The following is a 57,671-nucleotide window of genomic DNA, read 5'->3' as shown; positions in this document are numbered from 1 at the left end:
ATGTGCGAGAGAGGGTGATTACTTGGATTATTTGATTTCCTTGTGAACCGTCATGCGCTTGAGGATGGGGTTGTACTTCTTCAACTCCAAACGCTCGGGGGTATTCTTACGATTCTTAGTAGTGATATAGCGGCTTGTTCCGGGCAGACCGCTTTCCTTATGTTCGGTGCATTCGAGGATTACCTGAACGCGATTACCTTTAGCTTTCTTTGCCATGATGTGATATGGATTAGCCGATTACTTTAATATCTTTCCAGTTGAGGTAGCCCTTTTGAGCTGCACTCTCGAGTGCTTGGTCGAGACCAACCTTATTGATGAAGCGGAGACCAGCTGCGGAAATCTTGAGCTGAATCCAGCAATCTTGCTCTACATAGTAGAACTTCTTGGTGAACAAGTTTGCGTCGAATGTACGCTTGGTGCGACGCTTCGAGTGCGAAACGTTGTTGCCCACCATGGCTTTCTTACCGGTAATTTGACAAATCTTAGACATTGCTATCTGTAATTTTCTGTTGCTGTTGTAGTAGTTATTCCCAATCGAGTTGCAAATTTACGACTTTCTTCTAAGACTTCCAAACGTTTAAGTCATATTTTTCGTTCATTGCGGTGATTTTCTGCTATCTGAGGTGCCTAATAATGTATTTTCTTATGTCTTAGATTGCAGTTCTGTGTGTTTTTGCTGGCTTTCGATTCAGTTCTTGATTCCTGGGCTAACAAGAATATATATATTGTTGATAGATGAGCATAGGTCATAGATATGGCTAGACAAGGAAAGAGTTGATCTTACTATGCTCGCATGCAAAAGATTCTTTTGCACCTTTGATTGTTGTTCCTTATTGATGTTCTGTGCATTATCTTTTGGATAATAATGTTTTTCGTTTGTTAGTCACTAGCGAAGTTTCGTGACAAGCAATGTTTTGATGATGATTATGACTCAGATAGGAAAAGGATATATTCGAGTATCATCGGGTTAGAGATAAAAAACAACTCAAATATTTGTTTGTTTCTCTTGGAGTTGTTAAATTTGTGCTGCTTAGTATGAACGCTTTTCTGCATCTTTGTTTCAAGTACTTGGATGAGTCGCTTCATGGGTAGGCTTACATTTAGTGCATAATACTCTGTTAGTCTAAATCCTCTCTTCTTATATCATGAATCTCCGTCGTTTATTTTTCGGATTATTTCTATTTTCCTTGTTATCTGTTCATGCTCAATCGCAGCGCGATAGTATTGAAGTCTATGGCAAAGTCATGGACAGTTTCACGCACGAAATGCTTAAAGGCGTAAAAGTCGAAGTGCTACGTCCCGATAGTTCCCTTGTTTCGCAACACAACACTGATAAGAACTATTCATACGGTCGTTACTCCTACAATTTCGGGGACGAGTTTCGAGGACTATTTCTGTTGCGTGCCGATTATATCTTTCGTTTCTCGAAGGAAGGCTACGTCACACAGTATGCCAATCTCTACAAACGCGACTTGGGACGCAGAGAACGGCGCAGATCAGTGGGAGAAATCCTACTGAAGAAGATTGGTAAGCGTCGCGATGTCGAACTGGGTGCAGCAGAAGTGCGTGCTTCCAAAATTCGCATGGTTGTGAAAGGAGATACCCTCATTTACAATGCCGACGCCTTTCAGTTGGCAGAGGGCTCGATGCTCGATGGACTCATCAAGTTGCTCCCTGGCTTTCAACTGCGCGATGGACAAATCACCGTTAATGGTCAATACGTGAGCAGTCTTTTGGTCAATGGCGAAGATTTCTTTCGCGGAGACCCTCGCGTGGCATTGGAGAATTTGCCCGCCTACATGGTGAACAAGGTGAAGGTTTATCGCAAGAAACACGCTTGGAGCTTTATCACCAAAGGCAAAGACGAGCGCAAAGAAGACCTGCCCCTTGTGGTGGACGTCAATCTGAAACGCGAGTATTCCATCGGATGGGTGGGCAATGTTGGAGCCGGATATGGCACAGCCAACCGATATCTTGGACGCGCCTTTGGACTTCGTTTCACCGACCACTCGCGCCTAGCCCTATATGGCAATGCCAACAACACCAACGACACGCGCGAACCGGGCACTTCCGGCAACTGGAACGCCAACGGTTCGGCTTCCGGACGCACCGAGATGCAAACTGCCGGCTTTGAATTCCTCGTCAAAGGCGATAAGGACCAATGGAAATACGTGGGCCACGCCAAAATCTACCATCAAAACACTTTCAACCAAAGCATCACAGCCACTGAAACCTTTCAACCCACATTGCCCAATAGTACATTCCATCGTACACGTCGCGAAGCAGAGGGTAGTCACTTCAAGGTGCAGACAGAGCAAGCCTATGAAAGAAAGAGAGATGAAGGATTCTTCAATGTCTTTGGAGCATTGTATTATCAACATCACCGCAGTGACGTCTTGCACCAAGGAGCGGAATTTTCAGCCGATCCGAAAGATACCTATCGCGCTGCGTCACTAGACAGTTTGTTTCAGACATCTAGTGAACGATTGGCGAAATTATTGGTGAACCGCCAGCAGAATCAAGAGAGGAGTCGCGAGCATGCGTGGTCGGGGAAGGTGAATGCAAACTATTTTTCAAAAGTAGCCCACACTCCCGATTACTTTCAAATCGAAGTCAATGCCGATTTCGAGCACAAAACCGGCACCACCTTCTCCGACTACCGCTTGCGCTACGGCCAATCGGCGCAAAGCCTTCGGCCGAACGAGCATCAGTTGCGTTATGTCGATGTGCCGACAACGAAAATTCACGCCAAATTCCGAACGGAATACGTTTATCGCCCCGAATGGGGAAGCATCACCCCCTTTCTGGAGGTCAGCGCAGCGCATCTCAAAGACAACCGCAATTTCTATCGCCTCGACCGATTAGGCGCAAGCACGCCGGAGTTCGGCGCACTGCCTTCCACCACAGCAGCCTTATTGCAAACATTGGATACCCCGAACTCCTACGACAGCCGTCACAACTCCCTGAACGGCACACTCGGTGCGCGCTGCACAATTTGGTTGGGTGGGAAGTTGCCCAACCAGCATATAACTTTTACCCCCACAGTCAACGGAAGCATCGAGCGCCTGACCTACCGCCGAGACGCCTTGCACGCTTATCCTCGACGCAACCAATTGTTCTTCCTCCCCACCCTCTCTTGGGGATTCGACAATTGCCATATCACCTACCGCATGCATGCTGCCTATCCCGAGCTGTTCAATCTGCTTGACTATACCGACAACGCCGATCCGCTGAATCACTATTGCGGCAACCCTCATCTTCAGCGCAGCACCTCGCACAAGGTGACTTTCTCGAGAAGCTGGTGGAAATGGAAAGAGGGCAAGAAGTTTTTCATCGACGCCGCTTGGGACGTCACACGCAATGCCATTGCGCACGGACAAACTTACGATGCTGCCACTGGTGTGCGCACTTTTTCTCCGAGAAATGTAGACGGAAACTGGCATGCTGCGGCTAGAATGTTTTGGGAACGGCCTTTTGACAAGGACAGACAGACGCTCTTTACCAGCGAGACGAAGGCAGACTTCCGCAACAGTGTGGACTTTGTGACGGAACGAAGCACGGTACAAAACTTTGCGGTGCAGCAAAACCTCCGTTTTAATGCCAAAATTAAACGCGTGATTCTAGACGGAAGCATCGGAGCACGCTATTGGCATGCTACATCGGAGCGCAAGAACTTCCAAACTATTAATAGTTTTGATGTAACCTACGGACTAAATGCTCAGATTTCTCTTCCTGCAGGCTTCGCGTTTAATACAGACTGCAAGCTCTATCAACGTGAGGGGTATAGCGATGCAAGTATGAACGACCTGCGCTTTGTGGCGAATGCTCGTTTAGAAAAGACCTTCCTTCGCGGTCGTTTAGGCGTTGCTTTGGATGGTTACGACATCTTCGGTGGGCTCAGCAACGTGACGAAGGTGATTAACGCGCAAGGCATCGTAGAAACCTGGTACAACTCGCTGCCATCTTATGCTATGCTCCAAATTTCTTACAAACTTAGCAAGCCACCCAAGAAGAAAAATCAATAATTGCACGATAATGGTCTAAAGATTGAGTTGAGCTCATCATGATAGTCCGCATCCTCATCCTCTTGTTGGTGGGTCTCTCTTTAGCACGAGGAGTATTTTAGCAAAGTATTTCTAGAAAAACAGCGTTTTAATTGCGTTAGTCTGAGATAACTTTCCCTCTTTGTTGATTTGTTTCAGGTATGGTGTCTGAAGATGGACTGGGGTTTAGCGGTAAATTGCAGGTAAGTCCATGATTATTTGGGTTTTCTCCTAAGTTCGTGAGAAAATGTCCGAGAAAAATCCAAAAAACTCCCACGTTTTTGGGAGAATCTCCGATGTTTTTGAATTCTTCTTTGACGTTTCTGAAGAAAAAGTCCTACGTTTCTGACTTTGACTCCTAGTTTTGAGTATAAAAGGTTGCGGATGATGTAAAAATAGCTCGAACTTTCTGCTGCTGATAGTGGAAAGTTCGAGCTAAATAATTCTAGAACGCTTTGGGGAGTTGTCTTAGTTTTTCGCGTTTGAATAAGTCGTGCAGTGGCAAAATAGTCCTAAGATTCTCTAGGATTATCCGAGGGGGGAGCACCCCTCTAGGAATGGTTTGCTTTGAAAACAATTGTTTTCCCCTCGTGAAGCCTTTTCGCTTTGGTCAGACCGAGAAAAAAGTGTACCTTTGCAGCTAAATCAAAAATCATTTATGGCTCGTAAAAAGAAACCGCTCCCACTCCTCGAAAAAGTTCTCATCACAGATGTTGCAGCAGAAGGCAAAGCCCTCGTGAAAGTCGATGGTCTTGCTATCTTCGTTCCCTATGTCGTACCCGGTGATGTGGTAGATCTTCAGCTTCGTCGCAAGAAACACAGCTACGCGGAGGCTGAGGCGGTGAAAATCCACGAATATAGTCAGCAACGCACGGCAGCTTTTTGTCCTCACTATGGAGTTTGCGGCGGTTGTAAATGGCAAATCTTGCCCTATGAAGAGCAACTGCGTTACAAGCAAAAGCAAGTGATGGATAACCTCACGCGTATTGGCAAGGTGGAACTCCCAGAGTGCATGCCTATCTTAGGTTCAAAGCGTACGAAAGAGTATAGAAACAAACTTGAGTTTGGCTTTTCCAACAAGAAGTGGCTCACACTTGAGCAGGTGAAAAGCGGAGAAAAGTTTGATCAGATGAATGCAGTGGGTTTCCATATCCCAGGTGCATTCGATAAAATCCTAGATATTGATGAATGTCACTTGATGACCGATATCAATAATCAGATTCGCAACCAGCTCCGTACTTTTGCCATTGAGCAAAACTTAGAGTTTTACGATCTTCGCAACAATCGCGGTTTGCTTCGCAATATTATGTTGCGCACTGCCTCCACAGGAGAAATCATGCTTCTCGTTCAGTTCTGCATTACCACCGATAAAGAGCGCGAGGATGCGCTGAAGGTGATGGGCTTCTTGCACGAGACTTTCCCACAAATCTCTTCGTTGCTCTATGTAAACAACACCAAATGCAACGATACGATTGGAGATTTGGACGTTATCACCTATAGCGGCACAGATTTTATCTATGAAGAGATGGAAGGTCTCCGTTTCAAGGTCGGTCCAAAGAGCTTTTATCAAACCAATTCTGAGCAAGCCTACGAACTTTATAAGGTGACGCGTGAATTTGCTGGGCTCACAGGCAATGAATTAGTGTATGACCTTTATACAGGTACTGGCACAATCGCCAACTTCGTAGCCAAGCAAGCGCGCTTTGTCGTGGGCATCGAATATGTGCCTGAGGCTATTGAAGATGCAAAAGTCAATGCTGAGCTCAATGGACTTGCAGACAAAACGCTGTTTTATGCTGGAGACATGAAGGATATTCTCACTGATGATTTCATTGCACAGCATGGTCGTCCTGAAGTTATCATCACAGACCCTCCACGCGCTGGTATGCACGCTGATGTGGTCAACGTGATATTGAACGCATCTCCCCAACGCATTGTTTATGTGTCTTGCAATCCTGCCACACAAGCCCGCGATCTCCAATTGCTTGATGAGAAGTATCGTGTGGTAAAAGTGCAGCCTGTGGACATGTTCCCACAAACGCACCACGTAGAGAATGTGGTGCAGCTCGAACTTCGCTAGCCATCATGCTCTTCACTAGGGTGGTTGGGTGGCGCACTTCCTTGTAAAGAAATTAGAACCAATGGATGGTGTCCTCAAAAGACGATTTTCCCCCAGTTCTTTTCATCATTCTGAAGGAAATCCTCGTTATTATGCCCGCCCTCTCTCATACTGTTCAGTTGCGACAACGCATTTCTGCATTCATCGAACAGCGGAATGCAGAAGGACTTTGTGCGACGTTGTCAGCACTGCGCAACGCTGATTTTCGCACAGCAAGCCAGTATCTTGGACAGATGGAGGTGTGGCGCGTACTTTCAGAAGAAGAATTTTGGGGGTTCTTCCGTGTTTTGGCGGTGGATAATGCCAAAGCTTATGTGGGTACGCTGATAAAGGTGGTGGTCGCTTTGAATAAACGTCAGAAACTAGCTTTTGATAGTTCCGATTTTCGTAGTTTTGCACAAGAAGAAGCCACAGCAATTGACAGGCGTAAGATGTTAGAGGCCTTTCTTCCCTTGATGGAGGATCCTGTTGGGGTAGAAAGGCTGATGGCTACGTTGTTTCGAGAAGAGGACACCGAGCATGTTCGTGTGATGTCCTTTTTTCGAGTAGGAACACCAGCTTGTTATTTTCTTCTATTTAGAGCACTTAAACAGATGGATGCTGATTTATCTTATCTACGTCGCATCGCTGTGGAGTTAATTCGCAAAGGAGACAAGACTTCCTTCAATTTAGCTGCAATACTTCAGCGATATTTTGACTTAGGAACGCTGCCTGGTACGTTTTCTCTGCAGATGCCTCCTTACGAATTGTCGCGTTTAGATCAAAGTTACGATAACTTTCTCAAGATTCTTTTGCGATAATCCTTTTCTTATCGTCCATTGTATGAACTTTACTACGTCTTATCAAGAAGAATTTGTGCAAGCACTACTCGATTATGTCGGTGCTGCACTGCGCAATTCGGCAGTTGATCCTGATTATTGTCAAGAGGCGGTACAAATTTTAGATGCGCGCAACCATCTCTTTAGGAGTGTGGGCAGTCATCGCACGGACGAAGAGCAAGGCATTTATGCTTTGCGCGATTTGTGCGTGCTCGATGATGAACGCATGTGTCTAGTGCCCGATGCCGGACGTTGCCGTTCTGTAGCACGAGATTTCGGGATGAATCGCTAAACATTATCTCAATTCCGACCAATTGTCACAGAGAGCCTATGGCTCCTGCTATACTTCTCTTCAAATTTATGTCTGAAACTTTCCATCATCGCACACCGATTCAGATCCGCTTCAACGATCTAGATGCGTATCAGCACGTCAACAACAACGTGTACTTCTCGTTTTACGACCTCGGTAAGGAGAATTATTTTTCGGAAGTGCTATGTCCTGACTTTCGCACCCAACCAGTGGTGCCGCTTATCGCTAGTATTCATGCCGATTTCATAGAGCCCATCTTTTATGAGGATGAAATTGTGATGGAAACTCGCATCAGTCATCTTGGCAACAAGAGTTTTACGCTACGCCAACGCGCCATCAACCAAAAAACTGGTAGAGTGGTGTGTCAAGCTGAGACGGTGATGGTATGTTATAGCTTAGCTGAGCAACACTCTACTGAGATTCCTGCTCATTATCGTGCAGCTATTGAAGCCTACGAAGCCAAGGGAAGCCTTGAATAGATAGAGTTAAAGCTTACGGTCAAAGATTTTATTGCTGGTTTATAATACATCTATCCATGCAGACTATTGTATATGCACAATCTATGCTTGAAGATTTGCGCCATGCGCTCGCGCAAATTCCGAAGCCTGATGCTGTTGTTTGGCTTTTTGATGTCAACACTCATCGTCTCTGTGCACCACTTTTAGAAGAATTATCACCTAATTCTTCTAGAATCATAATCACTGCAGGGGATGTTCACAAAGATTTGGCTACACTTTCTGACGTTTGGAGAGGGTTACAGAGAGCTTCTGCTACTCGTCACAGCCTAATGATAAACGTCGGTGGGGGAATGCTCACTGACCTAGGTGGTTTTGCTGCTGCTACTTATAAAAGAGGTATTCGTTTTATCAATGTTCCTACAACGCTTTTGGCGATGGTGGATGCTGCAGTAGGTGGAAAAACAGGAGTAAACTTTGGAGGGCTGAAGAATGAAATCGGAGCTTTTAAAGAGGCAGAGATAGTTTTTGTATGCACAGAACTTCTGCGCACACTTGATATGCCGAACCTCTTATCTGGTTATGCTGAGATGTTGAAACATAGTCTGCTCTGCAATCGTGAAATGTGGTCTCGCCATTTGCAATTTTCCCTTGACAATCCTGATTTTGTGGCTCTGCAAGACATGGTGCGTGAGAACATAGCGTTCAAGCAGTCTGTGGTGGCGCAAGATCCGCAAGAGAAAGGACTGAGAAAGTCTCTCAATCTAGGCCATACTATTGGTCATGCCTTAGAGAGTGTGTTACTTCACAAAGAAACCCCAGTACTTCACGGCTATGCAGTGGCATGGGGGGTAGTTGGGGAGCTCTATTTAAGTGTACTGCTCAAAGATTTTCCTTTAGATATACTAAGGATGACTACTCAATTTGTGGTAGAACACTATGGTCGCCCTAATATTTCTTGCAAAGATTACAATGCTTTGCTCGACCACATGCGACATGACAAAAAAAATATCGGTAAACAGATAAACTTTACATTACTTTCTGATATAGGGCAGCTTAATTTAGATGAAACTGCTACAGATGATTTTATTAAAGAATCCCTAGATTTTATTCGAGAAGGGTAGGATAAGTCTCTTTTCTTAGATAATATAGTGCATAGTATTTATAGTTTCTTCCATTATTCATGAGCACATCTACTAAGAAGTTGTCGAGTCAAGGTTTGATTCTTGGTTTAGCTGCAGCTGTTTGTTACGGATTTATACCTCTCTTTACAAAGGAATTACAGCATCCTTCAGAAGGTCTAGCACTTTCGTCTGCGACTATACTCTTCTATCGCTTTGGCATTGCTTCTATTGTCATAGCTGGCATTATGCTTTTCCAACGGATTTCCTTTCGTATCACGTTTCCAGAGTTCTTACGATTGACGTTGCTAGCCTTTCTTAGTGATGGTGCTGCGCTCTTTTTAATTGCTGGCTATAGTTACATGCCGAGTGGAGTGGCAACAACCCTACATTTCATGTATCCAGTGTTTACCGCACTTACAATGATGCTGTTTTTTCATGAGCCACGTCGCATGTCCACTGTGTTAGCTATCACGATGGCTGTCGCTGGTCTTTTTGTGTTGTCTTGGACTGGACAAGGAGAGGTTGCACTATTAGGAGTGGTGTTGGAAATAATATCAGCACTTTGTTTTGCTCTCTATCTTATTCGAGTAAATCGTTCGAAAATCTCTAATATGCCGCCAACTAAACTCACGTTCTATGTGATGATGTTGGGTGCTCTTATCTTTGCGGCGACAATAATTTATGAACGTAGTGAGATCGAAATGGCTACGCACTTCGCAGTGCTCCCATCGACTCGTGGATGGCTCAATCTTATTGCGTTGTCTTTAGTTTGTACCGTCATTACCAACTTGGCTTTGGTGCATGCTATTAAGATGATTGGCCCCACGATCACTGCAGTTCTAGGAGTTTTGGAGCCAGTCACTGCCATTCTACTCGGTATTGTCTTTATGGGCGAATCTCTGACTTCACCCATTGTGTTAGGCATTATGCTCATCATTTCTGCAGTGCTCATCATTGTATTGCGAAAACACAAGTAGTTTCTTCGAGGCATCGTAGCCTCTTCTTTGTAGAGAAAGCAGAAGTGTCAGATAATCTCTAGCGCAACTCATTATATCTAGTGATATTCTCAACTCTTTTCTGCTAAATCTCCCCCTGTTTATCGTAAAATCTCCTATGTTTTCGGCAGAAATGGCTAGTTTTAGCCGTTTCTGCCCTTTCTTTTTTAACGATTTCTCTTACAAATTAGGTGCAGAATCGCTAGATATAGTGATTTTCAGAGTAATGAGAAGTCCGTATCTTTGCACCATCTAAAACCATGTCCCTTGTGATTGCTCATCATTTTCACGAGGGACTGTGTTTTACTCCCATTTCACTGAAATACTTCTTTATGCGTCATCTCGCTATTCCCTGTTTCTTTTGCATAATCCTGCCCCTTCATGCACAAACTTCGGAGCCTTCCGAACGAAAGCTCAATGAAGCGGTGGTTACTGCACGACCAAACATCAATGCGCTTGACATTCGTGCTAAATCTGGTGTCGTTCAAACTGTCAATATGAAGCTGTTGTTGAATAAGCCTATGATAGATATGTCCATGGCACTTCAGGGAAGCGTGCCCGGTTTGGTCGTTATCAATCGGGGAGAGTTGGGCGAAAAACCACAAATTCGTATTCGTGGTAATTCTTCACTCCGACGAGGTGATGCCGCTAATGAACCTTTGTATGTGTTAGATGGTAAAGTGATTTCTTCTGATGCCTTTCTGACACTCAATCCCAATGACATAAGCGAAATAAAGGTGTTGAAAGACGCTGTGGGAACAGCACTTTACGGCATCAAAGCAGCCAATGGGGTAGTGGAAATTACGTCAAAGCGCGGCAATGCCATAGGACGATTGACAGCGTCCTACAGTATGAATCTGGGAGTAACTTTGCAAGGTCGTCGTGGAGTAGAGATGATGCACACCAAAGAGAAGCTAGAGTTTGAGCGTAGATTGCAAAATCCTCTTGCACCAGGCTATCTTTATAGCGCAGACTATATAAGAAGAGCATATCCCACTGCACAAGATTTAGAGCAGCGCATTGCAGCAGGCCAACGAGTATTGGACAGTTTGTCAAATATCGACACAGATTGGTTTGAAGAACTTGTTCGTCCAAATCTCTATCAATCGCACAACCTCAGTTTACGTGGAGGAAATGAAGTCACGTCTTACTACATTTCTACCAATTTCAGTAGTCAAGGAGGGCGTCTTCCTGGGAATAGCACGAATCGTATCACGGCAAGGATGTCGATTGACCAGCAAATAGGACGCATCGGATACGCATCCGTTGGAGCCGACATGGGATATAGTCAAATAGAAACTCCCAACGGCACAGACGTATCTCCTTCTGATCTTGTCTATCTGCTCAACCCCTACGAGAGCAGAAGTGGCAAATTGTGGTCGTATGGTAACAAAGGCAGCTACTATACTCTAGATGATCTTTTGCACCAATATAGCAAAACAGGAGGAGATAAGCGTGGAGGCGTCAATGCTTCTATCAATTTGAAGCCTTGGGAATACCTAAGTCTTGATGCAGTGGCAGGTTTGGACTTCGTGCTTAATGAAGAAACAAACTTCACCCCTTCGACTGCGTGGAGCGAACGTGAGAGTGGTGCGCGCCCCAATGAACGTGGGCGCATCAGCCGATCCAAAGATACGCAGCAAAATCTCAGCGCTAATGTTCGCCTGACCTACAACCGAAACTGGAACAATGTGCATGATCTTACGCTTGGTGCGAATGTCGATGCCTATCAGTCCGATTTAGACAATACGAGTTTAACCGGATATGGAGTAGGAACCAAGATGTCGGCAGCACTCATCAATCAGTCTTTAACGGGCAATCGTAAACCTTCTGTGAGTAGTGGGACAGAGCGGAACAGACAATTCGGTGTAGGCTTCGTGGGTGGCTATTCTTTTCAGAGCACCTACGACTTGTTTGCAAGCTACAAGCGTGATGCATCTTCCCTACTTCCTTCAAACCATCGTTGGAACACCGCATGGGCTGTAGGTTTAGGATGGACACCCACACAATATGATTGGCTAAAGTCGCAAGACATCGTTAGTAATCTCAACCTGCGAGTGTCTTTGGGACAAACAGCAAATTTATCGGGAGTGTCGTCTGCTGCGACTATTGGCACCTTCTCTTACCACAACACGGAGTTCTATTCCGATACACGCCTCTTAAAACTCCAAGCTCTTTATAATTCCCAACTGAAAGCCGAGCATACAGATACTTATGATGCGTCTCTTTCATTTGAATTGTGGCGCAAACTTTCGTTCAATTTCAATCTCTATCGTCGACAAACGAGCAATGCCCTCCTTGATGTGCCCATTCCCCTTAGTAATGGATTTACAACAATGACGCGCAACATTGGGGTATTGCGCAACGAGGGTTATGAAATTTCCGCCAACTATCGCATTCTCTCACATGGAGATGTACGCTTGTCGGCTCGCGCCTCTTTGTCTTACAACAGAAATCGCGTAGTAAGTCTCTATTTCACAGATCGTCTCTACTTAAACGATAGTGATCCTTTGCCTGTTTTTGAAGTTGGAAAGCCTTACGATGTGCTTTATGGACTTTCTTCAACAGGGATTGACCCAGACTCGGGATTGCCTAATTTTATTTCGGCGCAAGGAAATCCAATGAAATTGCACGACAATCCCAAACGCAGCGATTTTGTAGCTTTGGGCTTTACGACACCTCCTTACACCAGCACGTTTGGACTGACATTTGAGTGGAAATCCTTCACGCTCGATGCAGATTTTTATTACGTATCAGGTGGCGTGCGCCGTTATAATTACAAATATGCACGTATGAGCGATGAGGCGTATCGCAATGCCGTGGCAGGAATGACTGACAAAACATGGTGGACCAAAGGAGATGCCAACAAAGTTTATCACACTCGCTTCGTTTCTTCTGCCTCACAGACCTTGCTTCAATACGCAAACTCCACCAATGTTGGCAAAAGCGACTATTTGAGATTGTCGATGCTCTCTTTGCGCTATCGCATTCCGCGCAACTTATTACAGCGAATTGGTTATGTGGTGCAGTATGCTTATTGTGGAGTTCAGGCTTCCAACCTCTTTACCTTGACGAGTTATGCCGAATCCGACCCAGAAAGTGGACGGCTATCGGGAACATTGCAGCCTGTCATTGCGTTCAATCTCAATCTTACGTTCTAACTTATAATACTAGTCTCGATGAAATTCTACTTTGGCTCTCAATCGTTTGGTGTGCGTTGTACAAAGTCCCAACGCCCCTCTCTCATCGTTGGCACAGTATTATTGGGACTGTTTTTGAGTTTTCAAGGCTGTTCTCTCGATGTTCCTTATGAAAATCGATATGCAGACCCCAATGCTGTTGTGAATGCTCAGACTGCGCGTGAGCTTTTGGCAACAGCCTATGCAAATCTGCCTTTGGAGCATTTTACTTGGTCCGTGCTGAGTGATGATTTTCGTCCCACTTATAAACTGCGTAGCAGTCCTTCGCTTCAGAAACTCGCCAGTTTTGATGCTGATGAACTGACAAACCTGGCGAATGATTTGTGGGCACGCTATTATTCTAGCATTGCTGTGGCGAATGCTGTGGCAGAGCGAGTTGACTCTTTACCTAAGTCGACTGAGCTTCAGAGCATAGCTTTAGAAAGTCAACGTATAAAGGCTTATGCTTACTTCCAGTTGCTTCGAGCATTTGCGCCTATTCCATCTGTAGCTTCTGATAGTGCGGGCATCATCTTCAAAGATCATCTTCAAATGTCGGCTTTTCCTCGCTTATCGGTAGGAGAGAGCATCGATAGTATTCGCAATATACTCGAACGCAGTACCCCTTTCGCAAGTTTTAGCGCCCCAAACAAAACAGAAGTTTCTTCGACTAACAACGAACAGCATTGGTTCACGTCGATTGCAGCTGCCTATCTTCGTGCGGAATTAGAGTTATATGCAGGGGATTTTGCCGAAGCTGAGCGATGGGCTCGCTTAGTGATAGAACAAAAAGGTGGTACTCTCTCTCTCAACCCTGAGGTGTATCAACAATTGTGGCAAGGTAATATGTGCAGTGCTCGTATTTTTGCTCCCTACATCAACAGATATTTCTATACGGAAATCGTGTATGACCGACAAACAGGGGATTGTTTCACGGTAAATCCAGCCGTGCTTTCTCGTTTCGGTCAGACTGATTTGCGACGTGATGTCACTGCTTTTGACAAGAAATTGCCAGAGTCTCCCTTAAAGCAAATGAATCATTGCTTGGGTAAGTACAATGCCGTCAATTGGTCTCGCACGAATGGTGGCGCCTCTGGCGAAACGCACTATGTCAGTTTGTACCGCACAGCTGGTGCTTACTTCATACTAGCAGAAGCCTTAGCACATCAAGGCAAAGCTGCCGAAGCGATAGCCGTGATGAATAACTATCTAAGTCAACGTAAAGCCCCTTTATTGGCCACAAACTTGGATGGCGATTCGTTGCTTTCCGCCATTCTACAAGAAAAACAACAAGAGTTTCTTGGCGAAGGGGAGCGTTTTTTCGATATAAAGCGCTATCGCCATACGCTCCTGAGCCATTGGAATGAAGGGCAGTCCAACAAACAACGCATTTCAGCTAACGACTATCGTTGGAATCTCCCAATTCCCAAGGGCGAATATCTCTACAATGACCGTGCTACACAGAATTTTGGTTGGCCGCGTCTGAGATTAGGAGAATAGCGTTTGCCGCTTTCTGATGATTCTCAGAGATATTGATACGAATGTGGGAGAAGTCCGAAAAAAATCTCCGACATTTTTCCAAATTCCTCTGACATTTTTCTGAGAATCTCCGAGTTTTTTTCAAAAAACTCCGATATCGTTAGAGCTAACACCCGTAGCTTCTTAGCATAGCTCTGAAGTTACAGTTCATTTCTTTGCACCAACTTAAACAATCACGATATGAAAAAAGTTTACGCAGCGTTGTTGCTATTGCTTTCTACTGTGCCAGCTTTGGCACAAACGGCAGACAGCAACAAAAACACCAAAGAAGGGGTCATCAAACTTCTTGATGGCACCAAGGAAATTAAATCTTTCTCTGCTAAACACCTGAAGATTACATTTTCAGATGGGAAGGTTCACTTCACGCAAAATGGTCAAACAGAAAGTTTTTCACTCGCCACTTTTGGCGCTCTCCAACTTTCAGTAGTGCCCACTGGAATTAGCCCTATTCAACAACAAGCTTTGTGGCAACTTCAAGGTCAAGAGGTGCTCGTTAATGCTCCTGTTGGCACTGTTTCAGCGCTTTATTCCCTCAATGGGCAGCTGGTTTCTACTCATGTGCAGCGTAGTGCCCAATTTGAGACTGTAGGCACCGTACCAACTAATGGCTTGTATGTGCTCCGCGTAAAAGATAAATCTACTAAAATCTTTGTAAGATGAAGCGTACCTTTATTGCAGCGATGATATTGCTTTGTGGTATTGGGGCATCGTCAGCACAGACGCTTGGTGTGTATCAGCCCAACTCAAGTAAGATGTGGGATTTTTCAACGCTCAAAGACCAAAGTTTACCGCTTAATAATGGTAAATTGATGGTGGGTGATGCTCAATACGCTGTTTCAGATGTGGATAGTGTTGTCGTGCGTGCGCTAGAAGCACCACAACTCACAGTAGCACAACAGCAGCTTGTCAAAGGTTATCATGAGAAACTCGGCATAGATCTCACCAAGGTGCTTGGTGTGAAGAAACTTCATGCTCGTTTATTCTTTCCAGGTTATGAGAGTATGCAAGCTTTCACTCAGCCTTATGAACGTAACCTAGAGGATTTTACCATCATCACCCTCAGTGAACAATCAACTCCTGAGAAACCTGTGCTGAAAATGACATATAATCCACTAGGACTGACTAATTATCAGCGCTATCTGTTGTATCAACTCACCGTTGGAAACGACGAGTTTTGGTACGGCGAAGATGCAGGGGAAGACTACAAGAAGGTGATGGAAATCCTTAATTGGCATAAAAATAGCTTTGGCGACTTCAATGTAGCGCTAGATGGTTTGACTTTTAGTAATGTGAATGCTGGAGTTAATGCTTCTGTGAACTTTATAGCCGATCAGAAAGATGCCTCTGGTGACCCTACACGTCGCATTCCTTTTCAGTATTATTTCTCTACTTGGGATAAAGCTCAGCAAATCGTAAAAGAACAAACGCTTGAGCGTTGGGAGGAATTGGCAGAAATCACAAATGACGGTAAAGATGGAACGCCAGATCCTTTGCATTATCTCAATACTTCCTCGTCTGAAAAAAATGAATATGATGAGGCTGAGAACTTTATTGCTCCAAAGGCTAGTGTAGATTTCAAAACTGGAAAGCTACATTTTGAGTTTTCCTTTGACGCTGGTGGCATGGGCTACACGCGTTGCTACATTGACTACGATTAAAATTCAAGCTATACCTTGGCTAAGGCTGTGTAGCAACTCTTGTTGTGGCACAACCTTAGCACTAAGTTGTTTTTTGGGGAGCTGTCTATTCCCTTTGGTTGAGCCTTTCTATGAAATTTCCTCTGGAATTATCATAGGAGTAAGAGCGTGGCTCATACGTTTGAGTAGATCAGGGCTGAGTTATTCTAAAGTTCTGTGATCTACATTATAATGAATTTCGATGTTTTTATCTCGATACTCTGTGTTTCGACTTCTTCTTTCCTCCCATCTATCTAAGTGCCTACTTTGTTGTTCCTTATGGATGGTAGGAAATCAGATGGGGTGGGCGAGTGTACCTTTCAAATCGCGCACATTGGTGTCTTTGCCAAAGCAACTTGTTACGGGAACTCTTCCCAATGGTTTGCGCTATATGCTGATGCCAAATGCACAACCTTCGGGACGTGCAGAAATACGCCTTGTGCTTAATGTCGGATCAGTTGCAGAGAAGACTCACCAACATGGGCATGCGCATTTCATCGAACATCTTGCTTTTGGAGGAACTCAGTCTTATCCGCAGCGAGAAATGGTGAGTTTTTGGGAGCAACATGGTATGAAGTTTGGTCAAGACATCAATGCTATGACAGGATATGACCGAACCGTCTATCAAACTGCTGTGCCTTCGCTCCCCAATGACATGGAGCTATTGGAGCAATCTTTACCGATGGTGGCAGAATGGCTGGATAAAATTAGCATTTTGCCCCAAAAGGTGGAACAGGAGAAGGGAATCATTCAAGAAGAAATTAGAGCCTACAACACGAATGATGATTTCTTTTCGCTAAAACATGGAAAAGGAGCGTATGCAAGGTTGCCTATTGGGACGCCAAATGAGGTGTCCTTAATCACGTCTGAGGGGTTGCGTCAGTTTTATACACAATGGTATAACCCTAATCGTGCAACACTCATTGTTGTAGGTGCGATAGATGCAGATAAACTTCAGGAGAAGGTGAAGAATGTCTTTGGAAAGATTCCTGCAAAGTCTTCGTCTGATGACATCTCTCCTTTCAAATATGATAAGGGAGTTCAAGTGATGGTGTTGCACGATGAACTCATTTCTAGCACTTCTGCTGAGCTCATTGTGCCTCATCGCGTTAATCCCCAGCGCACTATGGGAGATGCCCTTGAAATACAGCGAGGAAAACTACTAATGCTGCTGGCTGAACGCAGACTCCGTGCTTTGGGTATGCGAAGTTCTTTGAGTGATGCATGGTATCTCGGCAATGTAAATCACTTCACAACGAGTGTGGGAGCTCCAGATGTACAAAGTTTGCGAGATAGTGTTCGACAAGTCGCGATGGCATTCCAACAAATGGTTACTGATGGTTGGTGTGGTCCAGAATTGCGTAGCGCCAAACGACACTTTATCGCATCTATGCAGCAGAAGAATCCCATGCGTGCTCGTAGTTCTGCGGTGTGGTGCGATGATTTCATCGATTATGCTGTTGTAGGTGATCGCTATTTTTCGGATTCTCTCCAGTGGCAACAGTTGATAACTGGTGTCGATGAAACGACAAGTGCTGATTTGCAGCGGATGCTCAAGCGATGGATGCAAGCCGCTGACCAAAGTATGTTGGTTGCCGTTAGGACAAATCGAATTAAACAATCCGAGGAGTCAGAAGCTGAGCGCAGTAAACTTTGGGAATGGTTTTGGAAGAAAGGCACGCGGGGCCGTCGTCCTTACTATGAATATCGAGAAGTGGCGGAGACAGCTTCGCAGGAAGTGAAGATTCCTAAGGAATTCTCTACATTTCCAGCCTACGATGAGCGTATGGTAGTGGAACAAAAGTTCTATTCCAACCTCAAAATAACTGATGCTCGGTTGAAGAATGGACTGCGCATTGTGCTTAAGCCAACGCCTTCTGCCGATAGCTTGATGCACATCAGCGTCATTGCTCCTCAAGGTACTGCCAGTATCCCTATTGAAAAGTATAATCTTTTAGAAGGTACTGCAGGATATATGGATATGGGAGGTACGAGAAGCCTACCAGCTGAAGCCTTGCCAGATTTTCAAATGGCGCACGGCATCACGTTGATTACCTCAATGGAGCACCATTGGCACGGATTTTTGGGACAAACTGCCACAAAGAATAGTCGGTTGTTTTACAATTTCTTGCGCGAAAAGTGGCTTTATCCAGAGTTGCGTTACAATGATTTTGAAGATGTGCGTCAAGAACTTTTAGAGCAGCAAGGCAAAGAAACAACTTTGTCACGTATGCTTCATCGTTCGCCAGAGCATTTAATCAACCAAGAAGTGGATAAATGGGCTGGTCATGTGCTACCTTTTACAGCAAAGGAGCCAGACAGCTTGGATTTGAAGCGAATGAAGTTGGACGATATAGCTGCATTTTATCATCACCTCTATGCACCAACTGAACACACGACCATCATCGTGACGGGAACTTTTGATGCTCAAGAAGAACTCAAGTGCATTGCTGCTGTTTTTAGTCAACTTCCTGCGGCACATCCTCAATATACCACTCAAAGACCTTGGACATCACCTAGCCAAACTGCTGAAACTTGGCTGCAATTTTCAGATAATGCAGGAGATAAAACTGAATTGCTGCGCATCGAACGACTTTGGAGTGGACAATATGAGCCTGGATTGCGCTCTTCCCTCGTACTGAAACTCATGCGTGATGCTCTTAGACAGCGCGTCATTGAGATTGTAAGGGAAAAAGAAGGCTTAGTCTATTCACCTTATGTGTCGCTTTTCTATGATGCTAGCCCATGGGCGCACTTTCTGATGGATGTTAGTTTAACCGCTGCACCCCATCAACGGAAGAAAATTCAGGAGGTGATGACTGAAATAGAGAAGAATCTCAAACAAGTGCCTTTGAGTGAAGCAGAATTGGCGCAATTGAAACGTCCTTTCCTTATTGCCAAGAATGATGAACTGGCACCAGACGATGCTGCAGCCTGGAGAACGGCAATAGAACGCTTGATTAAAAACGAAGAAAGTCTAGAGGATTTCAATCGATATGAGGACGTCTTGGAAAGCATACGGCCAGAAGACGTGCAACGTGGCTTCCAGGTCCTCATCCAACAGGAACATTGGCTTTTCCTTGCTGAATAATCAGTTCAAATTTCAGATTTAATTACCTTTTTATCTCTATAATATATGCGTAAACTGCTTATACTGCTTACCTTTCTCTTTACTTGCGGAGTGTATGCCCAGCAACCTCAGGCCTACACTTTGTTTGATCATAATGGAAAGTCCACTACGTATGATGCGATGATAGATAGTCTGTCGCGCGCTGACGTTGTTTTCTTTGGTGAAATGCACAATTGCCCCATTACACACTGGATGGAGCAAAATGTGCTTCAGACTTTTGTGGATCGTTTTGGGAAAAATGTAATGGTGGGAGCCGAGATGTTTGAGTCGGACAACCAGCTTATTCTTGACGAATACCTGCAGCGTCGTATTTCTGGGGATCGTTTTGAGGCAGAATGTCGTTTGTGGCCTAATCATTCTACCGATTATGCGCCTTTGCTCTCTATTGCCTACGATAATAAACTACCTTTTATTGCAACTAATGTCCCTCGTCGCTATGCGAATGTTGTAAAGGAGCATGGACTTACTTGGTTGGATAGTCTTTCTAGTGCATCGCGAGCTTATCTACCTCCGTTACCTATTTATGTGGAACGCGATTCTAGTGCAGAAAAGGCCTTTGAAGTGATGGGAGCTATGGCGAGGCACTCCAATAGGGGGCATTATGTTGAAGCGCAAGCTTTGAAGGATGCAACAATGGCTTGGAATATAGCCCAAAACTGGCAACATAATATTCACTTTGTTCATTTCAACGGGAGCTATCATTCTGATTTTCGCAAAGGCATCATCGAACAATTATTGCGTTATTGCCCTCAGCTACGCATTGCGCTCGTAACTGCTGTGCGACAGGAGAGTGTGGAGGCTTTAGACGAGGGGCAGTTGGGCCGTTCTGACTTCTATATTTGTGTGCCAGAAACGATGAATACCTCATATTAAAAGCTGAATATAGACTCTGGCTGCCGTTGGTTATTGGTAAAAGTTGATAATCACAAGGAAATATTCTAATTTACATCATTCAAACTATGAAGAAAATATTACTCTCTCTGATTGCTGCTTGTATGGCAATGGCTATGCAAGCGCAAACCTATACCGTGAAAGTGCTGAAAACTGACGGTACGGTGGTTGCATTCCCAATGGAAGACATTAAAGAAATCACAGTGGATGAAAATGAAACACCCACTCCACAGCCCGCTACTCCCAAGTTTGTGGAAGTAGCTGGAGTGAAATGGGCGACGGGTAATCTACAATACGATAAAGGTACTTGGAAAATCGCAGCTCATCAATGGGATTATTTTAATCCTGTGTCTGGAGTTAGCGTAGAAGGCAGTCGCAGTAAAATCCCTCAATCTGCCGATCAAGTGGACCACTTCAACATGGGAGTCGTAGGCGCAAATGCTTTAGCAATTGACGATACTCACGGTGGCACAGCCAATACTTACTTTGAAGGTAAGCTCTATGTGGACGCAAAAATGCAAAATGAGACAACCGACTTTGAGAAAGCTGCTTTTGGCGACCTTGCTTTTTGGGCAACAAAGGGAGAGTATCGCTTGCCTTCTCGCAAAGAGTCGCTTGCCCTCATCAATGATGCATCATGGCAGTACGGATATGTGGAAACTGATGGCTTGAAAATATATGGATTTCTTGCAACCAACCCAACTAATGGTGTGCCTGAAAGAAACATCCGTATAGCGAAGCCTTTGACGTCTGAGGAGATTGCAAAGGGTGTTTTCTTCCCTTGTGCAGGATCGCGCTATGAGCAAGGAGTGCTGAAGAATGTTGGTTATGGTGCCTACTATTGGGTAGGTAAAGTATGGGAAGACAATGACAGTTGGGGAGCATTCATCTCTGCCGACCGTGATGGCCTCTATGGAGACTATCAAGGAGATGATGGTACCAAAGGTAATTGTATTAGACCTGTTTATGTTGGGGCGAAGTAGGGCTTTATAGTTTAAAGCAGAAGACTTGAAACATTCGTTGTTACAACAAATGATAGTCGAGAATTGAATCGGCATCGACTCTACTTGGCTTGCAAATTATTGCTATTCGGTAAACTTCCAAACGGCACTAAAAAGCTTCCCGAAGCCCTATAGAATAGGACTTCGGGCTTTCTTTTTCAAAAAGCAAGCCCCTAATCAAATAATGATGGTTCCGAGGGTGGGGATTTAGCTCTTTCAGCCAAACTGCTCACTCATCCTTTTAGGAATCTTACACACAAATATTGGACACTATCGTTTTGGGGGTAACAAGCAAAGTAACAAAATAGGCTGAAACCCTCTTGCAGATTTCAGCCTAATTTTTATAATCAGAAATTTTTTACCGGATAGCAATATATATTATTATTGCTATGATGGCGGTTGTACTATAAACGTACAAGTTTGTTGCTGTATTTCAACCTCTTAAATAAGACTCTACCGTACAAGCACACGGTCTCCGAGTACTTTAGCAAATTGCTTTTCAATTTCATTGATGTCAATGAGTTTCTTGAGTAGCTCATTCATCTTATCTGGTTGATGTAACAGTACTGGTTGTCTGAGTGCTCTAAGTACTTCTTCTTTTTGGACTCCTATAATTGCATGTTTGTAGTCGTTGATTACTCTTGGAACAATCTCAACTAGACGTTTTTCTTCAGGAACAAATACTTTTTGTTGTTCCATGGAGAGGGGATAGCGATCATCAGCCAGTTCAGCTGCTAGGCGATTAATTTCTGGATCATGATGCGTAATAAAGTATGTGCGAGAATTAAATGACTCAAGATTAGAAAGAGTTTGCTGAGCTGCTTCTTCTAATATCTGCTGGTGTTTTTTGACTTGAAGAAGAATATTGTCAGATGAGAGATCTTCTAATATGTAGGGAGCAACTAAAGGACTGTCGTCAACGATGCTTGATTCTACTTCACGAGATGTACTCCAAGGTGTTTCAACAGCTGTGTGTGGTGCTATGATTGGTAATTGTCCATAGCGGATTACAAGCTGTACAAGTTGACGTTCGCAAGCTATGAGGTGTTTATGAGCTTCACTATCGCCTAAACTCAACTCTGTGCTCTTCGCTGAAACTAGACTATCGGGCGCGGTAGCTGCCAAGGTAGATGGTGAGATTGCCTCGTGAGTGGTCTCACGAATATCCTCGGAGTGAGATTCTATCTCTGAATCAATGGATGGCACTCCAATGGAGGCTGAAGGCTGCTGTCCCTGTTCAGGAGTTTCAACTGTCGCTGATGATTGGGAAGAGAAAGATGTGTTAGGATGTGAACGCGTAAGCGTTCCATTTTTAATCTTGCGGATCTCTTTTGCTACTTCGTTTACGATGGCTGATTCATCAATGCTAAGACGCCCTGCAAGATCGTGAATATATACTTGGCGAACAATATCGCTAGGGATTACTGCTATGCTGTGTGTGATGTCTGTAATCACATTTGCCCGCTTCATAGGATCTCTTCCCGCATCTTTGAGTAGCAGCTTGGTTTTAAACTCTATGAAGTCCTCCTCTCGCTCTTCTAGATCTTTTTTAAACTCCTCTGGTGTGCGGGCTTGAGCGTAGCTGTCGGGGTCTTCCCCTTCTGGTAGCAGTACAATCTTGATATTAAGTCCCTCTGAGAGCAATATATCTATGCCGCGCAGTGAAGCATGGAGGCCAGCAGCATCACCGTCGTAGAGCACAGTTACATTGTCTGTGAATCGGTGGATGAGACGCACCTGTTCCGGGGTGAGAGCAGTTCCGCTGGAGGCTACAACATTTTCCACTCCACTTTGGTGCATGGAGATGACATCAAGATACCCTTCTACAAGATAACAACGATCATGTTTGACGATAGCTTGTTTTGCAAGGTATAGGCCATAGAGTTCACGTTTTTTGGAATAGATCTCCGATTCTGGAGAATTCACGTATTTTCCTACGTTTTTTTGCTCATTATTTAGTATGCGTCCACCAAAGGCCACGATTCGTCCCGATACAGAGTGTACTGGAAATATGACACGTCCGTGGTAGCGATCGAGGAGTCGTCCATCATCAGTGCGATAGCATAGACCTGTTTGTATCACATATCTATCATCAAATCCTTTGGCCTTTGCCTTTTGCACCAGTGCATCACGTTGTTCGAGTGCATATCCCAGTTGAAACTTTCGGATGATGTCGTCACGTAGCCCTCTTCGTCTGAAGTAGCTCATTCCGATGGCCAGACCATCCACATTGTTGTGCAGCGTTTCGACGAAATAGTCGCGTGCCCAGTCATTAACTACAAACATGGCTTCCCGGGCGGTGGCAGCGGCTTTTTGTTCGGCCGTCTGTTCGCGTTCTTTCACCTCGATACCGTAGCGACGTCCCAGCCACTTAAGTGCCTCAGGATAGGTCATCTGCTCATGCTGCATGACAAACTTAACTACATTTCCCCCATTGCCGCAACTGAAGCATTTACACAGTTGTTTAGAAGGCGACACCATGAAGGAGGGCGTCTTCTCGTCGTGGAAGGGGCAAAGACCTTTGTAGTTGGCACCCGAGCGACGCAGAGTTACAAATTCTCCTACAACATCTACGATGTCGGCAGCAGACATGATTCTATCTATGGTACTTCGGTCTATCATTTAGTGGAGTGCTTTGTGCAGAAATTTTGTGCAATCTGAGAAGATTACCTATGACAAAGGTACAACTTTCTCTCGACAATGGCATAAAAATCCCTTCCACATTTAGCGCAGAAGGGATGGCTTTGGTTGAAATATAATAACTTACGAATCTATATTAGATGACCCCAATGATATCATGGATGTCTTTAATACCATGGGTGTCACACCAAGAATTTATGCCATCTATAACTTTAATTGTGACAGCAGGGTCTATAAAATTAGCTGTTCCTATTTGAATGGCCGTAGCACCACACATTATAAACTCAATGGCGTCAGTCGCGTTCATAATACCCCCAAGCCCAATGACTGGAATATTTACTGCTTTTGCTACCTGATATACCATGCGCAGTGCAACTGGCTTTACGCATGGCCCCGATAATCCTCCTGTACCAATACTAAGATTACTGCGACGACGTTCTATGTCTACGCTCATACCCATTAAAGTGTTTATGAGCGAAACAGAGTCAGCACCTTCTGCTTCTACTGCACGCGCGATTTCTGCGATATCCGTTACGTTGGGGGATAGTTTCACTATGAGTGTTTTGGGATAAACAGCTCTCACAGCTTTCACTACTGATGCTGCTCCTGAGCAAGAAACCCCAAAAGCCATGCCGCCATCATGAACATTGGGACAAGAGATATTTAGTTCTATGGCAGGAATATTCTCTAATACTGCCACTCGAGCTGCACATTCTGCATAGTCCTCAGGTGTAGAACCACTAACATTGACTATAGCTGCAGAATCAAAATCTTTAATCTGAGGATAGATATTCTCTGCAAAATAATCAACGCCTTTATTTTGTAACCCTACACAGTTGAGCATACCTTGTGCTGTTTCTGCCATGCGAGGATAATCATTTCCTTGGCGAGGAAGTAGAGTAGTACCTTTCACAACATATCCGCCTAAACGATTTAAATCAATAAAGTCTGCAAATTCTAATCCATAGCCAAATGTACCTGATGCTGTGAGAACTGGATTTTTTAATGATAGATTGCCGATATTTACATTGAGATGAGCCATGAGAATGTTGAAAGATAAGACATTAGAAGAGTAATGCTAAAGCACAAGAATGAAGTGTGTAACCTATGGTTAATGGTACATAATTGGGAGTAAATACTACTATGCAGTATTACATAGCTTGTCATCTTATTCCCAAGTTAGCTGGTTAGTATTGAAAACTGGTCCTTCAGTACAAACACAAACATTTCCTTTAACAGTTTTTTCAATACAACATAAACAAGCTCCAATGCCACAGGCCATTAGATTCTCCAAAGAGACAAAACAAGGAGTGTCATATTCACGAGCTAACTTAGCAACTGCTTGCATCATAGGTTTAGGACCACAAGCAGCAACACTATCAAATTGCTCCTTCTTCCAGATTGAGTGATGGGTTACAAACCCTGTTTCTCCCATAGTAGAATCCTCTGTAGTAGTAAAGACTCGGCCAAAAGCTGAAAAGCGATCAAGTTCTAGTAAATCTCTTTGTGAGCGACCACCTAATAAGAAGACGGGTTCGTGACCAGCTTCAAAAAGTTGACGACCGTAGAGCAACATTGGCGCAGTACCAACTCCGCCACCAATGAGGAGGAGTTTCTTTTTTCCCTCGGATATTGGGGGTACTGTAAATCCATTTCCAAGAGGGTATATGCAGTTTAGCGTCTGTCCTTTACGGAGTTTGCCTAGCGATTTTGTACCATCTCCGACCATATGGATAAGGAGAACTATGCTATGCTTCTCGACATCTACATCGTTGATGGAGATAGGACGACGAAGAAAAGTCGTAGAGGAATCATCTATTGCTATTTGAACAAACTGCCCAGGAAGCATAGGAGGAAGGGCTTGGTCAGGATCAACTAATCGAAGTAAAATGTAGTCTTCTCTTAAGAAGTCAATGCTATCTACATGCAGGTCTTTGACAAATTTCATTATTCGAACAGAGAGAAAATTATATGCTTGGTGACAAAGATACGATTTTTTTGAGTAATAGAGGGTGGGAATGCTGGCTTTTCATTATCTTTGTAGTAGAATATTTTAAGAGCTGCTCTGCTATTTTGTTTTTGACAAGGCTCTGTTTTTAGGTAAAGTTGAATAAGTAGGTATACAATATAAGGTAAATCATGAAGATCATTGTAAAAGACACTGCTCTACGTGCAGCTGCTGAGACTGGAATGGATGAGTTTCTTCAGGTTTTAATTCAGGCATTTCAAAATGAGCTGGGAGAAGAATTGACGGGGGAGGCGATGTCAAAATTGTCAGGAGAACAGACAACATTATGGGCATATCTTTTGCTTCGAGATGAACTGTGTGATGGTGGATTTGTTCAGCTAATCTATAATGGTTATGGTGACTTTTTCTTTCTGAACCCTTTTGCTAAGGCTATGCGTTTGTGGGGTTTGAAGGAGTTATCAAAATTAATATACAAAGCTCGTGAGCTTTATGAATTACATGGTGAGGACATTAAAAAGCCATGTTCTGATGAAGAATTCATGGCCCTTTATGAGCGTTTTCCTGAATTCGATGACCTAGATGATGAGTTTATGGAGCATGAAGAAGAATATACAACGCGCGTAGCGCACTATGTAGATGAGCATCTCCTTGATTTTATTGAGATAGATAAATATGAGTAAACAAAAAGGTGGAAAGATTAAGCCACAACGCATACGCATTAAGAATAAGCGAGCAACTTTTGACTATGAGATCATCGATAAGTACACGGCTGGTATCGTATTAACTGGTACGGAGATTAAGAGTATCCGTGAGGGAAAGGCTTCATTAGTAGATACATTTTGCTTTATCCATAGTGGAGAGTTGTGGGTAAAGAATATGTATGTGGCAGAGTATTCTTATGGAACTTATAATAATCATGCAACACGTAGAGATCGTAAGTTATTACTCAATAAGAAAGAAATTAATAATCTGAGAAATGATACGTTGTCTCCTGGTTACACCATTGTACCATTGGTGCTGTTTGTCAATGATAATGGATTGGCCAAATTAGAAATAGCTCTTTGTAGAGGTAAGAAAGAGTTTGATAAACGTGCATCTATTCGTGAACGTGATGATAAAAGAGAGTTAGATCGTTTTATCAAGCGGTTTTAGTTGTCTTGCTTTATAGGGTATTACTAAAAACGTCTCTAGTCGAAAGACTAGAGACGTTTTGTTTTGTAGAGTGTGGGGGTAATCTCTAAGAGCAGTAATAGTAGCGTTCTATTTTTCATATTGCAGCATTTGCAAACAATTAGAGAACCTACAACTCCTAATACACACTCTCAGCTAATTAATGGCCACAGCTACCTCCAGGAGCTGTGTTTACTGTATATCCGCCATCTACTTCTACAAACTTTCCTTTGGATTTAAGAAAAGCTATCAGCTGTTCTGCAGTCATGTCATTTTGGCTGCAGCTGTAATATTTGGCATCATTGCCAAAGGTATTGTGCATAGCACTGATAAGGGAAGCATCAGTAAATGTTTGTCCCAGCATCATACCAAGAACCTCGTGAGCGTGGTATTCCATTGTTTGAAGTTGTTTAGTAAGTTGTGTTATATAAAGTTGAAAGTGATAAGATAAATTGTATGTAAATCAAATCGATTCGCGAATGTCCGCTTCTTAGTCTTCTAATAGATTAATCGCCAAGGTGTAGCTAGTATACAAAGCGTAATAATAAAGACTAAAGGAATATAGTTGAGGACCTTTCTTGGATACTCATATGTAGTTGCATCATTAAAATAGTGTCTATATACACGAAAAGCAAGAAATGCAATCATACTTCCCCATAACGCACCTACGAGTAAATCTGTCATATAGTGTACTCCTAAGTATATTCTTGTCCAACAATTGAGTAATGCCCAACAAAAAAGCGAAATATAGACATTACGATCGCGAAAGATTAAAGATAGAAAAGTTGCGATGGAAAATGTGTTCGCTGCATGAGAAGAGAAAAAACCAAAGTAACCTCCACGATAACCTGCTACGATATCTGTTAAGTGCATAATCTGAGGATTATGAGTGGGACGCCAACGAGCTATTAAGGGTTTGAATATAGAAGAGGCTACTTGATCGGAGATAACTACACAAAAAATAGCAGCTCCTATAATAAAAAAGAAGTGGGCAAAGTCGTGTTCCTTGAATAAGACATATACTATAACCAATAGAAAAGGTATCCATACCTGGATGTGAGTGGCACTCCAAGCAAAGGCGTCAAGATAGAGTGAATGACTGCCATTGAAAAAAAGAGTGATAGCTTGATCCATGCCGAATGTTTGTTTTTTCCTTATGGTGAGTAAATCGCTTCTTCTATAAATCGGAGTGCTGCGTCGTCTAAAGTCTGAAATGCATAGTCCCTATAATGCAATATGTGTGGCTACAACCTCCTGTACGTAATATGTAGTTCTCAACAATATAGTCCCTTTTCTAAAGCCCAATCAAGCTAATAGTTTCTATGTTGTGCTAAATAGGACACAAATAGCTCGATAGCATTAGCCTAAAAATAGGAGAAGCTATAGCTTTTGTGGTTATAGCTTTCTCCCACTCAATGTTTGTTCTAATTTTTTTGTCGGATTATTGCAAGGAACCACCAACGATGTCTAGTAGTTCTGCAGTAATCGCCTGTTGGCGTGACTTGTTATATTGCAGAGTCAGCTGACGGAGTAATTCATCAGCGTTGTCTGTAGCCACTTGCATTGCTATTACCCGGGCTGCATGTTCTGAAGCAAGGCTATCAAGCATTGCTGAGTAGAGCTTGAGGTGAAGCGATTGTGGGATGAGTTTCTCAAGAAGGTGTTGTGGATGAGGCTCAACTAAGAAGTTGAGATTCTGGTCTTCAGCTTCACCTTTAGGAAATTTAATGGGAAGAAATTGTTCTTCAGTGAGAATTTGGCTACCAGCACTTTTGAAATGATGATAAATCAAAACCACCTTATCTATTTCGCCTTTAGCATACCCTTCCATAATTTCAGTTGAAAGGGCTGCAATAGGGGCGTATTGGGGATGATCTAGACAGGAAGACAAATCGCACGCAGGAGTATAACCTATTTTGCGTAGTCCTTCTGTGATCTTTTTACCAATAGGGTAAACTTTGGTTACTTGAATCCCTTGTTTTCTGAAACTATCAAGGGTTTGCTTGGTCTTTTTAAGTGTGTTACCGTTAAATCCTCCACAAAGACTAGAGTTAGAGGAGAACACAATTACAGCCACTCGTTGTATCTCTCGCTCTTCTGCGAATGGTGAACTGATAGTGCCTTCTAGCGAGGAAACAAAAGTAGACATAATGCCACTGAGCTTTTCCTCGTAAGGGCGCATTTGTTCAATGGCCTGTTGTGCGTGGTGCAACTTGGAACTGGCCACCATCTTCATGGCACTAGTAATCTTTCGTGTGCTATTGACAGAAGATATTCGGGTTTTTACTTCTTTTAGTGAGGCCATAAAAAGAGTAGGGTTGTGACTCAGCTAAGATTTATGGTGAATTTCTCACCATAAATCTATGTGCTGGTCGCGTTGTTTAGGCATATTGTGCTGTAACATCAGCAGCAACCGATTTCAAGGTGGTTTCAATCTCGTCCGTAAGTTGGCCTGCTGCTAAGCCTGCAAGAACGCTATCCTTGTGGGAGGCGCGTAGAACGTTAAGGAACTGCTCTTGGAAATCTCTGACATGCTCAAGAGGTACCTGTGACAGTAGTCCCTTTGTTCCACAATAAAGAATAGCAACTTGCTCCGCAACAGGCATTGGACTGTATTGTGCTTGTATGAGCAGCTGATTATTCTTACGACCACGGTCAATTGTCATAGCAGTAACCGCGTCCATGTCACTAGAGAACTTAGCGAAGGCTTCAAGTTCGCGATATTGCGCTTGGTCAATCTTCAGGGTACCTGCCACCTTCTTCATAGATTTAATCTGGGCAGAACCACCGACACGAGAAACAGAGATACCGACGTCAATTGCAGGACGGAAACCTTGGTTAAACAAGTTTGTATCAAGATAAATCTGTCCATCTGTAATCGAAATTACGTTGGTAGGAATATATGCTGATACGTCACCTGCCTGAGTCTCAATAATGGGAAGTGCAGTTAGTGAGCCTCCGCCTTTCACTAAGCCTTTGAGAGACTCAGGAAGATCGTTCATTTGCTCTGCTACTTCTTGTTGGTTGTTAATCTTTGCTGCACGTTCTAGAAGACGTGAGTGGAGATAAAAGACGTCACCAGGATAAGCCTCACGACCAGAAGGGCGACGAAGAATCAAAGATACTTCACGATAAGCAACGGCTTGTTTAGACAAGTCATCGTACACAACCAAAGCGTGTTTACCACGATCACGGAAGAATTCACCGATAGCAGCACCAGCCATTGGAGCATAGTATTGCAATGCAGCACTTTCTGCAGCTGTAGCAGACACGATTGTTGTATATTCTAGCGCGCCTCTATCTTTGAGGATGTTTACGATATTGGCAACGGTTGAAGCCTTTTGACCTATAGCTACATAGATACAGTAGACAGGATTACCTGCTTCGAAGTTAGCACGTTGATTAATAATCGTGTCAATGGCAATTGCTGTCTTACCCGTCTGGCGGTCACCAATGATTAGCTCACGTTGTCCGCGACCAATGGGAATCATCGAGTCTACACTCTTGAGACCAGTGGCCAAAGACTCTGTAACAGGTTGGCGATAAATCACACCTGGAGCTTTGCGATCGAGTGGCATTAAGTACTTTTCGCCTTCTATGTCGCCACCTCCGTCCAGTGGTTGTCCGAGAGGATTGATGACACGCCCCAGCATGTTTTCGTTAACCATAATGGAAGCTACACGACCTGTACGCTTAACGCTTTGACCTTCCTTAATTCCTTCGGAGGAACCAAGGAGCACAGCACCGACATTGTCTTCTTCCAAGTTCATGGCTACTGCCATTACACCATTCTCAAATTCGAGAAGTTCATTTTCAGTAGCTTTTGTCAAGCCATAGATACGTGCCACACCATCACCAATGGTGAGGACAACGCCCACTTCTTCAAATTTCTGGTCTACGGAAAGGTCTTTGAGCTGCTGCAAAAGCACCTCAGACACTTCACCTGGTTGGATATTGTTGGGCATATTCTTTTAGTTTTTAAGATAGAATGCCTATGTCCTTATTGGGCACGACTTGGCAGACGAAGTTGATGTCGCAGGCGTTCTATTTTTCCACGTAGACTTGCATCCATACGATTATCATCAAATTGAAGGATGAAACCAGCGCGGAGACTTGGATCTATGCGAACGTCAAGATTTACAACTCCTGCTGTACGTTTGGCAACGATATTGCGAAGACGTTCTTCTGTTGCTTCCGTTATAGGCTGTGCAACAATTACTTCTGCGCGGGTGATTTGTTTTGCCTGTTCGTATTGGTGTACAAAAGACGTTGCGATAAAAGGCATCATTTCTGTGCGCTTCTTCTCGACAACTAGTTGTAGAAATCGACGTGTGGACGTTGATGCATCTTTGCATTCTGGTGAAAGAGAAGCTGCAGTAAGCAACTCTACTTTCTTTTCATTGCTGAAGATAGGATTAAGAAGAGCTGCTGTTAAGGTGTTTACCTGTTGAAAGCTCCTACGTAGCTGAAGCATTTCTTGATATACACGAGACTCCTCTTGATTTTCTTCTGCAAATCGAAGCAGAGCTTTAGCATAACGTGAGGCAACGATTCCTGTATTCATCGTTTTAATACTAGGTTGTGAGTGATATAACTAGTCACTCTATTTACTTACGCTCTACATCATCAAGGATGTCGTTGATGTAGGAGGTCTGTGCCTCGCTCTTTTCAAGTTCGCGACCCATGAGTTTCTCTGCCACCTGCATGGAGATGTCAGCTACCTGGGAACGAATGTCGAGCAGAGCATTGGCTTTCTCAACCTGAATCTGTTTCTTGGCTTCTGCAAGGAGTTTAGCTCCTTCTTCTGCTGCCTGTGACTTGGCTTCCGCGACAATGGCATTGCGAGTTTCAGCTGCTTCTTTTAGTATTTCAGCTTGCTTCTCGCGCGCTTCTCGTAACACTTTCTCACTTTCTGCTTGGATACCAGCAAGCTTCTCGTTTGCTGCTCGAGCATTCTGCAAACTTTCATCAATGAAGTTCTTGCGTGCTTCTACGGCATTCGTGATAGCTGGAAATCCAAACTTAGCGAGGAGGAGAAAGAGAGCCACGAAAGCTACCAACATCCAAAAGAGAAGTCCAAAATCAGGGGTGAGGATGGAGGGTAAGTTCATGACTCCATACTTATTTGTCTTTGGATGAAATGAGGATTCTATTTATTTGATGAGGAATGCGCAAGCTGCAACAGCGAAGAGGGCAACACCTTCTACAAGAGCTGCAACGATGATCATGTTGGTCATAATCTTGCTTGCTGCTTCTGGTTGACGTGCAATGGCTTCCATGGCAGAGCTACCAATCTTACCAATGCCAAGACCAGCACCAATAGTTGCAAGACCAGCACCAAGTGCCATACCGAGTTGAGCAAAACCAGTGGTTGCTTCGAGAAGTGATAACATCATAGTTGTAAATGTTTTGTGAGTTATTCTATTTGAGTTTGTTACTTTAGGAATATCTCTTTGTAGGTCTAGTGTTATGCTTATATAGCATTAGCAACAACTACAAAGGACTTATTTCTACTTAGTCTTCGTGGTGTTCGGGCAGAGATAAGCCAATAAAGACAGAAGAGAGTAGAGTGAAAACGTAGGCTTGGAGGAATGCTACCAAGAGTTCAAGGCAGTTCAAGAAAATCATGAGTAATGAACTAAACACTGTGAAGATAGACCCCATGGTGGTGCTAATTTGCCATGTCATGAAAATCACGAAAGTAAAGGAGAGGATGATAGCGTGTCCTGCCATCATGTTGGCAAAAAGACGAATCATCAGAGCAAAAGGCTTAGTAAAGATACCAAAAATCTCGATTACAGGCATCACTGGTGGAATTTTAAGCCACAATGGAACATTTGGCCAAAGGATTTCTTTCCAATACTCTTTGTTACCAAAGAGGTTTACCATCAGCATCGTGCCTACTGCTAAGAACAATGTAATGTTGATATTGCCCGTCACGTTGGCTCCTCCAGGAAATATAGGGATAAGCCCTAGAAGATTGTTCGTGAAAATGAAGAAAAACACGGTGAGGAGATAAGGCGCATATCGGCGATAAAGCTTTTCTCCAATGGAACTTTTTATCACATCATCATGAATTGCCATTACCAACATCTCCATCATACCAACAAAACCTTTGGGAGCTTCTTGGCGTACGCTATCGTGTTTCTTATACCATCTTGCGCATGTCAAGAAGATTGTCAGAAGGATAATAACAACGAGCCAAATCTCAATCACGTTTTTGGTGATAGAAATATCCCAAGGTTTAACCACCTCCCCATTGGGAAGGCGTTCGTAGACCTTGTTATGGTGCTGAGGAGAGAAGAAAAAGCCTTGATAATCTTTCCCCTCTTTGGCAGCTTCTTTAATGCGTTCACTGCTAAAGATATGCCATCCAGATGTTTCACCCTTAACAATAACAGGGAGAGGGATGGACACATGGTGGTTGCCCCAAGTTGTGATATGCCACTCATAAGAGTCTGCTAGGTGTTCTAGGACAAACTCCGATACATTGATTTCGCCTTTATGTTCTTCAGATGACGCAAAGGCTGTTTTAGGCAGAAAAAGCCCAAATGCGAGTAATAAGAAGAGCCATAAGTTGTATTTAATGCGATGTGTCATGAGTCGAATCTATTTTGTACTCAATTTTGTACGATGCCAAGCAGAAAAAGCTAATGTCAGAATATAAAACGCTGCCAAGTTGATGAAGATTAGCGCGAAGTCAAAGCTATCATTCCGCTTGCATATAAAAAGAATCACAATCGTTAGTATCATGCGCAGCAGAGAAAAACCTAGATTTACTCCAATGAAATAAGAGGAATCTTTGTCTTTCAGCGCGTTTGTTATGGACATCTCTAGCAAAGTAAAGGAGAAATATACCACAGAAGTCAGTGTTATTGAACGGGCAATCTCAAAGTTTGAGACATTCATTGTCCATTGTTCAATAAAAAAAAGAATGACTCCGAATATAACCTGCGCCAATGCTAATAAACATCCGAAACGAAGAATTCTAATCATAGACTATTGTCAACTTCTACGCACAGAGTCACCTCATTATCTTTAACCTCTATAAATCCACCAACGATGTGAAGTTCAAAAGGATTGTTTCCACGGCATATTATTGTGCCTGTGGTCAGAGAAGAAATGAGAGGAGCGTGGTTGCGAAGTATTTCAAACTGTCCTTTTTCCCCTGGTACAATCAGTGCATCAACATATGCACTAAAAAGTGTACGTTCTGGAGAAATCACAACAGCGTGAAGTTCGTTAGACTGTGCCATATTACTTAAGATTTAGCTTGAGAAAGCAAGCGTTCTCCCTTTTCAATAGCATCGTCGATTGTACCAACATTCAGGAAGGCCTGTTCGGGCAAGTGGTCTACTTCTCCATCAAGAATCATATTGAAACCACGGATAACCTCATCGATAGGTACCATAACACCCTTCACACCAGTGAACTTTTCTGCAACTGTAAATGGCTGAGAAAGGAAGCGTTGTACACGACGAGCGCGATTCACTGTCTGACGGTCTTCATCAGAAAGTTCGTCCATACCTAAGATGGCAATGATATCTTGGAGTTCTTTGTACTTCTGAAGAATTTGCTTTACACGTTGTGCACAATCATAGTGTGCTTGCCCAATAACATTAGGATCAAGAATACGAGACGTAGAGTCGAGAGGGTCCACTGCTGGATAAATACCTAATTCCGTAATCTTACGAGAAAGTACTGTCGTTGCATCCAAGTGCGTGAAAGTTGTAGCAGGAGCGGGGTCCGTCAAGTCGTCCGCAGGCACATACACAGCTTGAATAGAAGTGATAGAACCATTTTTTGTAGAAGTAATGCGCTCTTGCATAGCACCCATTTCAGATGCGAGGGTAGGTTGGTAACCTACAGCAGAAGGCATACGACCAAGAAGGGCTGACACCTCAGAACCAGCTTGAGTAAAGCGGAATATATTATCGATAAAGAAAAGAATATCAGTTGCTTTACCACTTTCTGCTCCACTATCTCTAAAAGATTCTGCGATGGAAAGACCAGAAAGCGCAACAGAGGCACGAGCACCTGGAGGTTCGTTCATCTGACCATACACCAAGGTTGCCTGGCTCTTAGACACTTCGTTGTAGTCTACTTTTGAAAGGTCCCATTCACCACGTTCCATGGCTTCAGTAAATGCTTCACCATATTTTACAACGCCTGATTCTATCATTTCGCGCAGCAAGTCATTACCTTCGCGAGTACGTTCACCGACACCAGCAAAAACTGAGAAACCATCATGGCCTTTAGCAATATTGTTAATCAGCTCCATGATAAGCACTGTCTTTCCCACACCAGCACCACCAAATAGACCAATCTTACCGCCTTTCATATAAGGTTCGAGCAAGTCAATCACTTTAATACCCGTGTAGAGTACTTCACGACTTGTCTTGAGATCTTCAAACTTGGGAGCCTCGCGGTGAATAGGGTAGGCGCTTTCTGGAGTCTTGTCTACTCGATTCAAACCATCAATGGTTTCACCGATAACGTTCAGCATACGTCCCTTAACTTGATTGCCGATAGGCATTGAGATAGGCATACCCGTTTGACGAACTTCCAATCCACGTGCCAAGCCGTCCGTATTGTCCATGGCAACTGTACGCACGGTATCCTCACCAATGTGCTGTTGCACTTCAATGACTATTGTGCGACCATCAGGGTGTGTAACTTCCAATGCATCGTGAATCTTGGGCAGTACTTCTGCTGCATTCTTTTCATCCGTGGGGAAGCAAACGTCGACTACTGGGCCGATGATTTGAGAGATATATCCAATATAAGTGCTCATATCCGTGAATATCTTTATTAAATGCTCAGTTCGTTGAGAACTTTAATTAGTTAAGGATCAATGTTTTTGCGCTTTTGTACCGCTTCGATGAAGGGGACATAAACAATTTCGTGGTTGCGTATACCTACCATAACATTGCGTTGACCTTGCACAAGGGCATTGATAGCGCCGACACCTACGCGTGAAGCTAAAACGCGGTCACGAGCAGAGGGTCTTCCCCCACGTTGCAAGTGTCCTAATATAGACACACGAACATCAAATTCGGGGTATTCTTTATTTACACGATCTGCATAATAAAGTGCACCGCATTTGGGGCTTTCACTAACAATGACGATACAGCTCTTTTTAGATTTACGGATACCACGTTCCATAAATTCAATGAGCTGGTCAGCTCCAGTGCTGTCTTCGGGAATAATTGCAGCTTCAGCACCAGCTGCAATAGCAGAGTTTTGTGCTAAGAACCCTGCATCACGGCCCATTACCTCGATAAAGAAGATACGTTCATGGGAGTTGGCTGTATCACGAATCTTGTCTACGCAATCCATAATGGTGTTGAGCGTAGTGTCGTATCCTATGGTGTTGTCGGTGCCATATAAATCATTGTCTATGGTTCCAGGCAAACCAATACATGGGAAGTCGTATTCTTCAGCTAAAAGCATTGCGCCAGTCAGTGAACCATTACCTCCAATCACTATAAGCGCATCGATACCTTCTTTAATGAGAGTGTCATAAGCTCTTTTACGACCTTCAGGAGTGCGAAACTCTGCAGCACGCGCAGTACGAAGGATAGTACCACCAGTTTGAATGATACCTGATACATCTTCGGTGGTAAAGGTTTTGACTTCACCTTTCATCAAACCTTCATAGCCACGATAGATGGCTTTCACTTTGAAACCATTGCATATCGCACTTCTAGTGATTGCGCGAATGGCAGCATTCATACCTGGAGCATCACCTCCAGAGGTCAACACACCGATGCATCTTATTTTAGCCATATATATAGGGTATATTGTAAACGGTTTTAATTTGAGCGGCAGACGAGGCTCGAACTCGCGACCCTGGGCTTGGGAAGCCCATGCTCTACCAACTGAGCTACTACCGCATTCTTTATGCTCTTTCAAATGCGAATTTACTCTTTTCTATGAGAATGAAAAAATCTATCCAAAGTTTTTTCTATCTTTCTCGGTAAAAAAGTATATCTTTTGTGTCGTAATGGACATATTATGCAGTTGATGCTCATTCCCCAACCGAACTGTGAAATTTTGACGGAGTTTTCCTTTAATGAAAAAGTTTAATTTTCTGAAATCACCGCCATTAGTTCATGGGACGAGTTTACATAATAGTCAGCATGAAGATCTTCTAAGTCTAATCTATCGCGAAACCCCCAGGTCACTAGTGCGCATCTTATGCCCGCTGAATGAGCTGTTTCATAATCTACTTCACTGTCTCCTACGTAAAGAGTTGTTGCAGGATTAGCATCAAGAGCTTTTATAGCCAACAATACGCTATCGGGAGCTGGCTTCCTACGAATTTGGGGCTTCTCACCTATTGCTATGCCAATGTAGTCTGAAAAGAATTTCTTGTTGAGTTGTTGGACTGCTGTATCGACTTTATTGCTAATAATAGCCATTTTGACTGACTTTTGTTGCAATGCTTTCAGTAGAGAAATGATTCCTGGATAAGGCGCAGTAGATTCCAAGCCGTGTTGTAAATAATAGGATTTGAAGCTTTGAAAGACATCTTCTAGTAATTCACTAGGTGTGTTTTCTGGCACAGACTTTTCAATTAGGTTGTGTATGCCGTTTCCTAGAAAGCTTCTAACTTCTAACTCTGTCCTTTGTGGTAAATGGTGCGAATTAAGTGCATAGTTTACACTATTAGACAAGTCTGTCAATGTGTTTAATAGCGTACCATCAAGATCAAATAGAACTGTTTTAATCATAAAGGATAGAGAAGATGAAAGTGCTGTTATGTATTTCTTGTTGAGTTCTGAAATACATGATAAACAGTGCTCAAATAGCTAAGAAATGCTTTTAAGTAGGACGATTAAACACTATGGAGTAGGGCTGTACGTAGTCCAGAGATACTATTCGGGAATGTTAAGCCGAAACGTTCTAGTTTGGCAAGAGAAAAACTCAAATTTCGTTGAGGAGAATCTGTTGCTTGCACCAACTCATGTGGGTTCATTTCTATGAACCCAGTGGTCATGAGAAACTGTGCTGCTGCTCTGTAAGTATCAAAGGTCGACACTTCATTCGTAGTTCCAAAATTATAGACACCACCTGGTAGCCCTATTGTACCTTCTATTCTGCGAACAACTTCCCAAACATGAGTGACTCCACGTGTTTCTTGCGTTGATAGGTGTAGAGGTCGCTGCTCTTTGGCTGCGTTTATTAGGCGTAGGAGAATGCTTTCATTTTGGCGAAGAGGAGAAGCAGGTATATCATACATCCAGGTTAAGCGAAGCGCAACAGCATTGGGGAGGAGAGCGAGCATGGCTGTCTCTGCTGCGAGTTTATGTTGTCCATATACTCCGGCAGGCTCTTGAACATCTGTTTCTATGTGGGCTTCTTCACTTTGTAATCCCCCATATACCTGGTCTGAACTAGCAAAAATCATTTTAGCACCCACAGCTGCTGCAGCACGGGCCACATTCATGGTGCCTTCAACATTGACGATTTTGCTGTCTTCAGGGTGCTGCTGACAATAGGCAGGGTCGGACAGTGCTGCTAAATGAATAATTGCTTTAGGTAGATGCTCCATAACAACGGAGAACACAGAGTCTATGTCTGTAATGTCTAGTTCTTTACTGCTTAGTGCAACAACTTGGTGAGACATTCCTAAGAATCGTGCTACCCGGCATCCTACGAAACCATTGGCACCTGTGATAAGAATCTTCATTGCTAGTAAACTACTTGTTTGGAAATATGGAGTTAATCCTCCACTATTACTTGAATTTTGATGTCTTCTACAGGACGGTCTGCGATGCCTGTGGTACGATTTTGCAGCTGTTCAACAACATTTAAGCCTTCTATTACTTCTCCAAAGACTGTGTACTGCCCATCAAGGAAGGGCGTGCCACCTATTTCTTCATATACTTGGCATACTTCTTTTGAGAATAGAGGAGATTTTGCTTTGGTTTCTTGTTTAGCTTGTTGTAACAATTTCTCTTGTAGCATAGTTAGTCCTTCGTGATCACGATTACGTCGCAACGTAATTATTTCATCGCGATGGATAGATGCTAAATCATTGAAAGCCTGCTTTTCTAATTGTTGAAGTATCTGTTTTTCCAGTTGTTTTAGTTTTGGTTCATTATAGGTTTGCCCCCAAACGATATAAAACTGACTACCGCTTGATTCACGATTGGGATTCACTTCATCGCCCATACGAGCTGCTGCTAGAGCACCACGTTTGTGATAGAGACCAGCCACAATTTCTGCTGGCAATGTATATCCCGGTCCACCCGTACCAAGCCTCTGTTCTGAAGATGCTCCTTTACTTTCTGGATCTCCTCCTTGAATCATAAAGTTTTCAATGACACGATGGAAGAGAGTGTCATTGAAAAAGCCATCTCGTGCCAACTTTAGGAAATTGTCGCGATGTATAGGCGTTTCATCATAAAGGCGTACTTTGATATCTCCTAAAGGAGTCGTAATAATTATATTTGCCATACCAAGAGGGTCTAGTTAGTACTGCAAATATAAGCATTTACCTCTAATCAACCAAGAAAGTGTTAAACCAAAGCCTTTTCAAAGATTTTATCAGCATAGCATGTAGTGTCCATCAGAAGCTTTTTGAGCCTGTAAATAAGCGTTTGACTCCCATAGAATCTTTTATGCTTAAGTTGGATTTTCAAAGCTGTCTAGTGATTTTCGGTGGTAAAGATTTAAGCACAACTTCGCAGAATGTATTTTATGAGGGTGTTTTTAATGACTGAAATTTCTATGTTGTAATAATAGATATGTGCGTTGGTAAAGAAATTATTCTTTATTTCTAGCATGCGATGAGGAATGGAGCTGATTAAGGCTTTTTTATATAGAGTAGCTATACTCAAAGGGAAAATTGTTGTAAAATGTTGCCGAGTTACGAAAAACAAAGACAAATCTCGATCTCTAACTAGAAATAGATTTTCAATAAATGATGGATTGTATTTGTTGAGTCTATGACTTTGTAAAGTAATTTTTATCGCGGACTGGCGACTTTCACAAGGCGAGCAGGTTTTTGTTCTTTGAATCTGCCTTTATTCTCCCAATTTCAATCTCAAAAGTCGGAAGATATAAGTGAAAACTTCCGAGAAAAATTCCATTATGTCGTGGATGTCTAAGTTAATCTAGGTTTGTCTACAGGGATTTCGTATTAAACGAAAAGATTTCTAATGCCTAGTTGATTATATAATCAAAGAGAAATAGGGACGGACAATAAGAATGCAAAGAATTTGTTTATTGATGATTTTGTAGTTTATAAAATTTTGCAGTTGTGCTAAAGGTAGCGTTGGTGGTGTCGGAGAGATGTTGTATCTTTGATATCCTAAAACAACAAGCCTAATCCAATATGCGATTTTATATAACTCCAGAGTTTTCTATAACAACAGATTTGTTGCAACTACATATTCAATTGCAAACGCAGAAGGAGGTTGCACAGGTGAAGGGTATTTTGGGGGATGTAACCTTATTGTTGCCAGGTAGCTTTGATTTTGAACAAGAAACGAAACAAGAGTGGTTGAATAAAGTAATAGTGGAGATACTAAGAAATCAATGTAAGTACCTCATTTCTCCAATTGTTCAAGAGCGATCTAGTAGCGCTGGAGTTGAGTTAAAACGTGTCACCTACAAAGATGTGAACAGTAGATGGGGATCTTGTTCTTCGTTAGGCAATGTAAATTTCAATGTATGGTTGCTACTTGCTCCTAGAGAGTTAGTCGATTATGTAGTTTGTCACGAACTGGCACACTTAAAAGAAATGAACCATAGTTCAAATTTTTGGTTAGAAGTAGATAGAATCATGTGTTCAAAAGCTGGTTCAAGCAAAGTGCTAGATAAGAGGATGAACAAGTTTGCAAAAACACTCAGAGCATTAGGTAGATATAGATAAGGATATTGTAAGAATAAGGGAAGTATAATAAATTGAGATCTTAAAGATATGAAAGATAATGACTGGAAAAAACATTTAGGAATCGTCTTTAGCACGTCGCCTGACTATGATTATCAAACCAATTTAAAGGAAGAGGTAGAAACTCTTGGATTAGAGTCCCAAAGACTACGTGTGCGTATAGAAAAAAATGGTCGCGGTGGGAAAACGGTGACCATTGTAAGTGGCTTTATAGGTACACTAGAAGACCTTCAAAGCCTTGGGAAATCATTAAAAAACAAATGTGGAGTGGGGGGCAGTGTAAAAGATGGCGAAATCTTAATTCAAGGTGACTTTAAACTTCGTATAGTTGATTTACTACGTGTAATGGGGTACACACAAACGAAGTAGTTCCAAGTTAAGTGGATGAGTCATGGTATCTATTTTAATGCCATTCACTTAAGGAATACTTTGCTTCAATGCGATTTTCTAAAGAGTTATTTAGTTGAGGGAAAAAATCAATGCCAGTTATTTGTTCTATCTCATCTACACTTTTTGCTGCATCCGCCATATTTTGTTTGTTTCTACGATTGGTATAATAGAAGCCAATCGCTTTTTCTTTCCCAGGTTTAAGGGATAAAACCACTTTGAAAAAGGCGTTAGGGACACGAATTTTCTTATACTTGCCTACATAAAGTGCTTTTCTACTTGCATTATAAATAGGGCCACATACGATGTATACTTTATCTTCGCGCTTAGCCCACCGACGACAAGCCCTCTCGAGTTTCTCCCAAGCACCAGAGTTTAGACTGTGTAGCTGCGGACAAATGTTGCTCATAAAGAACGACTCTGATTGTGCAATTGAATTCCATTTCATATCTGCTGATGGACACATGTGGCCCCTGTCGTAACCACTGTGATTATAATCTTCAGAAGTTACTTGATAAAAACGGGGAATTGAGGGATCTGCTCTAAAATCGTTAGAGCGTCGCGCTGTTCCTGCAGTTTCATGAGCTGTAAGTTCCCATGCTACCCAGTTGGGGCAAAGTGTTTCATTATTATAGGATAGACGGTAGCCTGTGTGAATGACTATTTGTTCTGGTCGGTTGAGTAATTTAGCAGGTTGTTCTATTGGACTATTTCCATTATTAGTATGCAATGTTGGTTTTGTTTGAGTTGCAGGTAAAGATGTAGAAGAAGCTATAAGACTAAAGACGAGGATGGCGAAAAGAGATAAATGTTTCATGCTAATACTGTAGGCTTTGTGAATTGCAAAGGTATATGTTATTATGTTTTAATCAAATATCTCGGCTGTAAATTTTGTGATTTGCTACAAATCTAGTACATTTGCGCGCAATTAAAGGGAGACTTATCATTATTGCAAAGTTCCTCCGTATGCTTTGGCTTTCATATTCCATCTTTTCAAATCTCAAGAATTATGTCGTTTTCTCTTCGTGCGCTTTGGACAGAAGCAGCCCAACCTGAGACACTACGAGCTGTTCCGTTTATTCTAATAGGGTGTTTAATTACTGCAGTGGGATTGGTCTACTTCATTAATCCGTATGGAATTGTTCCTGGAGGCGTTTTTGGTATCAGTATCGTGATGCACGCTATCTTTCCCGCAGTGCCAATTGGAACTATAGCTCTTTGCATTCAGATTCCTTTACTTCTTATCTCACTTTTGGTTTTAGGAGGAAAGTTAGGACTGCGCACGTTGGTTGCCGCAGTAAGTTTACCTATATTGGTAAATATATTGACTAAATGGAGTTATCCGCCTGAGGCGTTAAAGACTCTTGATCCGACAAAGCTATTGGGAGGCCATCTAGATTTAACTAATGATCTTATCATTAGTAGTCTGATTGGTGGTGTCCTTGTCGGCATAGGAACTGGACTGGTTATTAAGCAAAGTGCCTCGAGTGGAGGTAGTGATATTATTGCTATGATTATCCATAAGTTTACTCGTATTCGTTTCTCGTATGCGCTAATGACAGTGGATGGTCTTATTGTATTGTCTGGCTTATTGGTTATAGGTATGGGCTTTGGCTTGAACATTGGTAGCGTCGAGTCTAAATCATGGATGCTGTCGTTTTATTCCCTTATAACTATGTTCGCGATTACACGATCCATTGCTACTGTGGTCAGTGGTACTCAAGATACAAAATTGGTGCATATTATTTGCGATACTCAGGATAGAGAAGAATTGCGTGAATGGATTTTACATACTCTTGATCGAACTGCTACGTGGACACCTTCTAAGGGACTTTACAGTGGAGGTAACAAAGACATTCTACTTCTGGTGGTTCGTCAAAAAGAACTCCCAGCTATCACCGAAGGAATAAAGCTTCGGGCGCCTAATTGTTTTGTCATCGTTACAGATGCTTATGATACATACGGCTTCCGTTGGAAGGAACTTCCAGATGCTGGCACGATGCGCCTTGAATAGTGATTCTCAATTAAAAATAGCTCGGAGCTATTAAGCGTAATAATATAAAAAAGATTCCTCCATTTGCTGCTTCACAAGTGGAGGAATCTTTTTTTTGCTGAGTGTCGGTAGTAAGTTCTGAGTAGTCTGAAGTTACCCCTTTGTCACTAATATTTGCTGTTTGTATCAATATAAATCGTCTTGCTTAGGAAATAGGCGAGGTAGGTTGCAACCAACAAAGTTACCTAGAACAATAGCAGGATAGTAGAGACTAATTTCTTGCCAATGCTTTCCCCAGAAATCCAAAGAACAGCTAGTTAGATAGAAAGCATCTGCCATGCAGTGAGGGAATCCGCATTTAATGAAGATAGGCACACCAAAGAGTAGTGGTAGAAATTTGCCACGATATGCGAATGTAACAGATACCGTCATGATGATACCACACCCTATCGCTAGCAGTCCACTATTCAAAGCGCCATTAGCAAGTCGCTCTCCGATTACAATCTCTGCTGTAGGGGATAGAGGGTGAGCTGCGGCTCGAGAGAGTAGGGCAACAAGTCCACATCCTATGATGTTACAAAAAAGAATTAGGGCTAGTTGAGGAAACTCATTGCGATGGATAAAGCCAGCTACGCTTGTAAATAGCTTCAGCCGATAGCTCACAATAGTGAGAAGGCCAAAGGAAAAAAGAACTGCACCAGCTAAATCGTGGAGAGTGAGATAGACATAGCCTGCTAGGCCGATAGCAACACCGGCAGCAATGGCAAGGCGAATAAGATCAAATGTTTTGGGCATCACTTGTAATAGTATGTTGTATATGAAAGATTATGTGCTGCCTATGTTCTAAAGTCTGCAAAATTACAATTTTTCTTTGATTAATAGTCGTTGTGGTGATAGAAAATACAGCAAAACGTATAGAAAGTGTTGTATCATTTCCACAAAATTGCGGATGATAGTGTTGATTTCACTACCATCCGCAAAGAATATTGTAGAATTAATTGCTGTGACTGTTGAACTATCAACCAATAATGTTTGTAAGCAGCTAATGGACTATGTGTTATTGGTATAATGACAGAGAAACAGTAATGGCAATTCTCAAATTATACGACACCTTGTGCCATCATTGCTTTTGCAACTTTCATAAAGCCTGCAACATTAGCACCTTTGACGTAGTTGACATAACCATTTTCATCGGTGCCATACTTGACGCATTGTTGGTGAATACCGTGCATAATTTGGTGCAAACGAGCATCAACATCTGCTTCACTCCAGGAGAGGTGCATAGCGTTTTGGCTCATTTCCAGACCAGATGTTGCTACACCACCGGCATTAACAGCTTTACCAGGAGCAAACAGCATCTTCTTCTCAATGAAGAGGTCGATAGCTTCTGGAGTGCATCCCATATTAGAGATTTCACCTACACAGAGCACGCCATTGTCTACAAGGTGTTGTGCATCTTCACCGTTAAGCTCGTTTTGAGTCGCACAAGGTAGAGCGATGTCTACTTTGACTTCCCATGGACGCTTACCAGGAATAAACTTAGCCGTAGGGAACTCTTCTGCATAGGGTTCTACGATATCGTTTCCTGATGAACGAAGTTCGAGCATATAGTCGATTTTTTCTCCACTAATTCCTTCAGGATCATAAATATATCCGTCAGGTCCGCTGATAGTTACAACTTTTGCGCCTAGTTGTGTTGCTTTTGTAGCGGCACCCCAAGCTACATTACCGAAACCTGAGATTGCCACGGTTTTACCTTTAAGTTCATGGCCAGCGCGCTGGAGCATTTCATTTACAAAATATAGACCACCAAAACCTGTTGCTTCCGGACGAATAAGGCTACCACCAAATTCTAAGCTCTTACCAGTGAGAACTCCAGAAAAATCACGCGTAAGCTTTTTATATTGTCCAAATAGATAACCGATCTCACGACCTCCAACTCCTATGTCTCCAGCAGGAACATCGACTTCTGGGCCAATATAACGATAAAGCTCGTTCATAAATGACTGGCAGAAGCGCATGATTTCAGCATCGCTCTTGCCTCGTGGTGAAAAGTCTGATCCTCCTTTACCTCCTCCCATGGGAAGAGTGGTGAGCGCATTTTTGAAGGTTTGCTCGAATCCAAGAAATTTTAGGATGCTGAGATTGACCGATGCATGGAATCGTAATCCACCTTTATAAGGTCCAATGGCAGAGTTGAATTGTACACGATATCCAATGTTGACTTGCACCTTTCCACGATCGTCCACCCACGGCACACGAAAAGTGATGATACGTTCGGGCTCTACCAAGCGTTCTAGCAGAGAAGCGCGTTCCCATTCAGGGTGCTGATCGTAGATATCACCAATACTAAGTAGTACTTCGCGAACAGCTTGCAGGTATTCTTGCTCTCCAGGGTGGCGTGCTTCGAGCTGTTGCATAAATAGGTCAATGTTCATGGCTTTAAGTATTTAGAGTCTTGCCGATACATGGCGTGTGTCGCCACTCCTCGGGCTTATTGGGTTATCGAATCATATCGCAGCCCATGTAAGGTTGCAAAGCCTTTGGGATGCGGATACCTTCTTTCGTCTGAAAATTCTCGAGTAATGCAGCTACTATACGAGGTAAAGCAAGTGCAGAACCATTGAGTGTATGACACAATTCAATTTTCTTGTCTTCTGTGCGACGATAACGACACTTTAAACGATTAGCTTGGTAGCTATCAAAGTTTGATACAGAAGAAACTTCGAGCCATCTACCTTGCGCTTCTGAGTAGACTTCAAAGTCGTAGCAGAGTGCTGCTGTAAAACTCATATCACCACCACATAGACGAAGAATGCGATAGGGGAGTTCTAGTTTTTGTAAAAGATTCTCTACGTGTGCTAGCATCTCTTCATGGCTCTGTTGAGAATGTTCAGGACGATCAATCCGAACAATTTCTATCTTAGAGAACTCATGTAGGCGGTTTAGACCACGAACGTCTTTTCCATAACTTCCTGCCTCTCGACGAAAGCACTGAGTATACGCACAATTCTTGATAGGGAGATCACGCTCCTCTATTATAACGTCACGATAGATATTAGTGACGGGTACCTCTGCTGTTGGAATCAGATATAAGTCGTCAAGTGTGCAATGATACATCTGTCCTTCCTTATCTGGCAATTGTCCTGTACCATAGCCGGAGGCGGCATTGACTACAGTGGGTGGCATAATCTCAGCATAGCCTGCTTCACGTGCCTCATCTAAAAAGAAGTTGATGAGCGCGCGTTGAAGACGAGCACCTAGTCCTTTGTAAACAGGAAAACCTGCCCCAGTAATCTTGACACCTAGGTCAAAGTCTATTAGGTCGTACTTCTTTGCCAGCTCCCAGTGAGGAAGTGGGTTCTCAGGAAGCTCTGTGCTATTCCCCCCTGTTTTTACAACTTCGTTGTCTTCGGCGGTTTTTCCATCAGGAACAATTCCATAAGGAAGGTTGGGAATAGTGTATAGTAGGTTGGTACGTTCTTCTTCAGCCTCTTTCTTGACTTCTTCAAGTTCTGCGCTTTTTTTCTTTAGTTCGGCAACACGAGTTTTAGCTGTTTCAGCTTCTTCTATGTTGCCAGCTTTCATTAAGGCACCGATACTCTTAGCAAGGGTCTTTTGTTCTGCTAGAGCAGCATCAAGTTCGCTTTGCGCAGACTTGCGTTTGATGTCAGTTGCTAAAACTGCTTCAATGGCTTCGCGAGCATTAGAGAAATTCTTCTTTTCTAAGCCACGGATAACGGCTTCTTTATCGTCAGTGATTTGTTTAATCGTCAGCATATTTGCGAAAGAGGGGTTTGTTTATATGGCAAATTTACAAACTATTTTTGGAACTATGCATAGCTGTAGAAGAAACTTTTGTACTAATCCATGATTTGATATGAGTTTATAAGTGGATTTTTGAACTAATTGATAGTGCATGTGGAAGAATGAGAATTGAAAAGTATCGAATATGCTTTTAGGATAAGCTTGTACTAGATTTCTATTCTAGAGTCCATGAAAATTCTCGTTTGAATATGTTTACCAAGAAATCACTTACCGTCTAATGCTAAAAAGTATGTGATGCTTTGAATAACACGCTATAGTATCATAAAAGAAAATACCCTTGTACAAACATCCGACATGAGATGTTGTACAAGGGTGCTTTCAATATATGGGTAATGATAGATTATAGAGAGTTCTCATCTAAGAATTGTTTAACTTCTATGGCTGCTTTACATCCCATAGCCGCAGCCGTGATAGCTTGACGATAGAGAGGGTCAGCAACATCTCCTGCTGCGAATACTCCTTCCACGTTTGTGCGAGGTGTTTGTCCTTCTGTTTTAAGATAACCTACCTCATCCATTTCTAATTGTCCCTTGAAAAGCTCGGTATTGGGATTGTGTCCAATAGCCAAGAAAAATCCATCGATAGGAAGGTCATACGTGCGTTCATCAGCTTCACCTTTTCGGTATACAAGGTGCGCTCCTTCAACACCATCTTCACCGTAAAGTCCAATGGTGTTGGTTTCAAAGAGGACTTCGATTTTTTCATTAGCAAAGACGCGATCTTGCATGGCTTTAGAAGCTCGTAAGAAAGGCTTGCGCACAATAAGATAAACTTTAGATGCTAAACCTGCAAGGTAAGTCGCTTCCTCACAAGCTGTATCACCACCACCTACAACTGCTACCACTTTCTTACGATAGAAGAATCCATCGCAAGTCGCACAAGCTGATACTCCCAAACCTCTATACTTTTCTTCGTCGGGGAGTCCGAGGTATTTGGCACTTGCTCCTGTGGCTATAATTAAAGTTTGTGTTTGCACTTGGCTTTCATCATCAAAAGTCAAAGTAAAGGGACGTTTCGATAAATCAGCTTTTACACAATATTTATTACGAATCTCTGTGCCAAACCGCAGAGCCTGATTACGTAAATCAGCCATTAGTTGATTACCATCAACACCTTCTGGGTAACCAGGAAAGTTGTCTACTTCTGTAGTCTGAGTTAATTGTCCACCAGGTTGTAGTCCTTCATAAATTACAGGGCTAAGTCCTGAGCGTCCAGCATAGATAGCAGCAGTATAACCAGCAGGTCCACTGCCGAGGATGAGAGTTTGTAATTGTTCCATTGAAATTAAGTTTTTGAGAAAATAGAAATAATCTATAAAGGGTTATTTAGAAGATGATTTTGTATGCTATTGTTATTACAATTATTTCAAGATAAATATATCCTTATCGTAAGTCAATGACTTCTACTTTGGGGAAGTCCTTAACGTTGAAGCGAAAGAAACTGTCGTTTTTTGGGGTAATGTTTTGCAACGATGTGATACTTATTGTACTCCAGTTTGAGCTATTTGTGCGGAGACGTACACTGTGTGGGGTATATGTTCCCTTATTAATGATAATATATGCTTCCTTGATGGCGGCTCGGTTTTTATTACTCGTAAGATGGATCTCATAGGTAGTTCCTTTATCCGTTAGAGCTGTATTATATCCTTGCTTGTACAAATAGATAAAATTAATGGGATTGATGCCTGCAATTTCGGCTGCTGAAGGATTGGTAACATTTACCTCTCCAGAACCTTGAGCCAGTGACCATTCAGTTTTTCCATCAAACCATATCCGTGCTTGTGGAGATGTGAGTACAAATTTCTTACCTTGCACTGTGATATTTCCGTTGCTGTTACCCATAGCACCTCGAGCGGTGAAGTGAACAGTCACACAGCCTCGACTAAGTTGAGTTGCAGTTTTATCTAAAACGGATTTTGCTGTTTGCGCTACAGCACTGATCGCAGTAAGTGCGCTGATGAGAAGGACAGAACGTAAATTCATAATTAAGGGGAGTATTACTTATTATTACATATTAGTTAGTCATAACGTTTACCTGTTGCTTTGAGCTGATCGAGAATTTGTTGTAATTCTATTTCTGATTGTACATAGACTTCTCGAGGCTTTGACCCATTAACTGGACCGACAATCCCTGCCTCTTCAAGCTGATCCATAAGGCGACCTGCACGATTAAAGCCTATGCTGAATGTGCGTTGAATCTTGGAAGTCGAACCTTGCTGCGTGCTAACAACAAAATGTGCAACCTGTTCAAAAGTACTTCCTTCCCCTCCACTGTATGATTCAGTTCCTCCATCAGAGTTTTCTTCTACAAGTGGTAGTTCATAAGGATAAGGATATCCTTGCTGTTTTGCTATGAAGTCAGTAAGAGCTTCAATTTCAGGTGTGTCTATGAATGCGCATTGTAAACGCGTGATATCGCTGCCAGTGAGGAAAAGCATATCACCTCGTCCTATGAGATTATTAGCTCCTGTACGATCAAGAATAGTTTGGCTTTCAATGCGACCAGAAACACGGAATGCCATACGAGCGGGAAAGTTTGCTTTAATCTTACCAGTGATAATGGTAGCACGAGGACTCTGAGTTGCGATTACCATGTGAATACCAACAGCACGTGCTAATTGGGCAATTCTAGCAATGGGTAGTTCAATGTCTTTACCCGCTGTCATGATGAGATCACCAAATTCATCAATGATTACAACAATGTAAGGTAGAAAACGATGGCCATTGTTGGGATTTAGGCGGCGAGAAAGAAACTTATCATTATATTCTTTGATATTCTTACAACGCGCGGTTTTAAGCAATTCGTAGCGGTCGTCCATTTCTTTTGTGAGACTCATCAAAGTCTGAACTACCTTCTTTACATCTGTAATGACAGGTTCATCGCTATCAGGTACTTGAGCAAGAAAATGCTTTATAATGGGGTTGTACATCGAAAACTCAACCTTCTTAGGGTCGATCATGACTAGCTTGAGCTCCGCAGGATGTTTTTTGTAGAGTAAAGAAGATATGATAGCATTTAAACCTACAGATTTACCTTGACCTGTAGCTCCAGCTACGAGAAGGTGAGGCATCTTGGCCAAGTCGACCATGAAAATCTCGTTAGTAATGGTTTTCCCTAAAGCTACAGGAAGGGCATAATTGCTTTCTTGAAACTTCTTACTTTTTAGGATGCTCTCCATCGATACGATTTGTGCTTTCTTGTTAGGGACTTCAATGCCGATGGTTCCCTTTCCTGGAATTGGAGCAATAATGCGAATGCCTATTGCTGCCAGGGTAAGAGCAATATCTTCCTCTAGGTTCTTGATTTTCGCTATACGAACTCCAGGAGCAGGAGTGATTTCGTAGAGGGTAACTGTTGGGCCTACTGTTGCCGAAATCTGAGTAATCTTTACCCCGAAAGTACCAAGAACTTGTATAATCCGATTCTTATTTGCATGTTGTTCCTCCATATCAATGTCTACGTTACCTGCATCATGTTTCTCGAGAAGAGAAAGTGGAGGAAATTTATATCGGCTTAACTCCGCTCGTGGGTCTATTGGTGGAAGATTCTGTACATCTGTAGCAGTAAGAGCGTTACTACTTTCTTCTTCCTGAGTCGCATTTACTGATAGCTTAATCTCATTCTGCTGTTGAGTAGATCTAAGAGGAGCAACATCTGAAGTAGTTATGATGTCTTCATCTACTAAATCTATAGTTTGCTCTAATCTGCTATCATCTGTGTTATCATCTAAAGCAACATTTGTGCCATGTATCATCGTATCATCTGATTCACTATTATTAGGCATTTCGATGCCTAATGGCTCATCGAACGCATGTGACATTTCGATTCGAGTTTCATCTTCTGTGACGTCATTTGCGTATTGAATGTTTTCGGTAAATGCATCTTCTTCGTCCTCTTCATGATTTTCATCGATACCAACAATTCTTTCTTCTGTGTTATCGCTAGCCTCTTCGCTGGATTGAGGTAGAATCCACTGAGTTAATTTTTGAATGCCTTTGAAAATAGCTATAAATACTTGGGTAAACCAATAACCTATATATGAAATTGTTAGAAGTAACAACACTGCACCAGTGGCAATTACGCCTATGTTGTCGCTTAACCATCGCAAAACCACTTTTCCATGCATACCTCCTAGCTCAAATGACATAAGATTCTTGATGGATTCTGGTAAAATATTGTCCTGTACGAAATTAGCATCAATACTACCTACTACCATAATTATAGAAAGATGGAGGTAAAATACCCACAGGCGTATTGGACAAGCTTGTCGCATAAAGAGTTTGAGTGCTAACGCTAACAGAAAAATTGGCAACAAAACGCTGAAAACTCCGAATAGTTGCCCCATAATATAGTGGGCAGCATAAGCTCCAAGACGTCCAGCGTAGTTAGCAGGTCGCGCAAGGTTACTAGCCATCACTCCAGCTTGGTCAATTCCACCTGTGAAAATATTGGAAATAATGGCCAACAGTAAAAATAGACTGACAATGACTAGTAGCATGCCAACTGTGAACCGAATGTAGTCACTATGAGTACTAATTCCAGACATCTCTTTAAGCTCCCTTTTCAGTGCTTTCTGTTTGTTCGAGGATCCTTGTTTGCTTTGTGGAACTCTATGTTTATTCTTTGTTGTGCTTGCCATTGAATGCGATGTAATCTGTGATAGTGGCTTAAAATATAAACGATGTTAGAGAATAGCTCTTTTACTTGCTTAGCTAAATGAGAGATTGTCAGACAGCCTCACATAGTTTTCGTAAGCATCAAGAGAACGTTAGTTTGCTAAACTACAAGATCTATCTTTAAAATGGAGAATCTTAATGCTGTGCAGAAAGATGAAAGTTTATCAAGCGGCTCAGAGATCGCTCGCATACAGCGCAAAACGTAGGTACCTCATTTGTACGCATTCTACAGTTGCGAAAAGCACGATATACTCCTTTGGACATATAACCTCCTCCTTCGTAAACTCCTATCTTTTGTGTATCACTATCTTTTGTGTCACTGAGAGGCGTAGGTACTGCTCTTTTCTTGGGAAGCATGTCTTTCCATTTCAGAGAAAAATTTGCAAGAGTTGTAATGTTCTGTTCCCAGGGTTCTACCTCTGGATGATAATAATTTGAATATTGGTCATCATAAAAATACTCATCTGCTAATCCTCCAAAAGAATGTCCAAATTCATGTACGGTCACAGGGAGGAAATGCTCGTTGTGAGCCGCTGATAGGGTATAACTATTGTAGATACCACCTCCACCATAGTTTGAGGTGTTGGCTAGGATGAGGATATGCTCATAGGGTAGGCCTGCAAGTGCATTGTGGAGAGCCTTAAGCTTTAGTGTCGTTAGATAGCGCTTGCTGTAGAAAGTGTCAAAGTGCGAACTTAAAGCTGTCTGTTTCCACTCGTGGCGGTGGGGAATACTAATACCACTTTCTGCACTTGGAAGAGCTACAGCAATAAAGTTGAAATCGTTTTTGTGATCGCTAAATGGTTTGTACTTCAAAATCTCATCAGCTGCACGCTGTGCATCAGCAAAGAAAAGAGATTGTTCATTAACCGTATACCCCTCTGCGACAATAGCCACGTCAATGCTTCTTTGCGGATCTCCTCCTTGATGTACATACTTGTATGAAGTAGAAGATAGAGTTGTAAGAGGGCGAATAAGAATATCATTGATATTTACATGGTGCTCAAATCGATAGATTTCTTTACGATATGTATCAAATAGAATAACCTGAATATCAACATCATGTCGTGGTAAAGGGAGCTGAAAAACATTTTCAAAAGACTTACGAACTTTTGTTGCTTCTTCACTGGTTTGCCATTCTTGGAACAAAGTACTAAAAGAGTGTTTGTAGATTGTATTCCCACTCTCGCTGTCTTTCATGATAATCTGACCGTTTCCTGCAAGTGGAAGTTCCTGTAAATTTACCCGACGACCAGCCCATCCATTACCTATATGGATTTCATCTAACGATATTTCTTGTGAATTATGTGTTCCCGTAAAAATGTAGTCAATACGTAGAGTGGAGTCCTGGAAGGTTTCTGAAAAGCTTAGTGTTTTATCTAATGGAGGTTGAGCATTCAACGCTAGGATGGGGAATATAAGGAGAAACAAAAGTAATTTGCGCATAGAGACACTGTGTTTTGAGGATAAACTCCTGCGAATTTACTGATTTCCGAGGAATTGTAAGGACCTTTTCTAGGATATTTTGTACTTTTGCTGCGGTATTCAGATTGAATTTACAACTTATGATTAGAGTTTTAGCAGATAGTGGTTCAACAAAGACCGATTGGATCATCAAGAATGTCTTAACTGGGGAGCAACTTCGTTGGCAAACACGCGGAATAAACCCGAGCTTGATGGATGATACACAAATTATTGAGATTTTAGTAAGTGAGGTTCGCACTAGAGTATCAAAGTTTATTGGCCTTTCTCAAGATGTATCTACGATGAAATCGTTTTCTTTAGATGAGTCAACTTCTTTTTCTTCGATTTCATCAGAGAAGCCTCTTGTGAGCAAACTAAGTTTCTATGGATCAGGTTGTCGCCCAGAGCAGTGTGTACGAATGCAGCACTTATTAATGACGTCGGTTCCAGCTCAAAATGTATACGTTGCTTCTGATTTGCTTGGTGCTGCTCGGGCTTTATGTGGTTCAACAGAAGGAATCGTTTGTATTCTCGGAACGGGATCTGCTAGTGCTCACTATGATGGTGAATCTTTTGTGCAATCAACACCTAGTTTAGGGTTCATATTAGGTGATGAAGGGAGTGGGACATCTTTAGGAAAACATCTGCTTTCTAATGTCTTGAAAAAACAACTTCCAGAACATGTATGTGGTTTATTTTTAAGAGAATATTCGATATCAATTTCAGAAGTAATTCAAAGAGTATACCGTGAGCCAAACCCTAACAGATTCATGTCTCAATTTACGCATTTCTTATCGAAGTATATTTCAGAGCCTAGCATTGAAGCTATGATAGTAGATGAATTTGCGCAGTTCTTCCTTCGCAATATTGTTGGTTATCAGCGCCCTGACTTAGAAGTACATTTTGTAGGTAGTGTTGCAGCGGTCTTTTCCCAACAATTACATCAAGCTGCTAACAAATTCGGACTAAGAATAGGGCAAATATCCAAAGCTCCTTTGGACCAGGAAGGTGTATTTGAAACCATGTTTGCTTATTAGTAATTAATAGCTTATCATCATCTAGATATAGTTTAGTATGGAAAAATTTGACATTCATATCTTGGGGTGTGGAAGTGCTCTTCCCACTCAGAAGCATTTTCCTACATCGCAAGTAGTAGATTTGCGCGATAAGCTTTTTATGATTGATTGTGCCGAGGGGAGTCAGTTGTTATTGCGTAAGCAAAAACTTAAGTTCTCCCGACTAAATCATATTTTCATATCCCATTTACATGGTGACCATTGCTTCGGACTCATAGGTTTGTTGAGTACCTTTGATCTGTTAGGACGGACTTCTAAACTACATCTTTATAGTCCTGGTGATGATTTAGAGAGATTGCTAAGGCCGCAAATAGAGTACTTCTGTCGAGGTATGGGCTATGAAGTTATCTTTCATTCTGTCCCTTACAAAGAGGTTACGATAGTTTATGAGGATCGAACACTTACAATTGAAACAATTCCGCTAAAACATAGGATTCCATGCTGTGGGTATCTATTTCGTGAAAAAGCATCTTTGCCCCATATTCGTAAAGACATGATCGATTTCTTGAAGATCCCTTTGTATGCTATAAACACGATAAAAGAAGGAGGTGGATGGGTTGATGAAGAAGGTAAAATGTGGGAACATGAGAAGCTCGTTCTGCCATCCTATACGCCGCGAAGTTATGCCTATTGTTCTGATACCCTATATAGGCCTTCACTGACTGAGCAACTAAGCAGTGTTGATTTGTTGTATCATGAAGCGACATTTACGGAAGCTGCAGCCAAAAGAGCCAAAGAAACATATCATAGCACTGCAAAGCAAGCGGCATCTATAGCTAAGGCAGCCAAGGTTGGGCGTTTGGTCATAGGACATTTTTCTGCGCGTTATGATGATGAACAAGTATTCTTGAAAGAGGCTCAAGAGTTGTTCCCTAACACAACTCTTGCTAAGGACGGGCTTAAAATCTCCATTTAGTGTAGGTAAAACAACCGCAAATATATACATCAGTTTCGATCGCAACAAGATAGACTAAGCAAATCGTTCCGTCATAGATTTCGTATTCTATGACAAGCGACCCCCAAAGTTAGTCAATCTCTTCACAACAACAACCCCCTCGCAGTCCATTAGACCACGAGGGGATTTTTTTGCGCGCATCGACCAAGGCGCGCGGTGTACAAATAAAATGATGTCACGGTCGAAATCTTGGACGATTTAGCTATCAGATACGATCAGCTGCACGACGAAGACGATTAGCGATGTCTATCAAAGCATTGCGGAGAGTTTCAGCTTCTTCAGGAGTAAACCCGTCCGGTTTCCCATTCCCATCGTGTCCATTAAGTTTGTGATAAAACCATGAAGAGCCACGTTGAAAATAAGTATTGGCTATCTCCCGCCAGCTGATAAAATCTTCTACATCATCAAAGCGTGTGCGCATATCTTGTATGCGTTGATCTTTGGGTACAAAAGTGTTAGTTGTCATTGTGATGAGGGATAGAGGTTGCTCGCCCCTTTCAGAGGGCAAGCAGGAGGTTATTACTGCTGAACAATGAGGTTATCAAAGAGCTCTTGCGCATAGCGGAGGAGAGACTTTGCGCCATTCGGGTAAGCCGCTTTGTAGTGGCGGATGGCTTTGATAAGCTCAGCTTCTTCGGTAGTAAGACTCCGAGTTGTCTCGGTTCGTTGTGTGACATATTGAGATTGTTTTATTTGTATGTTGCAAAGGTAGTACATATTTGTGTACTAGGCAAATCTTCCCATGTTCTTTTGTATGAATGTTTGTATTATCTTCTGTTCTTCAGCCCAGCGATTTTGGCCATCTTAGCAGGATGGCGAAACAACGCACCGATCACATTTTGCAACGCCGTCGCACCTTTTTCCACACCCACCATCGACTGATCCAGCACACTCGCAAAGCCCAAGATGTTAGTCTGTGAGATTTTTGCCGAGTTGGCCATACCCGACAACCGCGCCGTAAATTCCAGCAGATAAGGCTCAGATGCCGAGCTGCTCTGCGCCAAATCATTGATAGTCGATGCCGTCGCAAGCATCCCCTCTTTCAGGCCCACGCTAGGATCTTTGGCAAAGAGTTGCGTAATCTTACCGATATTTTTAACCGCATCATCACCCAGATCCTCACCCAGAGCCACCGTAATCTGATTAGCGGCATCTACAAAGTCCAGCACCTCCGCCTTGCTCTGGATGCCCAGTCGCCCAGCATCCGCAGCCAGATCATTAAGCTGAGCCCGAGAAGTACGAGTGTCCAAGCCCTTAAAACTCTCATTCAGATCATCCACAGCATCCGCCGACAGTCCAGTATATTTAACCACCCCGCTCATGTGCTCCTGCATCTCCGCAAACTCATCCACATACTCACGCATCTTAGACATCGCACCAGACACAGCACCGCTCAGAGTCTCCAGCGCAGTGTGCGCCACCGTCACCGCGCCGACCCACCTTTCGCCCATCTGTCTAAATTGCCCTATAGCTCCCTCCTTTTTCTCAAAAGCCTTTTGTTCATCATTCATTCTTTTGAGCTCTGTCTTCGCCGCACGGATAGCATGCATATAGGCATCCCACTCCTCGCTCCCTCGCTCCACCGTCCCAGAGTTCAGAGTCTTGTTGATGTCCTTGATCGTGTCGCGCAGTTGTTTCGGAGTTGCCTTGTCCAGACGATGCAGCACCGTCTCCAAGGCTTCCATCCGGTTCACATTCTCTTTCAGCTGCACCTCCTTAGCTTTCAGCTCCTTGTTGATGGCTTTCAGTTCAGCCACAGCTTGCTTTTTATCCTCCTCCGAGGCAAAGACACTAGCGATCGTCCGTTGAGCCTTCGCTTTTTTTTCCTCAAGCGATGCCACATGCTTCCGCAATTCATCCAGTTGTTTCATCGCCTGTGAGCCATTCACCTGCAGCTCGATGATCTTAATTTCTTTCTCCGTCATAACAAAAAAATCGTATCTATGGTTTTGACACCAAAGATACGACTTTAGGGGAGTATAGAAAATGACAACTTTACGCTATGAGTTTGCAAAAGCAGCCCATGCAGCAGCAGTGCGGTGGGCACTTGCTTGTCGTTCCCTTCGATAGATGGATTCATCCCTCTCAGCGCACCACTTTTCATAAGCCTCTTTCTCTTTCCGCTTGGCTTCTCGAAGCGCAAGCGTCCGTTGGAAGCGAGCATAGATGCCAGGATGATGCTTTTCAGCACGACGATAAGCCAAATCTTGATGAGCTACTCTGAAGAATTGAACGACAAGCAGCACCACCCAGAAAGTCGCCCACAAGGCAAAGAAGCCGAGAACCAGACCAAGAACCAACATCAAAAGAATAAAAGTAGCCATAATCCA

At 42.8% G+C, this 57,671-nt stretch carries 53 protein-coding genes and 1 tRNA gene; 21 read left to right on the top strand and 33 right to left on the bottom strand.

Annotated features, from left to right (window positions below):
- Positions 1-27: 27 nt before the first annotated feature.
- On the bottom strand, positions 28-216 hold the full coding sequence (rpmG, locus tag HMPREF9999_RS07415; protein ID WP_009752088.1) for a 50S ribosomal protein L33: 189 nt from the start codon (positions 214-216) through the stop codon (positions 28-30).
- A 13-nt stretch (positions 217-229) separates the two neighbouring features.
- A complete protein-coding gene (gene rpmB / locus HMPREF9999_RS07410) occupies positions 230-490 on the bottom strand; it encodes a 50S ribosomal protein L28 (RefSeq protein WP_009752087.1) in 261 nt (86 codons plus the stop codon).
- 655 nt (positions 491-1,145) lie between these two features.
- On the opposite strand from rpmB, the gene HMPREF9999_RS07405 reads away from it, so the two are divergent.
- The 14 genes from HMPREF9999_RS07405 (at position 1,146) to HMPREF9999_RS07335 (ending at position 21,262) form a co-directional block, all read left to right on the top strand.
- Entirely contained in the window at positions 1,146-4,025 is a 2,880-nt protein-coding gene (locus HMPREF9999_RS07405; protein ID WP_009752085.1) for an outer membrane beta-barrel protein, read from the top strand.
- 676 nt (positions 4,026-4,701) lie between these two features.
- The gene (rlmD, locus tag HMPREF9999_RS07400) at positions 4,702-6,123 is read left to right on the top strand and encodes a 23S rRNA (uracil(1939)-C(5))-methyltransferase RlmD (protein WP_009752083.1); all 1,422 of its coding nucleotides are present in this window, start codon (positions 4,702-4,704) and stop codon (positions 6,121-6,123) included.
- Between the two features lie 131 nt (positions 6,124-6,254).
- Positions 6,255-6,962, top strand: a complete 708-nt coding sequence (locus tag HMPREF9999_RS07395) for a hypothetical protein (RefSeq protein ID WP_044063266.1) — start codon at positions 6,255-6,257, stop codon at positions 6,960-6,962.
- Between the two features lie 22 nt (positions 6,963-6,984).
- Positions 6,985-7,272: a hypothetical protein gene (locus HMPREF9999_RS07390; RefSeq protein ID WP_009752081.1), complete on the top strand. Its 288-nt coding sequence runs from the start codon at positions 6,985-6,987 to the stop codon at positions 7,270-7,272.
- 68 nt (positions 7,273-7,340) lie between these two features.
- Positions 7,341-7,769: an acyl-CoA thioesterase gene (locus HMPREF9999_RS07385; RefSeq protein WP_044063348.1), complete on the top strand. Its 429-nt coding sequence runs from the start codon at positions 7,341-7,343 to the stop codon at positions 7,767-7,769.
- 56 nt (positions 7,770-7,825) lie between these two features.
- A complete protein-coding gene (gene aroB / locus HMPREF9999_RS07380; protein ID WP_009752079.1) occupies positions 7,826-8,869 on the top strand; it encodes a 3-dehydroquinate synthase in 1,044 nt (347 codons plus the stop codon).
- A 59-nt stretch (positions 8,870-8,928) separates the two neighbouring features.
- Complete coding sequence (locus tag HMPREF9999_RS07375; RefSeq protein WP_009752078.1) at positions 8,929-9,846, top strand: DMT family transporter; 918 nt, start codon at positions 8,929-8,931, stop codon at positions 9,844-9,846.
- Between the two features lie 350 nt (positions 9,847-10,196).
- Positions 10,197-13,025: a SusC/RagA family TonB-linked outer membrane protein gene (locus HMPREF9999_RS07370; protein ID WP_198144634.1), complete on the top strand. Its 2,829-nt coding sequence runs from the start codon at positions 10,197-10,199 to the stop codon at positions 13,023-13,025.
- Positions 13,026-13,043: 18 nt separating this feature from the next.
- Positions 13,044-14,543: a RagB/SusD family nutrient uptake outer membrane protein gene (locus HMPREF9999_RS07365; RefSeq protein WP_009752075.1), complete on the top strand. Its 1,500-nt coding sequence runs from the start codon at positions 13,044-13,046 to the stop codon at positions 14,541-14,543.
- A gap of 219 nt (positions 14,544-14,762) precedes the next feature.
- Positions 14,763-15,242 (top strand): hypothetical protein, encoded by a 480-nt coding sequence (locus HMPREF9999_RS07360; RefSeq protein WP_009752073.1) that lies wholly within the window; start codon positions 14,763-14,765, stop codon positions 15,240-15,242.
- Positions 15,239-16,240, top strand: a complete 1,002-nt coding sequence (locus HMPREF9999_RS10005) for a DUF4929 family protein (RefSeq protein ID WP_009752072.1) — start codon at positions 15,239-15,241, stop codon at positions 16,238-16,240. Before HMPREF9999_RS07360 ends, HMPREF9999_RS10005 begins: the two co-directional genes overlap by 4 nt.
- Positions 16,241-16,541: 301 nt before the next feature.
- On the top strand, positions 16,542-19,349 hold the full coding sequence (locus HMPREF9999_RS10000) for a M16 family metallopeptidase (protein ID WP_009752071.1): 2,808 nt from the start codon (positions 16,542-16,544) through the stop codon (positions 19,347-19,349).
- Between the two features lie 45 nt (positions 19,350-19,394).
- Complete coding sequence (locus HMPREF9999_RS07340; protein ID WP_009752070.1) at positions 19,395-20,261, top strand: ChaN family lipoprotein; 867 nt, start codon at positions 19,395-19,397, stop codon at positions 20,259-20,261.
- Between the two features lie 86 nt (positions 20,262-20,347).
- Positions 20,348-21,262, top strand: a complete 915-nt coding sequence (locus tag HMPREF9999_RS07335) for a hypothetical protein (protein ID WP_009752069.1) — start codon at positions 20,348-20,350, stop codon at positions 21,260-21,262.
- Positions 21,263-21,733: 471 nt separating this feature from the next.
- On the opposite strand, the gene dnaG is transcribed toward HMPREF9999_RS07335, so the two are convergent.
- The 3 genes from dnaG to HMPREF9999_RS07320 all read right to left on the bottom strand — a co-directional run bounded on the left by dnaG (position 21,734) and on the right by HMPREF9999_RS07320 (position 25,868).
- The gene (gene dnaG / locus HMPREF9999_RS07330; RefSeq protein ID WP_009752068.1) at positions 21,734-23,902 is read right to left on the bottom strand and encodes a DNA primase; all 2,169 of its coding nucleotides are present in this window, start codon (positions 23,900-23,902) and stop codon (positions 21,734-21,736) included.
- Between the two features lie 154 nt (positions 23,903-24,056).
- Positions 24,057-24,962: a dihydroorotate dehydrogenase gene (locus tag HMPREF9999_RS07325; RefSeq protein WP_009752067.1), complete on the bottom strand. Its 906-nt coding sequence runs from the start codon at positions 24,960-24,962 to the stop codon at positions 24,057-24,059.
- A gap of 126 nt (positions 24,963-25,088) precedes the next feature.
- Positions 25,089-25,868 (bottom strand): dihydroorotate dehydrogenase electron transfer subunit, encoded by a 780-nt coding sequence (locus HMPREF9999_RS07320; protein WP_009752066.1) that lies wholly within the window; start codon positions 25,866-25,868, stop codon positions 25,089-25,091.
- A 191-nt stretch (positions 25,869-26,059) separates the two neighbouring features.
- Here HMPREF9999_RS07320 and HMPREF9999_RS07315 point away from each other — a divergent pair, with 191 nt between their 5' ends.
- Positions 26,060-26,569, top strand: coding sequence for a DMP19 family protein (locus HMPREF9999_RS07315; protein WP_009752065.1), 510 nt, complete (start codon positions 26,060-26,062; stop codon positions 26,567-26,569).
- A complete protein-coding gene (gene smpB, locus HMPREF9999_RS07310) occupies positions 26,562-27,041 on the top strand; it encodes an SsrA-binding protein SmpB (protein ID WP_009752064.1) in 480 nt (159 codons plus the stop codon). The genes HMPREF9999_RS07315 and smpB overlap by 8 nt, the downstream gene beginning before the upstream one ends.
- Before the next feature lie 178 nt (positions 27,042-27,219).
- Here the strand turns inward: smpB and HMPREF9999_RS07305 are convergent, their stop codons facing one another.
- The 16 genes from HMPREF9999_RS07305 to HMPREF9999_RS07230 form a co-directional block, all read right to left on the bottom strand.
- On the bottom strand, positions 27,220-27,456 hold the full coding sequence (locus HMPREF9999_RS07305; RefSeq protein ID WP_009752063.1) for a YecH family metal-binding protein: 237 nt from the start codon (positions 27,454-27,456) through the stop codon (positions 27,220-27,222).
- Positions 27,457-27,557: 101 nt separating this feature from the next.
- Complete coding sequence (locus HMPREF9999_RS07300) at positions 27,558-28,193, bottom strand: phosphatase PAP2 family protein (protein ID WP_009752062.1); 636 nt, start codon at positions 28,191-28,193, stop codon at positions 27,558-27,560.
- Positions 28,194-28,500: 307 nt separating this feature from the next.
- Entirely contained in the window at positions 28,501-29,364 is an 864-nt protein-coding gene (locus tag HMPREF9999_RS07295; RefSeq protein ID WP_009752061.1) for a F0F1 ATP synthase subunit gamma, read from the bottom strand.
- A gap of 76 nt (positions 29,365-29,440) precedes the next feature.
- On the bottom strand, positions 29,441-31,024 hold the full coding sequence (gene atpA, locus HMPREF9999_RS07290; protein WP_009752060.1) for a F0F1 ATP synthase subunit alpha: 1,584 nt from the start codon (positions 31,022-31,024) through the stop codon (positions 29,441-29,443).
- A 35-nt stretch (positions 31,025-31,059) separates the two neighbouring features.
- Positions 31,060-31,623, bottom strand: a complete 564-nt coding sequence (locus HMPREF9999_RS07285) for a F0F1 ATP synthase subunit delta (protein WP_009752059.1) — start codon at positions 31,621-31,623, stop codon at positions 31,060-31,062.
- Positions 31,624-31,666: 43 nt separating this feature from the next.
- Positions 31,667-32,170: a F0F1 ATP synthase subunit B gene (gene atpF, locus HMPREF9999_RS07280; protein WP_009752058.1), complete on the bottom strand. Its 504-nt coding sequence runs from the start codon at positions 32,168-32,170 to the stop codon at positions 31,667-31,669.
- Between the two features lie 42 nt (positions 32,171-32,212).
- Entirely contained in the window at positions 32,213-32,455 is a 243-nt protein-coding gene (gene atpE, locus HMPREF9999_RS07275; protein ID WP_009752057.1) for an ATP synthase F0 subunit C, read from the bottom strand.
- Positions 32,456-32,573: 118 nt separating this feature from the next.
- Complete coding sequence (gene atpB, locus HMPREF9999_RS07270) at positions 32,574-33,659, bottom strand: F0F1 ATP synthase subunit A (RefSeq protein ID WP_009752056.1); 1,086 nt, start codon at positions 33,657-33,659, stop codon at positions 32,574-32,576.
- A 9-nt stretch (positions 33,660-33,668) separates the two neighbouring features.
- Complete coding sequence (locus HMPREF9999_RS07265; protein ID WP_009752055.1) at positions 33,669-34,055, bottom strand: hypothetical protein; 387 nt, start codon at positions 34,053-34,055, stop codon at positions 33,669-33,671.
- Positions 34,052-34,315 (bottom strand): F0F1 ATP synthase subunit epsilon, encoded by a 264-nt coding sequence (locus HMPREF9999_RS07260; RefSeq protein ID WP_009752054.1) that lies wholly within the window; start codon positions 34,313-34,315, stop codon positions 34,052-34,054. Before HMPREF9999_RS07260 ends, HMPREF9999_RS07265 begins: the two co-directional genes overlap by 4 nt.
- Positions 34,316-34,320: 5 nt before the next feature.
- The gene (atpD, locus tag HMPREF9999_RS07255; protein ID WP_009752053.1) at positions 34,321-35,853 is read right to left on the bottom strand and encodes a F0F1 ATP synthase subunit beta; all 1,533 of its coding nucleotides are present in this window, start codon (positions 35,851-35,853) and stop codon (positions 34,321-34,323) included.
- A gap of 50 nt (positions 35,854-35,903) precedes the next feature.
- A complete protein-coding gene (pfkA, locus tag HMPREF9999_RS07250; RefSeq protein ID WP_044063259.1) occupies positions 35,904-36,848 on the bottom strand; it encodes a 6-phosphofructokinase in 945 nt (314 codons plus the stop codon).
- A 34-nt stretch (positions 36,849-36,882) separates the two neighbouring features.
- Positions 36,883-36,955: transfer RNA gene (locus HMPREF9999_RS07245), tRNA-Gly, on the bottom strand.
- Positions 36,956-37,144: 189 nt separating this feature from the next.
- Complete coding sequence (locus HMPREF9999_RS07240; protein ID WP_009752052.1) at positions 37,145-37,795, bottom strand: HAD family hydrolase; 651 nt, start codon at positions 37,793-37,795, stop codon at positions 37,145-37,147.
- Positions 37,796-37,899: 104 nt separating this feature from the next.
- Positions 37,900-38,754 carry an SDR family oxidoreductase gene (locus tag HMPREF9999_RS07235; RefSeq protein WP_009752051.1) on the bottom strand — a complete coding sequence of 285 codons (855 nt, stop codon included), beginning with the start codon at positions 38,752-38,754 and terminating at the stop codon, positions 37,900-37,902.
- Positions 38,755-38,786: 32 nt separating this feature from the next.
- Positions 38,787-39,524 (bottom strand): peptidylprolyl isomerase, encoded by a 738-nt coding sequence (locus tag HMPREF9999_RS07230; RefSeq protein ID WP_009752050.1) that lies wholly within the window; start codon positions 39,522-39,524, stop codon positions 38,787-38,789.
- A gap of 880 nt (positions 39,525-40,404) precedes the next feature.
- Between HMPREF9999_RS07230 and HMPREF9999_RS07225 the strand changes: the two genes are divergently transcribed.
- Positions 40,405-40,944, top strand: coding sequence for a M48 family metallopeptidase (locus tag HMPREF9999_RS07225; protein ID WP_009752048.1), 540 nt, complete (start codon positions 40,405-40,407; stop codon positions 40,942-40,944).
- 48 nt (positions 40,945-40,992) lie between these two features.
- Positions 40,993-41,331 (top strand): translation initiation factor, encoded by a 339-nt coding sequence (locus tag HMPREF9999_RS07220; RefSeq protein WP_009752047.1) that lies wholly within the window; start codon positions 40,993-40,995, stop codon positions 41,329-41,331.
- Positions 41,332-41,365: 34 nt separating this feature from the next.
- Here HMPREF9999_RS07220 and HMPREF9999_RS07215 read toward each other — a convergent pair whose 3' ends face one another.
- Positions 41,366-42,166: a DNA/RNA non-specific endonuclease gene (locus HMPREF9999_RS07215; protein WP_044063257.1), complete on the bottom strand. Its 801-nt coding sequence runs from the start codon at positions 42,164-42,166 to the stop codon at positions 41,366-41,368.
- Between the two features lie 192 nt (positions 42,167-42,358).
- Here HMPREF9999_RS07215 and HMPREF9999_RS07210 point away from each other — a divergent pair, with 192 nt between their 5' ends.
- Entirely contained in the window at positions 42,359-43,363 is a 1,005-nt protein-coding gene (locus HMPREF9999_RS07210; RefSeq protein ID WP_009752045.1) for a YitT family protein, read from the top strand.
- Between the two features lie 165 nt (positions 43,364-43,528).
- Here the strand turns inward: HMPREF9999_RS07210 and HMPREF9999_RS07205 are convergent, their stop codons facing one another.
- The 7 genes from HMPREF9999_RS07205 to HMPREF9999_RS07175 all read right to left on the bottom strand — a co-directional run bounded on the left by HMPREF9999_RS07205 (position 43,529) and on the right by HMPREF9999_RS07175 (position 53,292).
- Entirely contained in the window at positions 43,529-44,137 is a 609-nt protein-coding gene (locus HMPREF9999_RS07205; protein WP_009752043.1) for a formate/nitrite transporter family protein, read from the bottom strand.
- Positions 44,138-44,442: 305 nt separating this feature from the next.
- Complete coding sequence (gdhA, locus tag HMPREF9999_RS07200) at positions 44,443-45,780, bottom strand: NADP-specific glutamate dehydrogenase (RefSeq protein WP_009752042.1); 1,338 nt, start codon at positions 45,778-45,780, stop codon at positions 44,443-44,445.
- 64 nt (positions 45,781-45,844) lie between these two features.
- Positions 45,845-47,122 carry a serine--tRNA ligase gene (gene serS / locus HMPREF9999_RS07195; protein ID WP_009752041.1) on the bottom strand — a complete coding sequence of 426 codons (1,278 nt, stop codon included), beginning with the start codon at positions 47,120-47,122 and terminating at the stop codon, positions 45,845-45,847.
- A gap of 388 nt (positions 47,123-47,510) precedes the next feature.
- A complete protein-coding gene (trxB, locus tag HMPREF9999_RS07190; protein WP_009752040.1) occupies positions 47,511-48,449 on the bottom strand; it encodes a thioredoxin-disulfide reductase in 939 nt (312 codons plus the stop codon).
- Between the two features lie 103 nt (positions 48,450-48,552).
- Positions 48,553-49,152, bottom strand: coding sequence for a LolA-like putative outer membrane lipoprotein chaperone (locus tag HMPREF9999_RS07185; RefSeq protein WP_009752039.1), 600 nt, complete (start codon positions 49,150-49,152; stop codon positions 48,553-48,555).
- A gap of 35 nt (positions 49,153-49,187) precedes the next feature.
- On the bottom strand, positions 49,188-51,809 hold the full coding sequence (locus HMPREF9999_RS07180) for an FtsK/SpoIIIE family DNA translocase (protein WP_009752038.1): 2,622 nt from the start codon (positions 51,807-51,809) through the stop codon (positions 49,188-49,190).
- 172 nt (positions 51,810-51,981) lie between these two features.
- The gene (locus HMPREF9999_RS07175) at positions 51,982-53,292 is read right to left on the bottom strand and encodes a M64 family metallopeptidase (RefSeq protein ID WP_009752037.1); all 1,311 of its coding nucleotides are present in this window, start codon (positions 53,290-53,292) and stop codon (positions 51,982-51,984) included.
- A 119-nt stretch (positions 53,293-53,411) separates the two neighbouring features.
- Between HMPREF9999_RS07175 and HMPREF9999_RS07170 the strand changes: the two genes are divergently transcribed.
- A complete protein-coding gene (locus HMPREF9999_RS07170; RefSeq protein WP_009752036.1) occupies positions 53,412-54,347 on the top strand; it encodes a hypothetical protein in 936 nt (311 codons plus the stop codon).
- A gap of 37 nt (positions 54,348-54,384) precedes the next feature.
- A complete protein-coding gene (locus tag HMPREF9999_RS07165) occupies positions 54,385-55,302 on the top strand; it encodes a ribonuclease Z (RefSeq protein WP_009752035.1) in 918 nt (305 codons plus the stop codon).
- A gap of 244 nt (positions 55,303-55,546) precedes the next feature.
- Here the strand turns inward: HMPREF9999_RS07165 and HMPREF9999_RS07160 are convergent, their stop codons facing one another.
- The 4 genes from HMPREF9999_RS07160 to HMPREF9999_RS07145 all read right to left on the bottom strand — a co-directional run.
- A complete protein-coding gene (locus HMPREF9999_RS07160; protein ID WP_009752034.1) occupies positions 55,547-55,807 on the bottom strand; it encodes a DUF5053 domain-containing protein in 261 nt (86 codons plus the stop codon).
- 53 nt (positions 55,808-55,860) lie between these two features.
- The gene (locus tag HMPREF9999_RS07155) at positions 55,861-56,058 is read right to left on the bottom strand and encodes a hypothetical protein (RefSeq protein WP_009752033.1); all 198 of its coding nucleotides are present in this window, start codon (positions 56,056-56,058) and stop codon (positions 55,861-55,863) included.
- A 50-nt stretch (positions 56,059-56,108) separates the two neighbouring features.
- Complete coding sequence (locus HMPREF9999_RS07150) at positions 56,109-57,266, bottom strand: phage tail tape measure protein (RefSeq protein ID WP_009752032.1); 1,158 nt, start codon at positions 57,264-57,266, stop codon at positions 56,109-56,111.
- A 75-nt stretch (positions 57,267-57,341) separates the two neighbouring features.
- Positions 57,342-57,671 (bottom strand): hypothetical protein (locus HMPREF9999_RS07145; protein WP_009752031.1); only part of this gene is annotated, 330 nt, incomplete at its 5' end.

Source organism: Alloprevotella sp. oral taxon 473 str. F0040 (assembly GCF_000318095.2).
Lineage (GTDB): Bacteria > Bacteroidota > Bacteroidia > Bacteroidales > Bacteroidaceae > Alloprevotella.
Note: the sequence above shows the minus strand (reverse complement) of the source record. Positions and strands in the feature narration are given on the sequence as shown.

Excerpts from the sequence above, each read along its gene's own strand:
- rpmG (WP_009752088.1), bottom strand. The coding sequence starts at position 216 with ATGGCAAAGAAAGCTAAAGGTAATCGCGTTCAGGTAATCCTCGAATGC.
- rpmB (WP_009752087.1), bottom strand. The coding sequence starts at position 490 with ATGTCTAAGATTTGTCAAATTACCGGTAAGAAAGCCATGGTGGGCAAC.
- HMPREF9999_RS07405 (WP_009752085.1), top strand. The coding sequence starts at position 1,146 with ATGAATCTCCGTCGTTTATTTTTCGGATTATTTCTATTTTCCTTGTTA.
- rlmD (WP_009752083.1), top strand. The coding sequence starts at position 4,702 with ATGGCTCGTAAAAAGAAACCGCTCCCACTCCTCGAAAAAGTTCTCATC.
- HMPREF9999_RS07395 (WP_044063266.1), top strand. The coding sequence starts at position 6,255 with ATGCCCGCCCTCTCTCATACTGTTCAGTTGCGACAACGCATTTCTGCA.
- HMPREF9999_RS07390 (WP_009752081.1), top strand. The coding sequence starts at position 6,985 with ATGAACTTTACTACGTCTTATCAAGAAGAATTTGTGCAAGCACTACTC.
- HMPREF9999_RS07385 (WP_044063348.1), top strand. The coding sequence starts at position 7,341 with ATGTCTGAAACTTTCCATCATCGCACACCGATTCAGATCCGCTTCAAC.
- aroB (WP_009752079.1), top strand. The coding sequence starts at position 7,826 with ATGCAGACTATTGTATATGCACAATCTATGCTTGAAGATTTGCGCCAT.
- HMPREF9999_RS07375 (WP_009752078.1), top strand. The coding sequence starts at position 8,929 with ATGAGCACATCTACTAAGAAGTTGTCGAGTCAAGGTTTGATTCTTGGT.
- HMPREF9999_RS07370 (WP_198144634.1), top strand. The coding sequence starts at position 10,197 with ATGCGTCATCTCGCTATTCCCTGTTTCTTTTGCATAATCCTGCCCCTT.
- HMPREF9999_RS07365 (WP_009752075.1), top strand. The coding sequence starts at position 13,044 with ATGAAATTCTACTTTGGCTCTCAATCGTTTGGTGTGCGTTGTACAAAG.
- HMPREF9999_RS07360 (WP_009752073.1), top strand. The coding sequence starts at position 14,763 with ATGAAAAAAGTTTACGCAGCGTTGTTGCTATTGCTTTCTACTGTGCCA.
- HMPREF9999_RS10005 (WP_009752072.1), top strand. The coding sequence starts at position 15,239 with ATGAAGCGTACCTTTATTGCAGCGATGATATTGCTTTGTGGTATTGGG.
- HMPREF9999_RS10000 (WP_009752071.1), top strand. The coding sequence starts at position 16,542 with ATGGTAGGAAATCAGATGGGGTGGGCGAGTGTACCTTTCAAATCGCGC.
- HMPREF9999_RS07340 (WP_009752070.1), top strand. The coding sequence starts at position 19,395 with ATGCGTAAACTGCTTATACTGCTTACCTTTCTCTTTACTTGCGGAGTG.
- HMPREF9999_RS07335 (WP_009752069.1), top strand. The coding sequence starts at position 20,348 with ATGAAGAAAATATTACTCTCTCTGATTGCTGCTTGTATGGCAATGGCT.
- dnaG (WP_009752068.1), bottom strand. The coding sequence starts at position 23,902 with ATGATAGACCGAAGTACCATAGATAGAATCATGTCTGCTGCCGACATC.
- HMPREF9999_RS07325 (WP_009752067.1), bottom strand. The coding sequence starts at position 24,962 with ATGGCTCATCTCAATGTAAATATCGGCAATCTATCATTAAAAAATCCA.
- HMPREF9999_RS07320 (WP_009752066.1), bottom strand. The coding sequence starts at position 25,868 with ATGAAATTTGTCAAAGACCTGCATGTAGATAGCATTGACTTCTTAAGA.
- HMPREF9999_RS07315 (WP_009752065.1), top strand. The coding sequence starts at position 26,060 with ATGAAGATCATTGTAAAAGACACTGCTCTACGTGCAGCTGCTGAGACT.
- smpB (WP_009752064.1), top strand. The coding sequence starts at position 26,562 with ATGAGTAAACAAAAAGGTGGAAAGATTAAGCCACAACGCATACGCATT.
- HMPREF9999_RS07305 (WP_009752063.1), bottom strand. The coding sequence starts at position 27,456 with ATGGAATACCACGCTCACGAGGTTCTTGGTATGATGCTGGGACAAACA.
- HMPREF9999_RS07300 (WP_009752062.1), bottom strand. The coding sequence starts at position 28,193 with ATGGATCAAGCTATCACTCTTTTTTTCAATGGCAGTCATTCACTCTAT.
- HMPREF9999_RS07295 (WP_009752061.1), bottom strand. The coding sequence starts at position 29,364 with ATGGCCTCACTAAAAGAAGTAAAAACCCGAATATCTTCTGTCAATAGC.
- atpA (WP_009752060.1), bottom strand. The coding sequence starts at position 31,024 with ATGCCCAACAATATCCAACCAGGTGAAGTGTCTGAGGTGCTTTTGCAG.
- HMPREF9999_RS07285 (WP_009752059.1), bottom strand. The coding sequence starts at position 31,623 with ATGAATACAGGAATCGTTGCCTCACGTTATGCTAAAGCTCTGCTTCGA.
- atpF (WP_009752058.1), bottom strand. The coding sequence starts at position 32,170 with ATGAACTTACCCTCCATCCTCACCCCTGATTTTGGACTTCTCTTTTGG.
- atpE (WP_009752057.1), bottom strand. The coding sequence starts at position 32,455 with ATGATGTTATCACTTCTCGAAGCAACCACTGGTTTTGCTCAACTCGGT.
- atpB (WP_009752056.1), bottom strand. The coding sequence starts at position 33,659 with ATGACACATCGCATTAAATACAACTTATGGCTCTTCTTATTACTCGCA.
- HMPREF9999_RS07265 (WP_009752055.1), bottom strand. The coding sequence starts at position 34,055 with ATGATTAGAATTCTTCGTTTCGGATGTTTATTAGCATTGGCGCAGGTT.
- HMPREF9999_RS07260 (WP_009752054.1), bottom strand. The coding sequence starts at position 34,315 with ATGGCACAGTCTAACGAACTTCACGCTGTTGTGATTTCTCCAGAACGT.
- atpD (WP_009752053.1), bottom strand. The coding sequence starts at position 35,853 with ATGAGCACTTATATTGGATATATCTCTCAAATCATCGGCCCAGTAGTC.
- pfkA (WP_044063259.1), bottom strand. The coding sequence starts at position 36,848 with ATGGCTAAAATAAGATGCATCGGTGTGTTGACCTCTGGAGGTGATGCT.
- HMPREF9999_RS07240 (WP_009752052.1), bottom strand. The coding sequence starts at position 37,795 with ATGATTAAAACAGTTCTATTTGATCTTGATGGTACGCTATTAAACACA.
- HMPREF9999_RS07235 (WP_009752051.1), bottom strand. The coding sequence starts at position 38,754 with ATGAAGATTCTTATCACAGGTGCCAATGGTTTCGTAGGATGCCGGGTA.
- HMPREF9999_RS07230 (WP_009752050.1), bottom strand. The coding sequence starts at position 39,524 with ATGGCAAATATAATTATTACGACTCCTTTAGGAGATATCAAAGTACGC.
- HMPREF9999_RS07225 (WP_009752048.1), top strand. The coding sequence starts at position 40,405 with ATGCGATTTTATATAACTCCAGAGTTTTCTATAACAACAGATTTGTTG.
- HMPREF9999_RS07220 (WP_009752047.1), top strand. The coding sequence starts at position 40,993 with ATGAAAGATAATGACTGGAAAAAACATTTAGGAATCGTCTTTAGCACG.
- HMPREF9999_RS07215 (WP_044063257.1), bottom strand. The coding sequence starts at position 42,166 with ATGAAACATTTATCTCTTTTCGCCATCCTCGTCTTTAGTCTTATAGCT.
- HMPREF9999_RS07210 (WP_009752045.1), top strand. The coding sequence starts at position 42,359 with ATGTCGTTTTCTCTTCGTGCGCTTTGGACAGAAGCAGCCCAACCTGAG.
- HMPREF9999_RS07205 (WP_009752043.1), bottom strand. The coding sequence starts at position 44,137 with ATGCCCAAAACATTTGATCTTATTCGCCTTGCCATTGCTGCCGGTGTT.
- gdhA (WP_009752042.1), bottom strand. The coding sequence starts at position 45,780 with ATGAACATTGACCTATTTATGCAACAGCTCGAAGCACGCCACCCTGGA.
- serS (WP_009752041.1), bottom strand. The coding sequence starts at position 47,122 with ATGCTGACGATTAAACAAATCACTGACGATAAAGAAGCCGTTATCCGT.
- trxB (WP_009752040.1), bottom strand. The coding sequence starts at position 48,449 with ATGGAACAATTACAAACTCTCATCCTCGGCAGTGGACCTGCTGGTTAT.
- HMPREF9999_RS07185 (WP_009752039.1), bottom strand. The coding sequence starts at position 49,152 with ATGAATTTACGTTCTGTCCTTCTCATCAGCGCACTTACTGCGATCAGT.
- HMPREF9999_RS07180 (WP_009752038.1), bottom strand. The coding sequence starts at position 51,809 with ATGGCAAGCACAACAAAGAATAAACATAGAGTTCCACAAAGCAAACAA.
- HMPREF9999_RS07175 (WP_009752037.1), bottom strand. The coding sequence starts at position 53,292 with ATGCGCAAATTACTTTTGTTTCTCCTTATATTCCCCATCCTAGCGTTG.
- HMPREF9999_RS07170 (WP_009752036.1), top strand. The coding sequence starts at position 53,412 with ATGATTAGAGTTTTAGCAGATAGTGGTTCAACAAAGACCGATTGGATC.
- HMPREF9999_RS07165 (WP_009752035.1), top strand. The coding sequence starts at position 54,385 with ATGGAAAAATTTGACATTCATATCTTGGGGTGTGGAAGTGCTCTTCCC.
- HMPREF9999_RS07160 (WP_009752034.1), bottom strand. The coding sequence starts at position 55,807 with ATGACAACTAACACTTTTGTACCCAAAGATCAACGCATACAAGATATG.
- HMPREF9999_RS07155 (WP_009752033.1), bottom strand. The coding sequence starts at position 56,058 with ATGTACTACCTTTGCAACATACAAATAAAACAATCTCAATATGTCACA.
- HMPREF9999_RS07150 (WP_009752032.1), bottom strand. The coding sequence starts at position 57,266 with ATGACGGAGAAAGAAATTAAGATCATCGAGCTGCAGGTGAATGGCTCA.